We start from the raw sequence: 57671 nt of genomic DNA on the forward strand, positions 1-57671 counted from the left end.
GTCCGCTTGCTGCCAAAGCTTCGCGATGCCTTGTTTGTATTCGCCGGTTTTTTCTGACCATTCATGGGTCAGATCGTAGCGGCCTACACCTGAATGAGTGTCGTGATAGACAAAAGGCTTGTCTTTCTGCTTTAAGGCGTCAAGTATAAGACTTTGTACAATGTGTTTAACCACATCGGCATGATTTCCAGCATGAAAACTGTGACGGTAGCTGAGCAAGGTGACTCCCCAAGTGAGTATGTGATGGGACTAGTCCACATTATACTCGACTATTGAATTTTGCATAAGTCGTCACTATGTAAACTCTTATAAGACGAAAATAAAAGGGACCCTCTATGTCTAACCCGCTTCTCAATATTACGGATTTACCGCATTTCTCCGAGATCAAGCCAGAGCATGTTAAACCTGCTGTGGAAAAGGCAATTGCGGATTGCCGACACAAGGTAGACGATGTTCTAAAAGACAATGACAACCCAACTTGGGAAAACGTCTGCTTGCCATTGGATGAGGTGGACTCAGTTCTTTCACGCCTTTGGTCACCAGTGAGTCATTTGAACTCAGTAGCCAACAGCGAGGAGCTTCGTGAGGCCTATGAGAGCTGCTTGCCACTTCTATCTGAGTACGGCACATGGCTAGGTCAGCACAAGGGGCTTTATGAGGCTTACAAAGCGATCAAAGCAGACTCAAGCTTTGACGGTCTAAGCCAAGCCAAGAAGAAAACCATCAAAGACGCTCTGCGCGATTTTGAATTGTCGGGCATCGGTCTTCCTGCCGATGAGCAACATCGCTATGGCGAGATCAGTAAGCGTCTGTCTGAGCTTGGGTCGAAGTTTTCCAACAATGTACTGGATGCCACTATGGGGTGGAGTAAGCACATTGAAGACGTGAATGAGCTTGCGGGTATGCCCGAGTCGGCATTGGAAGCGGCGAAAGCGGCAGCACAAGGCAAAGAGCTTGAGGGTTACCTACTTACGCTAGATATCCCTTCTTACGTGCCTGTTTTAACCTACTGCGATAATCAAGAACTGCGCAGAGAGATGTACGAGTCTTACAATACTCGAGCGTCAGATCGCGGACCGAATGCGGGTAAGTGGGACAACACTGAAATCATCGCTGAGCAACTAAAACTGCGCCACGAGATCTCTCGTATGCTAGGTTTCTCTACTTATAGTGAACGCTCACTTGCAACCAAAATGGCTGAGACGACCGATCAGGTACTTGGCTTCTTAAATGACCTTGCTAGCAAGGCTAAGCCTCAGGGCGAAAGAGAAGTAGAAGAGCTACGCCAGTTTGCAGAAAAAGAATTTGGTGTCACCGAACTTAACCTTTGGGATATTGCTTACTACAGCGAAAAACAAAAGCAAAATCTGTTCAGTATCTCAGACGAAGACCTGCGCCCTTATTTCCCAGAAAACAAAGTGGTTTCTGGCCTATTTGAGGTGCTGGATCGTGTGTTTGGCATGCAAGTGAAAGAGCGACAAGATGTGGATGTTTGGCACGAGTCAGTGCGCTTTTTTGATATCTTGACCAAAGAGGGGGAGTTGCGCGGCAGTTTCTACCTAGACCTGTATGCCCGAGAGCATAAGCGTGGTGGCGCTTGGATGGACGAGTGTCGCGTGCGCCGCATAACGTCATTGGGTGAACTGGAAACCCCAGTGGCTTACCTAACCTGTAACTTTAACAAGCCGGTAGGGGATAAACCTGCGCTGTTTACTCATAACGAAGTAACTACGCTGTTCCATGAATTTGGCCACGGTATTCACCACATGCTTACTCAGATTGATGTTTCGTCTGTGTCTGGTATCAATGGCGTGCCATGGGATGCGGTTGAATTGCCAAGTCAGTTCCTTGAGAACTGGTGCTGGGAAGAAGATGCGTTGTCGTTCATCTCAGGTCACTATGAAACGGGTGAACCTTTACCAAAAGAAATGCTGGATAAAATGCTAGCGGCGAAAAACTTCCAGTCGGCGATGTTTATTCTGCGCCAGCTAGAGTTTGGACTGTTTGATTTTACTCTGCACACAGAGTTTGATCCTGATATTGGCGCGCGAGTTCTTGAAACCTTGGCAGAGGTTAAGCAGAAGGTCGCGGTATTACCAAGCCTAGAGTGGAACCGCTTCTCGCATGCATTTAGCCATATCTTTGCCGGTGGATACAGTGCGGGCTATTACAGCTACCTGTGGGCAGAAGTGCTATCTGCGGATGCATACTCACGTTTTGAAGAAGAGGGTATCTTCAATAAAGAGACAGGACAAAGTTTCCTAAATAACATCCTAGAGATGGGTGGCAGTGAGGAACCTATGGAGCTATTTAAGCGCTTCCGTGGTCGCGAGCCTCAAATTGATGCCTTGTTAAGACATGCTGGTATCGGGGCTTAATCCTCGTTAACTCTCTATAAGCCATCTCTAATTGAGGTGGCTTTTTTATGGGTTCACATTGCGGTTGATTGGATTTTGCAGCGAGATAAGGGTTTCGGTAGATTGCACCTCATCGATGGCTTGCAATTTATTGATTAGGACATGCTGCAACTCTTCAATAGAGCGGCACATTAACTTAACGAAGATGCTGTAGGCGCCAGTGGTGTAATACGCTTCGACGACTTCATCTAGGGCGTTGAGCTTCTCTAGCGCTGAATGGTAGTCCTTGGCCGCATTCAAGTTGATGCCGATAAAACAGCACACGTCATAGCCCAATTTCTTGGTATTGACGATAACCTCTGTACCCTCAATGACCTCCGCGGCTCTCATTTTTTCAATTCGAACATGAATGGTGGCAGGGCTAACTTTAAATCGCTTGCCCATCTCTGCATAGGGAGTACGGGCGTCCTCCATCAGTGTTTTTAGGATATCTTTATCGAGTTGGTCGAGCATAGGGCTTTGGTTCATTGGGGTTCCTTAAGAGACACAGATAACAAGAATGCGGTAAACTAACGGATATCCTAATCAGGTCGACAGACCCCTAAACTTTAGAGAGATGACGTTGCAGATTCAACTTCTAGCGCAGTCCGAAGATAAACAATTACAGATCCAAGCATTAGCAGAGCGCTGGGGCTTGCAACATGATCCTGATAGTCAGTTTGCCTTGCAGTTAGGTGAGCGTCTAGAACTAAAAAAGCTGGATGAACCAAAATTAGGGTCAATCTTCGTGGACTTTGCTGGTGGAGCAGTGGCGCATCGCCGTAAATTTGGTGGTGGCAAAGGGCAGTCCATTGCAAAAGCTGCGGGTCTCAATAAGGGCGCGACACCGTGTGTGCTAGACGCTACAGCAGGCCTTGGCCGCGATGCCTTTGTGTTGGCCTCTCTAGGCTGCAGGGTGCAAATGATTGAACGCAACCCTGTGGTTGCAGCTTTACTTGATGACGGCCTTTCTCGAGCAAAGCTGGACCCTGAAATTGGTGGCTGGGTTAGCGAGCGCATGTCGCTATTGCACGCCTCGAGCCTAGATGCACTGTCGCAGTTGGCCGAGGATAACGAGTTTCAACGACCTGATGTTATCTATCTTGACCCTATGTACCCTCACCCAGAAAACAAAAAGAAAAGCGCGCAAATCAAAAAAGAGATGCGAGTGTTTCAGACTTTAGTTGGGCCGGATCAAGATGCGGATGGTCTTCTTGAGCCTGCGCTGGGGCTGGCCACTAAACGAGTCATTGTGAAAAGACCTGACTACGCCAACTGGCTGAATGAGAAGAAACCGAGCATGGCCATTGAAACTAAGAAAAATCGTTTTGATGTTTATGTCTTGTCTTCAATGACTTAGCTCAAAGGTCAAAAATAAATAGTTGAATTACTGCCGTGAAATCGCTATATGTAAGTAATAATCATTATTAATTGCATTTGAGTGACGAGGCTTTATGAGTAAGAAGATGTGCAAATTTAATCGCCGAACGATAGAGGGCAGCTTAGGGGCTATCTATTCTATTGTGGCGGAGCCAAAATTTGTGTGTCGCTCTTGCGCTCGCGTAGCGGGGAGTGGTGAAAACCTGTGTAAGCCTAGCCCGATCCCACCTCAAGCATGCCGCAACAAGATTGCAGGGCCTATTTTAGAGCCAGCCGTAGAAGACTGTGTATTGCTAGCTGAAGCTAAGGCGACAAACGCCATTACTGAAATATCATCGGCTAAAAACAAATCGGAAAAGAAAAAGCTGATTAAGCCAGTGATCAAAGTGGCTGAAAACGCAGAGCAAGACACTATTGCGGATGATGAAGTAGTACAGTATCAGTTGAGCAATAAACAGCTTAAGAAGCAACGCAAGATGCTGAAGAAGCAGGCGAAAATGCACAAGAAGCTGAACAAGATTTTACGCAAAGAGAAAAAGCTCACCAAAAAGAGAAGTAAGCTAGATGCACACCTTAATGAGGTTGTTGAGGCTACCTCTATTCGAGTAGCCTCAAATCATCTCCACTAATTCTAGAGCTATCCTAGAACTGTCCCAGAACTAATCTTGAAGTGGCACGACTAATAGGTCGATAGGCATGTCATGGATCATGTGGCGAGTGTTGGAAAGTAACTTGCCCCAGAAGTCATGATGGTGTCCACAGACAACCAAATCAAATCCTCTTTCTTTTATCGCATCTGAAAGCTCCTCGACCAGATCTCCGCGCCCCACGAGTGTGTTACTCACTGGATAATCGAGCTTTTCGCTCAAACCTTGGAGCTTTTGAGTGGAAAGCTTAGTGGTCGCACTCTGGCTATCAACCAAATTAACTTCAATCAGTCCCGTGTAGACTTCACTATAGTTAACGTCGATATGAATAAAAGAAAGCTCAGCATCAAGAGCTTTGGCAAGCTTGGCTGCTCGATTAGCTAAGTACTCACTATGATCCCCTAAGTCTAGGGCAACAACGATATGTTTATAGCTCATGATAGGCTCCTTATTCGGGCAATAGATTATGTATCCTTAATTTTATTCTAGCAGGGCGAGACATTTTTTTTGCTGAAGTGATCTGAAGTTGAAGTATTCGACTAACAAAAGAAAGAGAATTTTGATTTAGGGCAAAGTCTGTTAATTTAGACACATAGCCACATCGTATATTGGCTGAATGACATTAGAGCTATTAAGAAGAGGAACGTCTTATGCTGTCGGAACAGATGGTTGAAAATTTAAACGCACAAATAAACCTAGAATTTTTCTCATCCAATCTATACTTACAAATGAGTGCTTGGTGTGAAGATAAAGGTTTCGAGGGTGCAGCAGAGTTTATGCGCAAACATGCCACTGAAGAAATGGAGCATATGCAACGCTTATTCACTTATGTGAGTGAGACTGGGGCAATGCCAATTCTAGGTGCCATAGATGCGCCAAAGCATCAGTTTGCAAGCCTTGGAGAGGTTTTCCGTGAGACCTACGAGCATGAGTGCATGATCACTGAAAAGATCAATAAGCTCGCTCACGTGGCTTTCACGAGCCAAGACTACTCAACGTTCAATTTCTTACAGTGGTATGTGGCAGAGCAACACGAAGAAGAGAAATTGTTTAAAGGGATTTTAGACAAGCTAGAGTTGGTTGGTGAAAATGGTCAAGCGCTGTTCTTCATTGATAAAGACCTAGCAATCATGGCTAAAGAAGGTTCAACCTCTATCATGGATGTGGCAGCTGAGTAACGTATCCGTACTCGACTAAACAACTAATTCACACTGGTTGTCTTGCCATTTCCTAGAGAGTGTAGGGAGGAATAGAGATGATCAGTGGGGATTTGATTATTTTTGCGCTTATGATCGTAACTGCGGTCAATAGTATGCGTTACATCAGTACATTAAGGGCACTTATCTTTGTGATGCGCGAAGCGCACCCTTTACTCTACCAGCAAGTTGATGGCCGAGGGTTTTTCACTACTCAGGGTAATGTCGTCAAACAGTTCAGACTTTTCCATTACCTCAAGAGCAAAGAATATTCCCAGCATCATGACCCGGTGTTTGTCGACAAGTGCGATAAGGTTAGAGAGCTCTTTATTCTCAGTTGCGCATTGCTTTTTGTCACCTTAGTTGCGGCTTTCAGCGTTTAATTATTAATCTTGTTTGTATCTCTACCCCGCATCTGGGTAGAATGTGCGCCTTTATAAGGGTATGCGGTTTTCGCATGCCCTTTTTGTATGACCTCCCGAGATGTAGAAAATGAGTGAACACTTTGATGTCGTGATTATTGGTGCTGGTGCCGCAGGCCTGATGTGTGCTGCTGAAGCTGGTAAGCGAGCTAGGCGAGTACTAGTGGTTGATCATGCGAAAAAACCAGGGCGTAAAATTCTCATCTCAGGTGGTGGTCGCTGTAACTTTAGCAACTACGATGTTTCCCCTTCCAATTTCATCTGTAGTAATCCCCATTTCGTGAAATCGGCATTGTCGCAGTACACCAATTGGGATTTCATCTCTATGGTGAGTAAGCATGGCATCGAGTTTGAAGAGCGTGACCATGGGCAGTTGTTTTGCGTGGATTCTGCGAAGCAAATTGTGAAGATGCTACTTGATGAGTGTGACTCGCAGTATGTACAGTTTCAATACCAGGTAGCGGTAAGCAATATTGAGAAAACAGAATCAGGTTATACGCTCCTCGCAAATGGTAAACCGATCAGCTGTGAATCACTCGTGGTAGCTACTGGTGGTCTATCTATGCCTAAACTTGGGGCGACGCCTTTTGGTTATCAGATCGCCGAACAATTTGACTTGGATGTGGTGCCTACCACTGCAGGTTTAGTGCCATTTACTCTGCACAAGCAAGACAAGCTGGATTTCAGTGAGCTGTCTGGGATTGCGATTCCTGCAGAGATTACGGCAGAAGATGGCACTGTCTTCAAAGAGGCATTGCTGTTTACTCATAGAGGGCTCTCTGGACCATCAGTGTTGCAGATTTCTTCGTATTGGTGTGCAGGGCAAAAGGTAACCGTCAATTTGGTGCCTGAGGCTGATGTTGCTGAACTGCTGGCGCAGAACCGAGAGAAGCACCCCAACCAATCTCTAAAAAACACCCTATCTAAGGTACTGCCAAAGCGCCTAATTGAGGTATTGATTGAGCGTAAGCAGTTAGTCGATAAACCTCTAAAGCAATTGAATCACAAAGAGTACGATCAAGTCGTTGATGCACTTGAGGGCTGGCAGATTGTGCCGAATGGAACTGAAGGCTATCGAACCGCAGAAGTGACCTTAGGCGGCGTAGATACCAATCATCTTTCGTCTAAAACCATGGAGTGTAAAACGCATTCTGGCTTGTATTTCATTGGAGAGGTTATGGATGTGACAGGATGGCTTGGGGGCTTTAATTTCTGCTGGTGTTGGAGTTCAGGCTACGTTGCTGGGCAGAATGTTTAAGTACTTCTAAACACCTACATTGGCCTATCTAGTAGGCCAACTCTTGATAACGCATTTGTGCTTTTTGTACTCTCAATCGTCTTTGCTCAACATGAAGCTTAAGTTCGTTAAGGGCAACACGATTCGCATTTTGTTGCGCTGGGCTAAAGCGTTCAAAATCTGCAGCTTTTTGCATATATTCAGCGTGAAGTCTTTGATAGCTGCGCTGTGCATTGCGCGTCTCGTCTGCCCAATGATTTGTCTCTTTTAGGTATGATTTGATCTCTCGAGTTGCTTTATCTTCAACGACAGCTGGCTTTTTCAGTGCTATACGAACGGCTAGGCTCATGCTCGATACAGCCAACATAGAATACATAAAAAACATCATCGCCAAACACCTCTAACAACCATTTCTTGCGCGGACGTGCATTCTGCCATTGTTTAAAAAATAATCAATGTATTTGTAGGACAATTTAACTTTCCATTTTTGTGCGCTTTTGGCATATAGAGAAGGTTCTTAGATTAAGTCTCTGATACTTCTAATAGATCACACAAGAAAGCGCTTACTTTTGCGATAATCGGAGAACGAATAATTTTTGCTTGGGAACAGAAATGGTCAGCTTTTGGAATGGAAATAAGTCACCTTCTCGTCAAGAACATGAGTTTGAGGTGCTGAAACTTGCTTTAGGTACAACTGAGGTCAGCAATGACTTAACGGATTACCCTGATGCCAAAGACGAAGGCAATATCTTCAATTTAGGCGCTGATGCACTGGTAACTGTTGCTGGGAATACTAAATTTGATCGACATGCCTTTTTACCCGTGAATCAACCCTTGTGCATGGGATTGCTTGGGCATCGAATCCTTATTGTTCGTCGTCAAGATGTCAGCACATTTTCGGATATCACTGAAGATGACTTAAAAAGCTTGAAGGCGGGAATTCCCGCAACTTGGGCTGATGCTGACTTATTTCGTAGCAATGGCTATCAAGTCTTTGAACAGGGTTCTTTGGATACCATCTTCGCTGATCTGCAATTGGGCTTATGTGATTATGTCGCCCTCGGAGCCAACGAAGTGCAGGCAATTTATCATGAATTTGCTGAGCAATTTGAAGGGTTAGTCATCGAGCCATCCATGATGCTCTATTATCCCTTTCCATTGGTTTTCTATGTGCACCCTGAAAAAGAGCCACTCGCGACTGAGATAAATAATGGTTTGGAACAAAGCCGTAATAGTGGTGCATTGAGGGTATTGTTTGATAAGCATTATGGGCAGACGGTTACTGATATGAACTTGTTATCTCGCAGGCAGATTGAGCTTGATAATCCTCTGCTTCCAAAGACTTTTTCTGGCTTTAGCTCAGAGCTTTGTTCAAGTAAATCATAGCAAACAAAAAGGCCTCAGCATTGTGCTGAGGCCTTCGTTTTTCAATGCAACTTGTTAGCTACTTAGCTACGCAGAGTAGACTCTGCCACTGTGCAGCGTACTTGAGAGACTTTTCCAGAACGACTGAATAGCTCTTGGCACACTTCGGCTGTTAGACCATTATTAGGCATTGTTACTGCTGAACCATCTTCATAGACAACCTCAACAGAGGTTTCGCTATCAGATGCTAGTTGGTACACAAACGGTACCTGGCAGTAAGTGAATGTTAGTTGGCCAACGGCTAGAGGGATCTCTTTGGTCTCACCCTGAAGATCAAGGTAGCTAAAGGTAACGGCTTCATCCAAGAACTCACTGCTATTGAGTAGTGAAGGGTTTAACTGAATTGCTCCCTCTTTGACTTCAATACCAAGCTCTACAAAGCGAGTAATGATTTCTTCTTTTACCTGTCCTGTCATACCCGGTTGCTGTGCGCCCGCTTGCTTAGGCGTATGCGAGTATGGGTCAGTAGGGAAGGCACCATAGTTACTTGCGGTCTTGTTGAAACCAATACCTTCACGAACGCGGTAGTAGTAATCAGCAAGGGCTTTGGTGACTTCGCTATCCGCATCTTGCGCTAGCGCTACTAAGTAGTTCTCTTGAACTGCTAACAGCAGTTTGGACACCATGTGCCAATAGATACAACCTAAGCCTTCATAACCAAACATGGTACCAGAGCGACCAGTGAAGGCCTTGTGGTTGAATACCTGCTCGTAAAGGGCGTTGATCTCTTGCCACTGTACTTCTGAAGCTTCTGGGTAGTCACCCTTGATGCTATTGATAGCAGCATTTAAGTAGTCACGGTTTTCAAAGCTCGCATTAAAGTGGAAGTTGTCAGCTGTGCTTTGTTGAACAAGGCGCTTATCGCCCTTTTCTACCATTGAATTCAGAAGGTTAGAATCAGTAATTTGTTGTTTGGTGACTTGGTTTTTTTCCATGAATGGAGTCAGGTCACGATCAGGGTAAAGCATGAAGCTCTTCTGGTCCTGACGATACATGTCACTGGCGTACAGCTTGTCTAACAACTGCTTAGTTTCTAGAGGCTCAAGAAGACCAGAACTCAACACCGCTACTTGACCTTCTAGCATCGGGTACAGTTCTTCTACGGTCACGCTGTCTTTGGCGTAAGAGATAATGTTGTAGGCGTTGTACAGGCCATCTTCACGAAGGTTGTTGCGAATACTCTTATCGAGAACCGTTAAGCTTACGTTAAGCAGCTTGCTGATCTCTGCCGTATCTACGGTTTCTTTGCTACCAAAGCTGCCATTAGGGTATACATTGTTGCGATAATCAGCGGCCGCTTGTGCTAGTGATACAAGAACGTCGTACCTTAGCTTAGGGGTCACTTCGCCTGCTGTGAAAGATGCTTCAGCGTCCGCCAAAATAGCCTCAATTGCTATCATCCAATCACGTACTTGAGTTGATAGTTGCGTATACTGAGGGGCTTCAGCAAGCATTTGCTGCATGAAAGATACATAGCGACGCATGTAGTAAAGCGTAACCATAGACAAGCCGTTACCAACGATTGCGTTATTGGCGTCGTTCCACTCAGGGCGTTGCGTGTTTAGCCAGATACCACCATCAAGCACTAGGTTGCTCAGTTTAGAGAGTAGAGGAACTAAGATTTTCTCTAGCAGGTTAACCATGTAAACAGAGTCATCGCTGTTTAGAACTAACTTACCATCGCTGCCTAGCTCAGCCACTTTGCGCTCGATCAGTGACTGTTTTTCGTTGTTAAAGTTAACAGTATCTTTCGGGTTGGCAAACAAACCATCCACATCGCAAATTTCGTAAGGCACGTTTGCGTAGCTGTACGTCTCTGTATTTAGCAGAGCGATCAAGTCGTCGTGTTCAAACTTATCAGCTAATTCCAAGAACTTAAGTAAGTAGATGATCTGATGGTCACCCCAGTAGCCAATGTTGCTCCACTCATCTTCTGGATCAAGAAGCTCCCAATCAATACCATCTTTAGTAATGCGGTAAGGGTTAAAGCCATCAACAGTTGATGCGTTAACAAACTTAGCGATGAATGATTTAATGAAGCCAGGGTAGCTGAGTGCCATCGCTTCCCAGTTTTGGAAGATGTCACGCCAGTTACCTTGATAAGACAGCAGACGATCGCCATGCTCATCTTTGAGTTTGATTTCGTAGTGGTTCCAAGGACGGCTTGGGTCACCATGACGACGGCCAAACGTAAGCGGTAGATACTCATAGGCAAGGCGAACAAGTTGTTGATCACCTGTTTGTTTTGCACCAGAGACTAATTCTGCGTGAGTAAAGCTATCTGCAAGCTCTGCAAAGAAACCTTGATGTTTTGCTACTACTGTTTGGTTAGCGTTGCGCATAGTTTTTACTACGTCGACTTTATCCAAGGTGTAGTTGTTTTCGACTACGCCGCCGCGCATGTTGTTGAACAGTACGTTAGCGTAGTGGTGAACAGAGGTGCTTTCTTCCGCTGTTAGCTGCCATGCATCGGCACCTGACATCAAAGATACCAATTCTTTTTGGTTATCTTCGATACTTGAAAGGACTTGTTTTCGAATATCGTTAGGCACCGCAATCTGAGTATTTAGTGCGGTGATATCGCTGTGGTTTTTGTCGATGTCAGCTGCGATAACCCAAGAGTTTGTTTGATTGCCTTCTAACTTAATTGTTTTATGAATCAGGTAGCTACCACGTTGACCCTTAGTTAAGGTCTCGTCCTGAATTGGCAGTCCTTTTCTAAATGCGGCGATTTGCGAGCTAGTCAGCAGGATCTGATTCGCGTCGTCATCAAGGCTGAATACTGTCGTTGCAAGTAGCGACTCTGCAGGATCTGCGCGATCGCTGAGTTTTGCGTACATGGTGTAAAGCGCTAAAGGAGAGCCTTGCTGGCGTTCATTCCACTTGTAAGCATCAACGAGTGCACTTCGTGTTTGTAGGGCGCCTAATGGGGCACCCGGTGGTAATAGATTTTGCAGGCCATCAAGAAGCTCAATCTGGCGGTCATCGCCAGAAAGGTCAGTCAATTGCGATTGGCGGATAAAGCCAAATTGCTCACTGGTGTTCCAGCTGTATTGAAATTGTAGCTTCAAAGAGTGGTTGATCTCTTCAAAGATAATCTTGTCACCGATGCTGTTTTTGTAGAGATTACGCTCTACCTGGTATAGGCCATCATGGAAGGTATTGAACGGTTCCCATAAAGAAGCACCTGAATTAGTTTTTACTTTAAAGATCGACTTTGCACCGGTGTTTTCGGCGCTTTCATGGATATAGTCCACTGACTTGTACGGGAACAATGCGTTTTCTGGGCGGATACGACCAGCAGAAAGGCTACCTGTAGAAGAGATGAACAGCCAGTGATCGCTTGCAGAAACGACACTGATAAAAAATGGGTTCATGTGGTCGACATTGGATATCTTGTAGTAGCGTTCGCCATCTAGGTTGACGAACTTTCCATCCACGTCTTGTAGAGTATTGTGTTCCATGTTGCAGGCCCTTTTAGAATTTTTGAAAGCGCTTTCTTTTCTACGCTATTGTTTTTATATCGCTATACCCGAGGTATAAGCCTCAGATATAGACCCTTTATTCATTAAATAATTGAGTGAACAGAGTTGCGCTTCACTAGTTCAGGATTGAAGCGTTTTTGCACAGGCAGCTTGCTTCCATTGAGTTGATTTAACAGCATATTGGTTGCATTGATGCCGATTTCTCTAATTGGATAGTTTACTGTGGTCAGCGTCGGTCGAATGTAACGGCAGTAAACACTGTCATCAAAACCAATAACGGATATGTCTTTGCCAACAACCAGGTTTCTTCGATCGCACTCGTCATAGGTAGCCATTGCGATGTTGTCATTTTGGCAGAGGACAGCGGTCACTTGTGGGTGTTCATCGAGGAGCTGTTTGGCCAGTGCTTTGTTTAGCTCGCTTTCCGTCTCGTAAGTACCGTGATAGACGTAGTCCATACTCGGTTCGATACCCGCTTCCTGAATGGCTCTGTGATATCCGATTAAGCGCTCTCGACAGTCCATTTTATTCATATCACCTGTAATGATACCGATATGGCGATGACCCAGTTCAATAAGGTGTTTAGATGCAAGATAGCCACCGAGCTCATTGTCGATATAAAAGCATTGCTCTGAAATCTCTTCAATATGCCTGTTGACGACCACTAATGGACGGTCATGTTTAGCTAGCTTGATTAGGTCTTCATCTTCCAGCTTTTCGGCATGAACGATAAGTCCATCGACGCGCCTAGAATCAAGAAAGTGCAAAGACTCAGCTTCAACTTTTTTATCCATATGACCGCAGGTTGCGATCATATGCAGGTTTGCATCGCGAGTCTTTTTTTCTACTTCTTTCATAAGGTTGCCAAAGAAGGAGCCCTCTAAGGCTCCCACTAAAACACCGATACTATTAGAACGATTAGAAGCCAAAGCCTTTGCAATGGAGTTAGGTTGAAATCCTAACTCGTTGATTGCATTGTAAACTTTCTCTTTGTTCGCCTCTTTTACGGTACTGTGGTTATTCAAAACACGGGACACCGTGGCTTGAGACACTTTGGCAAATTCGGCAACTTCTTTTATCGTAATCATGTTCTAATCTTATCTATCTCAGAGAAGAAATATATCTGTCTGAATTATTCGTAGTTATGGCAACGGATAAAGTGGTCGTCAGCCAATTGTCTTATCTCAGGGAATGAGCCTGCACATCTCTCGCTTGCCTTAGGGCAACGAGGTGCAAAAGGACACCCTACGCTATCTGGCTTCCAAAGCGGGATTTCACCCTTCTTCGCGTCCAGTTCACGGCGACCACCGCGACCAGGTTCTGGCACTGCTGACAATAATAGCTGTGTATATGGATGTTGAGGTGTTTGTGTCACTTTGTCACTGTTGCCCCACTCAACCATATGCCCTACATACATTACTGCAGTTTTTTCAGCAAAGTAGCGTGCTGTTGCAATATCGTGAGTAATGTACATAAATGAGATGCCGTGCTTGTCTTTTAGGTCTGACATTAGGTTCAAGATACCGAGTCGAACCGACACGTCTAGCATTGAGATTGGCTCATCAGCCAGGATTACCTCAGGGTCTACCGCAATCGCACGAGCAATAGCAACACGCTGACGTTGACCACCACTTAATTCATGCGGGAACTTCTCTGCGGTCTCTACTACTGGAGACAGACCAACTAGCTCAAGTAATTGATAAACAAGGGTATCAATGTTCTCTTTGCCTACACGATCATGGATCAGTAGAGGGCGAGCAATGTGATGATAGATAGAATGTACTGGGTTTAGAGAGCCAAATGGGTCTTGGAAGATCATCTGAACCTGACGAGCATATTCTAGGCTACCATTCTCTTTTATGTACTCAGCAATAGGTTGACCTTTAAAATCGATCTGGCCACCGGTTGCTTCATAGATACGAGTCAGTACGCGAGCACCAGTACTTTTTCCAGAGCCTGATTCGCCAACGATGGCTAGGGCTTCACCCTTGCATAGGTCAAATGACACATCATTAACCGCACGCATGTACGCATCTTTCTTCTTGCTGCTGCCAACAGGAAAATCTTTGATCAGATTCTTAATCGAAAGAATCACTTCAGGGTTTTTAGTTTGCATATCTTTCCCTTTTCGTCTCAATTACAGCAAGTTACATGCAGCATGGTGGTGTGGTAGCACTTCAACAAGTTGTGGCTCAGTCTTTTTACATTCAGCAAAACATTCGCTACAGCGTTCTTGGAAGTTACAGCCTTGCGGTATTTTCAGGAGGTTTACTGGGTTACCAGGAATACCGTGCAAGCGTGTTTTAGGTCCGTGAATACTTGGGAACGAAGAAACCAAACCCTTGGTGTATGGGTGGACTGGGTCGCGGAATACTTTCTCTGCATCACCAATCTCAATTAGGTTACCGGCGTACATGACACCAATGCGGTCTGCAATCTCACCCATCAAGCTCAAGTCGTGGCTTATGAAAAGGATAGAGAAACCAAACTTGGTTTTGAGGTCGTACAACTCGTTTAGAATTTCGCGTTCAACAACCACATCTAGAGCGGTTGTTGGCTCATCCATGATGATTAACTTTGGCTCAAGTGCTAGAGCAACAGCGATAACAACACGTTGACGCATACCACCGGATAACTGGTGTGGGAAGCTCGACAAGCGATCTCCGTGAATACCAACGATCTTTAGTAGCTCAACCGCTTTTTCACGAGCTTGTTTTAGCGTGACTTTTTTATGGGCAATGATGACATCGGTTAGCTGCTCACCAATGGTGATTACAGGGTTCAATGAGTTCATTGCACTTTGGAATACCACTGAGGTTTCATTCCAGCGGAACTCACGCAACGCCTTATCATTCATTTTCAGAATGTCAGTACCCTTGTAAAGAATTTCGCCTTCAGAGATAAGCGCTGGTGCTTTGTGTAGTCGAGCGATAGCAAATGCTAGGGTACTCTTACCACAGCCAGATTCGCCGGCGATACCCAGGGTTTCACCTGGTTTAATTTCTAGGCTGACATTGTTTACTGCGCGTGCCACGCCGTTTGGCGAGACGTAATCAACACATAGGTTGTTAATTTCTAATAGAGGTTGTTGGTTCATGCTAGGCCTCGACGTTTGTCAGCGTCTTTTTTCATTTTCGCCCATAGCTTCATATGAGCACCAGTTTTCAGTTTCGGGTTACTTACTTGGTCAATAGACATGTTGATAAGTGCTAGTGCACCACCAGTAATCGCTAGAGCCATCGCAGGAACAATCATTTCCCACCAAGCGCCCGTATAAAGAGCAGCAGAGGTTTGAGCCCAGTACAGCATTGAGCCCCAGCTCACTTCAGTTGAGTCACCCAGACCTAGGATACCAAGACCTGCTTCAGCACCCATTGCGTAGATTACTGCGCCTAGGAAGCCACCAAAAACGATAGAAGTCAGGTTTGGTAGAATCTCAACAAAGATGATTCGCATCTTAGATTCACCCATTACCTCAGCAGAGATGATGTATTCTTTGTTTCTTAGTGCCATGGTTTGCGAACGGATTACACGTGCCCCCCATGGCCAGGATGTGAGTCCGAGTAGTAATGTGATGACTATGGAGCTGACCTGTCCGAGGAAGGCGGCGAGTACTATCAATAACGGTAACTGAGGGAATACCAAGAATACGTTAGTAACGAAGTTCATCCACTCATCAACCTTGCCACCAATGTAGCCAGAGCTCACACCCACTATAACAGCGAGTGTCATAGCGATGATGCCAGCAGATAGAGCAACCGTTAACGATTTCTTGCCGCCGTGCAGTACTTGACTGTAGACATCACGACCGCTTCGGGTGGTTCCCATAATATGTTCAGCACTTGGCTCTTGGTGTGCACGAGCAACGCGTTTTTCTGGGTTGTGAGTAACCAATACTGGTGAGAATAGCGCACCAGCTAGGATGATTGTAATTAGGAAAGTACCAATAATTGCTGGTGGGTTTCCGTTGAAGAAGTCTTGTAATGTGCCCTTCAGTTTACGCAATGTCGATGCCAGACCTCGCGCACGCCCAGTAGGGAATTCAGACGTATCTATATGTGCAGTTAACTTTTTCATTATCAAACCTTATTCGTCAATGCGAGGGTCTAGCCATACGTACAGTAGGTCAGCGATGAAGTTCGCCGTCAGTACTGCAGTCACTAAAATTAGTAGAATTGCTTGAATCAGAGGGTAGTCACGCGCTGTGATGCCCTTTAGTAGGATATTGCCAAGGCCTTGGTAGTTGAACACAACCTCTGTAAGGATTGAGCCAGCGAAAGAGAAACCAATTGCCATCGCAATCGCAGTTGCAACAGGAAGAATCGCATTACGCCCAGCGTAACGGTACATAACACGGAAGCTTGATAGACCTTTTGCTTCAGCCATTGTTACGTAATCTTCACCTAGTACGTTGATCATTGCGTTACGCATGTTGAATACCCAGGTTGCGATGCCGACGAGAATCATCGAGCCCATTGGAAGTACGGCGTGTGTTGCTACGCTGCTAATAAACTCCCACGTAAAACCAGGGACAATCATTGGGTCATAGGTGTAACCCAAAGGGAACATTTCTAGCTGTAGAGCAAAAATGTAGAAAAGAAGTAGTGCGGTAACCACGTATGGGAAGTTACTGATAAACGCTAGTACCGGTGGCACGATTTGACCAAATAGGCCTTCACGGCGGTAAGAAGCGTAAGTACCGATGCTAACACCGATGATAAGAGCAACGATTAGAGAGCCTAGTGCTAGGAACATAGTCCACGGTAGAGCCATCCCAATTACTTTCGTTACTTCAGTTGGGAACATGAGCACTGATGGGCCAAGATCAAGGGTGAATACACTCTTGATGTATGCAATGTATTGTTCAAACATGCTGCCATCAACGAAGCCGTACATTTCTTTTACAGCGTCCATCTGGGCCATGTCCATTTTGCCACCAGCAGCCGCAAATAAAGCATCAACAGGGCTACCAGGCATAATTCTTGGTAAGAAGAAGTTGAATGTTATTGCGACAAAGAACGCCGTCAAATAGAAGCTAAATCTACGGAGTATAAAATTCATAGGGATTTCCTGAGAATGGAGGACTACCGAAACGGCAGTCCTCAATGGGGTTTTTAATTATTTAGTGTGAAGGTGATCTAGGATCTTCACTTTTTTGTCCGCTTGGTAGTAGTTAGGGTGGATGTATGGGTTTTCAGCATCCGGCCAGCCTACAACGTTCTCTGTGCGGTATTGGAACCATGTTGGGTTAGAGAATAGAGGAATGAACGCAACTTGTTCCGCTGCAAATTGTTCTAGTTCCTTCAGGATTTCAAGTTGAACTTTCTCATCTGTAGTTTGAGTAAATGCGTCAATCTTGTCAGAGATTTCTTGTGAGAATATGCCGTGACCTGCATGCCAGCTCTTACCTACAGCACTTGCTGAGAAGTAGTCTTGGTATGCTTGGATAGGGTGTGCGTTGTTGGTGTTTGACCAGTTGATAGAGATGTCGTAGCCACCTTCTTTCAAGTTCTTGTCATATACAGACCAGTCAACAGTCTTCACGTTTGCTTTAACGCCAACTTCTTCGAAGTACTCAGATACCATTTGCACGGTTTGAACCCAGTCAGTCCAGCCATTTACTACTTCGATATCAAACTCAACGTTTTCGCCGTTTGGCATGTTACGGATGCCGTCACCATTGGTGTCTTTTAGGCCAGCTTCGTCTAGAAGACGGTTTGCTTCGTCAAAATTATAAGTAGAGTATTTCGCGAATTTCTTCTCGATATCTTGGTTAACGTACGCTTCAAAGTACTGGCCTAAACCGCCCATGTAGTGGTTAGCTGTTGGGTAGCCGTAAGCTGCGAATTCAACAATATCTTCACGGTCAAGTGCCATAGAAAGTGCACGACGTACATTTACGTCATCCAGTGGGGCTCTTTTCGTGTTTAGGTAAAGTTGGATAGCATCGTTCGCTGGGTACCAGTAGTGGTTGTTCTCTGGATCGCGTTCAACGAAGGTTTTATCGATGTCAGCAACAAAGTTTGATGCCCAATCGATTTCGCCTTTCATAAGCGCAGCTTGGATTTGCGAGTTATCGTTGTAAGAACGCGCAGTAATACAATCTAGGTATGGACGGCCTTGCTCTGCTTGCCAGTAATGAGGGTTACGACAAAGTTTGATTTGCTGAGGAGTCATAAGAGCTACCTCAGTCATAGGACCGTTACCAACAGGGTTAGGGTTGGTGAAGGTAGTTAGGTTTTCTACTTTGCTCCACACGTGCTTAGGAACGATGTAGTAATCTTTAAGACCCCAAAGGAAAGTAGAGTCTGCTTTAGCCATCTTGATAACAACAGTCGTGTCATCAGTCGCTATTACGCTTTCAGTGTAACCACTCCACATGCCTTTAACGTCAAAAGCTTTATTATCTTTAGTTAGTACGTAGCTGTATGCAACATCTTCAGCAGTAAGAGGTTTGCCATCAGACCATTTTAGGTTCGGGCGAACCTTGATAGTGATGGTCATTAGGTCTTCAGATTGGGTGATAGACTCAGCGATACGAGGCTCAATCTCACCAGTTTTGCCGTTATGGATGAATAGTGGCTCGAACATTGTTCCAGCAACGATATCTTTTTGGGTATAAGGGTTAAAGTTTTCAACAAAACCAGTGCCAATCGCAGGTACAGTAATCTCACCGCCTTGCTTAATTTCTGTATTGGCGAAGGTAGCCCCTGTAGCGAGTAGTCCGACTACAAGTGATGCCACTGCAGTTTTATTTAACATATCTTTTATTCCTCGTTGTTACACTTCAATGAAGAAAGTATGAAAGCGCTTTCTTTTGTGAAGCGTAGGGTTAAGAACCGATTAATTATTTTGTGTTTGTTTCGTAGGGTTTCTAAAAGAAGTATCGCTCGTGAAAGCGCTTTCTTTAGCGAGTAAGTTACGACTTCTTCATCAGCAAAACAAACATCATTCTGGTAAAACCTGTTCGATCTCACGCATATTTCACGAACCAATGACGAAAGTTTGATCTGCTGCAAGATTTATATATTTGTATGATTTGTACGCAAATCCGATTGAATCTTAAACGGAAACGCTATCTACGAAGGCAGAAATGCTTAGTTACATTTGCTCACTGAATGAGTTAAATCATTGCCACTAGAGCGCTATTGAATCTGGTTTGCGTTGTAATTGGAGGGGAATGTTCGTATTCTGCTCGGCAACGCTATTTGTACGACTAAAATAAGATTGCGCTAAGGAAGGAATCGGCTCAGGGATCTGTTTAGCAATTGTGATAACCCCAAAGTGAGAAATATGCCTAAATTAAATCTACATCGCAGTGATTACACCTCATCTCTCAATTCTGAGCTTGACCCTTCACTCCGTAATGAGGCTTTGCAACCTCACTTTGATAAGCCCAAAAGAAAGATAACTAAGAGCCCGTATTTGACTGAGAAAAATGTCCAGCGACGTTGGGCCTCTCTTGATAATGATGATTCTCAAAAGCATCTCTTAGATGAACATACTCAGCAGCACATGTTGGAGTACTCAAAGAACATTGAGCATTTCATTGGCACGGTAAAAATGCCAGTAGGCATGGCTGGCCCATTGCGAATCAATGGCTTATTCGCTCGCGATGACTTTCTGATTCCTCTAGCCACCACAGAGGCTGCGTTAGTGGCATCCTATAACCGTGGTTCTCAATTGCTTACTGCTGCTGGTGGCGCTACGGCTATGCTGCTTAATGAGGGTGTGACTCGTACCCCTGCGTTTGCCTTCTTTGATATCAGTGAAGCAGGGCAGTTTGTCGCTTGGGTGGTGACTCAATATGCCACCTTTAAGTCAATTGCCGAACAAACCACTTCTCATGGCAAGTTAACGGACATCAGTGTCAGCATTGAAGGTAACCATGTTTACCTCGTATTTGAATTCCTTACGGGGGATGCCTCGGGCCAGAATATGGTAACGATTGCTACCAATGCGGTGCTTGAATACATCATGGCACATACGCCGGTTGAGCCAGAACACGCCTTCCTTGATGGAAACCTTTCTGGGGATAAAAAAGCCAACGCACAAACACTGCGCAGCGTTCGCGGTAAAAAGGTGACGGCAGAAGCGCATATTCCAGCAGAGTTGGTCGAAAAGTACCTACATACTACCCCTGAGAAGATGATGCAGTTTGCGCAGATAACAACCGTCGGTGGAGCGTTAAGTGGCACTATTGGTATCAATGCCCATTATGCTAATGCATTGGCTGCTCTTTATATCGCATGTGGTCAAGATGCCGCATGTGTGGCTGAATCTGCAGTGGGTATGACGCGATTGGAAGTGGACAGAAATGGCGATTTGTATGCCAGTGTGACCCTGCCCAACTTAATGGTAGGAACTGTGGGTGGTGGTACTGGATTACCCAGTCAAAAGGCGTGCTTAGATTTAATGGGACTGCATGGCAACGGAAAATCACAGGCTCTAGCCGAGGTTGCCGCGGCTCTTTGTCTTGCTGGAGAGCTTTCTATTGTCGGCGCGTTTTGTGCTGGGCACTTTTCTCGTGCCCATCATAAGCTAGCGCGAAAATAGCGTGCTAGGCAGCCTTACGTTTAAGTTGCTGGATAACCAGTCCAGCAACGATCAACACCAAGCCAAGTAAGGTTGAGATATGAATCTCTTCTCCTAAGATTTGCGATAACAAGATCAGGGAAATGAACGGAGAGATAAAGATGAGATTGCTGATCCTTGCGGTGTTTTGTGTGGCTTTTAGTGCACCCAGCCATAAAACAAAGGTAATCCCCATCTCAAACAGGCCAACATAAGTCACTGCTAGCCAGCCCTTAGTGCTGATATCCCAAGCGGCTCCTTCCCAAATAGAGAGCGCTATGGTGAGTGGAATCGCCACTAGGAACCCAAGCAGTACGGCAATAACAGGATCGGCTTTATTCTTGGCGTTCAAGATCCAGTAACCCGCCCAAAGCAGGGTAGACAGCAAGGCTAAACCAACCCCTAGCGGGCTCTCAAACTGTAAACCCAGCACATCCCCTTGTGTTGCAATGACCACCACACCTAAATAGCCTAACGTACAAGCAATCCAGTCTTGAGTTCGAATCTTTTGCCCCAAAAATACCGCCGCCATCAAGGTCAGGGTAATGGCCCAGCTGTAATTGATCGGTTGTGCCTGCGAAGCGGGTAAAAGGTCATAGGCCTTAAACAAGATCAGATAGTAGGCGAGAGGATTAATCAGACCTAACATCAAGTAGTAAAGTGGATTTGCGACAAAGGTTCCGACGATGGTATGGGTCTTTTTTTGATAGACACAAACAAGCAATAGGGCAATCGCAGAGACTATGCTGGCACAGGTGAGCATCTGGATTGGCGTAAACTCAGCAAGGGTGAGTTTGAATGCGGTGGCAACAGTAGACCACAGAAGGACTGCACTGAGCCCTAATATAAGCGCTTTGCGTTCGTTCATGAATGACTCAAAGTGTTAAATAAAAGAAAAGATAAAAGAGGGCTCAGTCTATAGCCTTTGTGGGTGTGCGCCAATATACAATTTGTTTGGTTTAGTCGTGTATTTTCACTTGCTGTGGTGCATCTATTCACACTTATGCAAACCTTATGAGACTGCGAGAGACTTCAGCAAAGACAAGCGCTGATGTATGCAGTAAACTTGGCCATTCGTTTGCAATGCAGTTTGCTAGCGTAGCCGGGCGGCTTTCGTCGTGAATACACTTTCACCAGCCCTCGTTTGGAATACGACTTCAGAGATAGAACATGGATATGAGCGTTAAAGAACCCCAAGATCAAGCCTCGCAAGATACTACTCACTTTGGTTTCAAGACTGTCGCCAAAGATGAAAAGGTCACTAAAGTAGCAGAGGTATTTCATTCGGTAGCAAGCAAGTATGACCTGATGAACGACCTCATGTCTGGTGGTGTTCATCGCTTGTGGAAACGCTTTACCATCGACTGCAGTGGCGCTCGCCCTGGGCAGCGCATATTGGATCTCGGTGGCGGTACTGGCGACCTAACAGCTAAGTTTTCGCGCATTGTTGGTGATAACGGACACGTGATCTTAGCGGATATTAACAACTCAATGTTGAACGTAGGTCGAGACAAGCTAAGAGATGTTGGTGTTGTTGGCAATGTCCACTATGTACAAGCTAACGCAGAAGAATTGCCGTTTCCTGATGATTACTTCGATTGCATCACTATTAGTTTTTGCCTGCGCAATGTAACTGATAAAGATAAGGCTCTACGCTCTATGTATCGCGTATTGAAGCCGGGCGGTCGCTTGCTAGTGCTTGAGTTTTCTAAGCCAGTCTTGGACCCATTATCTAAGATCTACGATACCTATTCATTCCATATCCTGCCGAAGATGGGCGACATCATAGCGAACGATTCAGAGAGTTATCGTTACCTAGCGGAGTCTATTCGCATGCACCCAGATCAAGAGACCCTTGAAGGCATGATGCAACAGGCAGGCTTTGAGCAGACAAACTACTACAACCTGACAGGCGGTATTGTCGCACTGCACCGTGGTTATAAATTTTAGTGGGATGCCAAGATGCCTATTGATGCCTTAGTGACAGCCGCCGTTGAAACCTCATTCAACGCCTTGATAAAAGAACAACCGGAGAGCCAAAAGCAATTGGCTCGCCTTAAAGGCTCTATTATTCGACTGAATATCAAAGAGTTAAATAAAAGCCTGATCTTTGTGTGCAGTCAGCAGGTTGATGTGTTGGCTGAATTTGAAGGGACGCCGGATTGCGAGCTTACTTTAAGCCTAACGGCTCTGCGAGATTTACAGCAGCAAGCCAATATCAATGACCTATTCAAGAAAGATAAGCTGTCAGTCTCTGGAGATATGCAGGTAGGACAGCAATTCGCGACTCTAATGCAATTGAGTAAGCCCGATGTGGCTGAGATTCTCTCCAAAGTGCTGGGAGATGTGGCAGCACACACCCTAGTCACTGGCGCTAAAAACGGTTTGTCGTTTTTTCAGCGTAATGCTCGTAAGCACTCGACGCATCTCAAGCATGCCATTACAGAAGAGTGGGAGTTGGCGCCATCACCGTTGGCCGTTGCCAGTTTCTGTGATCAAGTCGATGACGCTCAGGCAAAACTACACTCTCTAGAACAACGCTTATCGCGTCTAATGGAGACGGAATGACCCCTTCTGAGCTAAAACGCCTCTATCTTATTACTCGAGTTCAATTGGAATATGGCTTAGATGAGCTTATCCCTGAACATGAGCTGGCGAAGTTTCCACGACTAGCGCGAAAGGCTCTTTTTTGGATCAAGAATAAACATCCAGAGAAAGAGTTAGGTCATCGAATGCGCCTAGCGTTACAGGAGCTGGGGCCGGTATGGATTAAGTTTGGGCAAATGATGTCCACGCGCCGAGACCTATTTCCTCCGCATATTGCCGACCAACTTGCCTTGTTGCAGGACCGCGTAGAGCCATTTGATGGTCACCTGGCGAAGAAGCATATCGAACTGGCTCTAGGTGGCCCTATTGAAAAATGGTTTGATGACTTTGATATTGACTGCCTTGCGTCAGCATCAATTGCACAGGTACATACCGCTAAGCTGAAAGAGTCAGGCCGAGAAGTGGTACTTAAGATCATTCGTCCAGACATTCGCCCAATCATTGATGCCGACGTTAAGCTTATGTTTCGTATGGCGAAACTGTTGGCTAAAGTCGCACCAGAGGCACGTAGATTACGACCTATCGAGGTGGTGGCTGAATACGAGAAGACGCTACTTGATGAGCTCGATCTACGCCGTGAAGCGGCCAATGCTATGCAGCTTCGCCGCAATTTTGAAGGTAGCGAAGAGCTGTATGTTCCAGAGGTTGTGGTTGATTTAAGCAGCAAGAATCTCATGGTTTCTGAGCGTATTTATGGTATTCAAGTCTCTGATATTGAAGGGCTTGAAGCTAATGGCACCAACATGAAGTTGCTTGCTGAGCGCGGAGTGACAGTCTTCTTTACCCAGGTATTTAGAGACAGTTTCTTCCATGCCGACATGCACCCAGGCAATGTGTTTGTCCAGTATTCACACCCTGAAAATCCGCAATGGATTGGCCTAGATTGTGGCATTGTGGGTACGCTTAATGCCGATGATAAGCGCTATCTAGCGGAAAACTTCTTGGCGTTCTTCAATCGTGATTACGGTAAGGTCGCGCAATTGCATGTGGACTCTGGCTGGGTTCCAGCAGACACCAATGTACAAGAATTTGAGTTTGCAATTCGTATGGTGTGTGAGCCTATTTTTGCCAAGCCATTGTGCGAGATTTCATTTGGGCACGTATTACTAAACCTGTTCAACACCGCGCGACGCTTCAATATGGAAGTTCAGCCACAATTGGTGTTGTTGCAGAAAACCCTTCTCTACGTAGAAGGATTAGGCCGACAGCTGTACCCTCAATTAGATTTATGGGCGACGGCCAAGCCATTTCTTGAAAAGTGGATGGGCGAGCAAGTAGGTCCGCAGGCGGTAATCAACTCTCTTAAAGAGAGAGCACCGTTTTGGGCAGAGAAACTCCCTGAATTGCCTGAGCTGTTGTACGACAACCTAAGGCATGGCAAGCAATTGTCTAGAAAAGTCGAACATTTATATGAGGGATATCGACAAACGAAGAGACAACACGCCACTGGCCAATTTATGTTTGGAATAGGCGCTACATTTATCGTATGCTCGTCCATACTTTATGTTAGTGATAACCCATTGATTTCTTCAGTGGTTGGCGGGGTCGGATTGTTGGCTTGGCTTTTAAGCTGGCGCACTTACCGCAAGTAATTATTTATAGAATGGAAACAAAGGTAATAACACATGGGTGGAATTAGTATTTGGCAACTTCTGATCATTGCTGTGATCGTGGTTCTGTTATTTGGTACCAAAAAGCTTCGCGGTATTGGCGGCGATTTGGGTTCTGCGGTTAAAGGCTTTAAGAAAGCAATGTCTGATGAAGACGCTGCAGCGAAAGATTCAAAAGATGCCGACTTTGAGCAGAAGAATATCTCTGAAAAGAACACTTCTGAGTCGAAATCAGCAGAGCAGAGCACTGAAAAGCCAAAAGATAAAGAGCAGGTTTAAACCGTGTTCGATATAGGTTTTTGGGAACTGATACTGATCTCTGTATTGGGGTTAGTGGTATTAGGGCCCGAGCGTCTTCCTGTGGCTATTCGTAGTGTTGCTCGCTTTGTTAATTCAGCTAAATCTATGGCAAGTAATGTTAAAGATGAGCTAGATCATGAGCTTAAAATTCATGAGCTTCAGGAAAACCTGAAGAAGGCAGAAAAGATGGGAATGCAGGATATGTCTCCTGAATTGCGCCAGTCTGTCGAAGAGTTAAAAGAAGCAGCTAAAAGCGTTCAGCAACCTTATAAGTCCTCAGAAAACTCTGTTGAATCGCCTTCTCCTAAGTCACAAGATTAATCAATAGGGGCACATTCGCCCCTTTTGTTATTTATAGAGGTTTCTATGTCTTCGGTTGATTCTAACCAGCCATTGATGAGTCATCTGATTGAGTTACGTACCCGATTATTGCGTGCTATTGGCGCTGTAATGGTCGTATTTCTGTGCCTGATTTATTTCTCCGGCCATATCTATGAGTTTGTATCCGCTCCCTTAATCGACCGATTGCCTGAAGGGGCGACGATGATAGCGACAGATGTTGCGTCACCGTTCTTCACTCCATTGAAATTAACGCTAATTTCGTCTGTCTTTGTTGCGGTGCCGTTTATTCTCTATCAGGTGTGGGCGTTTGTAGCACCGGGCCTGTATAAGCATGAGAAGCGCTTGGTGATGCCATTGCTGTTCTCTAGCTCATTATTGTTTTACTGTGGTGTGGCGTTCGCGTATTTCGTGGTATTCCCATTAGTGTTTGGCTTCTTTACTGCTATTTCCCTTGGTGGGGTAGAGTTTGCCACTGATATCTCAAGCTATCTCGATTTCGTATTGGCATTATTCTTGGCCTTCGGTATTGCTTTTGAGGTGCCTGTTGCGATTATCTTGCTGTGTTGGACTGGTGCAACGGATGTTGAAACGCTGAAATCGAAAAGACCGTTCGTTGTTGTCGGCGCGTTTGTTATCGGCATGATGCTGACACCTCCAGACATTATTTCTCAGACATTACTCGCGATACCTATGCTTCTTTTGTTTGAGGTAGGTCTGTTCTTTGCTCGCTTCTATACCCGTCCAGACGAGGAAGAAGAACAAGAGTCTTAATGACAGCCACTCATTATCAGAGATAAAAAAATCCCCAGCATTGGGGATTTTTTTATAGGTGGAAAAACTATAGATTGAACAATTTGATTGCATTGCTAGTGGTAATGTTATCCACCTCTTGGATGCTTAACTCGCGATGTTCAGCCACACGCTGGGCAACCAATTGTGTATAGGCGGGTTCATTCCTCTTACCGCGATGAGGCACTGGAGCAAGATAAGGACAGTCCGTTTCTAGGATGACATATTGCATATCCAAGTGTGGAATCACCTTATCCATACCGCCATTTTTGAAGGTTGATACACCGCCTAGCCCTAAGTGGAAACCAAGGTCATTGATGGCTTTAGCTTCTTCGATGCTTCCGCCAAAGCAATGGAAGACACCACGTAATGAGCCATCTTGCTCTTTGCTAAGTAGTCCTAGTGTTTCCTCGATGGAATCACGAGTATGAATGACCACGGGCAGGTCTTTCTCTTTTGCCCAGTTTAGCTGAGTGATAAAGGCATACTCTTGCTCTGTTCGATAAGTTTGGTCCCAGTACAAATCGATTCCAATTTCACCGACAGCGATAAATTCATGTTTGTCATACCAAGAATGAATAGTTTGCAATGTTTGCTTGACGTCTTGATCTACATAACATGGGTGTAAGCCCATCATAGAGCGACAGATGGTAGGAAATTGAGCTTCGGTGGCGAGCATGGGCTCTATGGAATCAAGGTCAATGTTTGGCAGTAATATTTGCTGAATGCCTTGGGCTAATGCTCGCTGAACAACCTCTTCACGGTCTTGGTCAAATTCGCTCGCGTATATGTGTGCATGGGTATCAATCATAATTAAAATTTAGCTTAGCTGTCTGTCGTTTCAGTATACCACCTGCTAGCAGGCGCAACATGCGGTGCCAGCATTTAGCGGTGTTCACTGGGCCCTTGAAGATGAAATGAAAAAACCCACTTAGCATAGGCCAAGTGGGGTATCGATTATCGACAAATTAGTTCAGAAGAGAATTGCCGAAAAATTAGGCTTTCTCGGCGGCCATAGTAGGCGCTGGATTGCGAATGAGATGATCAAAAGCCCCTAAGCTCGCTTTTGCTCCTTCACCCATAGCAATAATGATTTGCTTATATGGCACTGTAGTAACGTCACCTGCAGCAAATACCCCTTTCATAGTCGTTGCACCATGCGCATCGACAACGATTTCGCCGCGAGGGGAGAGTTCTACTTGAGTCTCTTTTAACCACTCACTGTTTGGCATTAGACCTATTTGAACAAAGATACCAGCCAATTCAATTTGCTTTAACTCATCGGTATTACGGTCTTTGTATTCCAGACCTGTAACACGGTTACCATCACCGAGAACTTGAGTTGTTTGTGCCATTTTGATGATTTCAATGTTTGGCGTAGTATTCGCTTTGTCGATTAAGACTTGGTCCGCACGTAATGTATCGGCAAACTCCAGAACCGTAACGTGTTCAACGATACCGGATAGGTCTATTGCTGCTTCAATACCAGAGTTGCCTCCTCCAATTACAGCGGTTTTCTTGCCTTTAAATAATGGACCATCACAGTGTGGGCAGTATGCAACCCCCTTGTTACGATATTCTTGTTCACCAGGGACATTCATCTCACGCCAGCGTGCACCTGTACTAGTGATCACAGTTCGAGAACGCAATACCGCACCACTGTCTAGTTCGACGTGGATGTAGCCATCATTGGTGTTTTCAGCATCAATGATGTTTGCAGCGCGTTGTTCTGTCATGACTTCAACACCATACTCTTTTACGTGCTCTTCGAGGCTCGCAACCAGCTTTGGACCTGTGGTTGCTTTTACTGAGATGAAGTTTTCAATTGCCATGGTATCCATGACTTGTCCGCCAAAACGATCAGCCACCACGCCAGTGCGAATCCCTTTACGTGCTGCATAGATAGCGGCAGAAGAACCAGCAGGACCACCACCCACAACCAATACGTCAAAAGGCGCTTGTTGGCTAAGGCTTGCCGCTTTCTTTTCTGCTGCGCCAGAGTCGACTTTATTTAGGATCTCAGCCAGAGACATACGACCTTGACCAAACAGTTCACCGTTCACAAACACACTCGGTACCGCCATGATATCGCGAGACTTCACTTCATCTTGGAAAGCGGCGCCGTCAATCATAGTGGTTTTAATTTGTGGATTGATGGCTGACATCATATTGAATGCTTGGACTACTTCTGGGCAGTTCTGGCATGACAGAGAAATAAAGATCTCAACCTCAAGGGGCTGGCTTAGCTCTTTTATTTGCTGGATAGTTTCGGCTTCAAGCTTAATAGGGTGACCACCACTGTGCAAAAGAGCTAAAACAAGGGATGTAAACTCATGTCCCATAGGTAGACCTGCAAATCCAATAGAGGTTTGTTTCTCCGGATTTACCACTTGCATGATTGGTTTGCGGCTGCTTGAGTTGTCATCGCGAACCACGTCAATTTTGTTGGTCAACGATGCAATATCATTGGCTAGCGCTTGCAGTTTATTCGCGGTTTCACTGCTATCTAAACTTAGCACCAGCTGAACATTTGTTTTTAGGTTTTCAAGGTATGCTTTTAGTTGTTGCTTCATTGCTTGATCTAGCATGGTCGGCCCTATTATTTATTATTCTCAGATTCTTTGTGATGCGCTTTGTTGCGCTGTTGAGGTCATATTGCCGTTAATCTAACGATAGGTAAAATCGAATGTTTCTATTAAATCGGTAGGTAAAAACTATTGATAAAGGTAAAAAAAAACCACCTCCGAAGGAGATGGTTTTGCATTAGGGTGGTACACCAAGCCCTTAGGAGCAAGGGCAAGGTGTACCCATGGACTTCTTTAGATTTTGCCTACTAGGTCTAGAGATGGTGCTAGAGTTTCTTCACCTTCTTTCCACTTCGCTGGGCAAACTTCACCTGGGTGAGCGGCAACGTACTGTGCAGCTTTTACCTTGCGTAGCAGGTCTTCTGCATCACGGCCAATACCTTCAGCAGTGATTTCCATTGCTTGGATAATACCTTCTGGGTCAACTAGGAACGTAGCACGGTCTGCAAGACCTTGACCTTCACGCATTACACCAAAGTTGTTTGTGATGTTGCCAGTTTGGTCGCCTAGCATGTAGTAGTTGATCTTACCGATTGTCTCAGAGCTGTCGTGCCATGCTTTGTGAGTGAAGTGAGTATCAGTTGATACAGAGTAAACTTCTACGCCACGGCTTTGTAGCTCTTCGTAGTGGTCAGCTAGGTCGCCAAGTTCAGTAGGACATACGAAAGTGAAGTCTGCAGGGTAGAAGAAGAATACTGCCCATTTGCCTTTAACGTCTTGCTCAGTTACTTCAACAAAATCGCCATTTTTGAATGCTGTGGCTGTGAATGGTTTAATTTCCGTATTGATCATAATTTGCTTCTCTCTAATTAGTTGTTTGTTAGCGCTCCGTTGCGCTGATGGAGTTATATTGCCTCTAAACTTTAAATTGATAAATTCGATTGTTTCTATCGATTTAGTAGGCAAAAACTATCAAATAGAGCAAGCTTGATTGGATTGATGCTGATTCGCTATAAAAGTGCTTCTCATTTTTTATATGCAGAGCAATTAAATATCACGGTAAGTGGTATGATTTACCTCAGTATTAGATAGACAAGGAACGTGTTGTGTCCGCACTTATTCAAAGCTCATTTCCATTGCGCCGTATGCGCCGTATGCGTAAGCATGATTTCAGTCGCCGCTTGATGGCAGAAAACAAGATCTCTGTGGATGACCTCATTTATCCAATGTTCATTCTTATGGGTAAGAACCGTCGTGAAGCCGTAAAGTCGATGCCTGGCATTGAACGCCTATCTATCGACCTTATGCTAGAAGAAGCAGAAAGACTCGCGAACCTAGGTGTTCCGGCTATTGCACTGTTTCCCGTAGTGAATCAGGATGTAAAAAGTACGTGTGCGGCCGAAGCTCATAACCCTGAAGGTTTAGTGCAACGAGCGGTACGCCTGCTAAAAGAACACATCCCGCAGATTGGCGTCATTACCGATGTTGCGCTCGATCCATACACCACCCATGGTCAAGATGGCATCATTGATAACGACGGGTATGTATTGAACGATGAAACGACAGCAGTGCTGATCAAACAAGCACTGTCTCACGCTGAAGCGGGTGCAGATGTTGTTGCACCATCCGATATGATGGATGGTCGTATTGGTAAAATTCGCGAAGCACTGGAAAAAGCGGGCTATATCCATACTCAGATAATGGCTTACTCCGCTAAATACGCCTCCAACTACTACGGGCCCTTCCGTGATGCAGTGGGTTCTGCGAGCAACCTAAAGGGTGCAGACAAGAAGAACTACCAAATGGACCCTGCTAACAGCGATGAAGCCCTGCATGAAGTGGCGTTAGATATTGCTGAGGGTGCAGATATGGTGATGGTTAAGCCTGGCATGCCCTATCTAGATGTGGTTCGCCGAGTGAAGACTGAGCTACAAGTGCCAACCTTTGCCTACCAAGTTTCTGGGGAGTATGCGATGCATAAAGCTGCTATTCAAAATGGCTGGTTGAAAGAGAGAGAGACGGTACTAGAGTCCTTGCTATGCTTTAAGCGAGCGGGCGCAGACGGTATCCTAACCTACTTTGCAAAAGATGTAGCTGAGTGGCTAGCTGAAGAAAAGTAGTTACACATAAAGTTGTTATTGTTTAAGGCCCTCGTAATGAGGGCTTTTGTATTTATTCCTATCCCACAAAGGGTGAGATATGTCGATTTTGGTTCGTGAAGGCTCTTTGCAAGAAGCCTTAAAGGTAATGAGCAGTATTCAAGAGTTTGCTAAGCCAGAGGGTATTGAGTCATTGTCTTTGCGTCTTGGTGATAAAAAGCAGTTGGTGCTTGTTGCCGAAGAAGAGGGCGCTTTACTTGGCTTTAAGATTGGATATGAACAAGACGACAGTACCTTCTATAGTTGGCTTGGTGGTGTGAATTCGCAGGCGAGAGGCAAAGGTGTCGCGCAGAGCCTATTAGTTGAGCAAGAGCATTGGGTTGCGAATGAAGGGTATTCTTGGCTAACGGTTAAGTCGAGAAACCAATTTTCTTCTATGCTTCGATTGTTGCTGAGAAATGGTTATTGGATCGAAAAGTGCGAGCCTTACCCAAACCCTCAAGAAAATAGACTTTACTTCCGAAAGTCCATGTTGACTGAAAGTTAGTCGACTCTTTGAGAGGCGTTTGTTGCGCAACAAAAACCTTCTATCTTTATCTCTCAAAATTTTTTTCCACATACAATGATCACGCCAAGATCTTATTCTGGATCGATAGATCTATATTAAGTTATTGTATTTTAAGGTTTTTAATCTTAATTTTTTGATTTTATCTACAGGCTTTTTCATCAGGTAAATAATTTGCACACAAACTTATCCACAGGCAGGGGTGGCGCAAGGGATAATTTTTGTGGGCGCAAATAAGGGTTATCTAGATAAGCAGACAGACTCGTGGCATCCTATACCTAAGTTATTCCCTTCTACCTAAGTTGGACACCTATACATGGCAACGATCCCTGAAAATCCGCTGATTCTAATTGACGGTTCCTCATACCTTTATCGAGCATTTCACGCTTATCCTGGCACCATGAGTAACGGTGAGCACCCGACTAATGCCGTTTATGGTGTGATGAACATGCTAAGAAGCATGATGCGCCAATTTTCTAGCGAGCGCATTGCGGTGATTTTTGATGCCAAAGGGAAGACATTCAGAGACGACATGTATCCCGAGTATAAGGCGAATCGTCCACCTATGCCCGATGACCTTAGATGCCAAATTGAACCATTGCACAATATGATCAAGGCAATGGGTCTGCCTCTTATTTCTATTTCAGGTGTTGAGGCCGACGATGTTATCGGTACTTTATCTTCCGCTGCCTCTAAGAAAGGGATGCCAGTCCTTATCAGCACCGGCGATAAAGATATGGCTCAGCTGGTGGATGAGAATGTCACTCTAATCAATACCATGACCAACGTTATCTCTGATAGAGAGGGTGTGATTGAAAAATTTGGGATCCCGCCAGAATTGATTATCGACTACCTTGCACTGATGGGTGATAAGGTAGATAACATTCCGGGCGTTCCTGGTGTTGGTGATAAGACTGCAACGGCTCTATTGCAAGGCATTGGTGGTCTAGATGACCTGTATAACAGGCTTGATGATATTGCCCCTCTGGGGTTCCGCGGCTCTAAAACCATGGCGAAAAAGCTCGTTGAGCACAAAGATTCAGCCTACCTCTCTTACCAATTGGCAACCATCAAATTAGATGTAGAGTTGGATGTGACTTTGGATGACCTTGTAAAGGCGACCCCAGATAAAGATCAGCTGATTTCACTCTATGGTCAGATGGCATTTAAATCTTGGCTAAACGAGTTGTTAGAGGGCGGTACCGGTGTTGTAGAAGCGGATGAAAAATCTGGTCGTGCTATTAGCAGTGGAGCAGGCAAAGCTGCATCAGCAGCTGAAACACCGACAAAAGCGATTACCATCGATCGTAGCCAGTACGAAACCATACTTGAAGAAGACAGCTTTAATCTTTGGCTGGAGAAGCTAAAGAAAGCTGAGGTATTTGCCTTTGATACAGAAACTGACAGCCTAGATTACATGGTGGCAAACTTAGTGGGCTTGTCTTTTGCTACGGCAGAGGGTGAGGCGGCGTATGTTCCTGTTGCTCATGATTATCTAGATGCCCCAAAGCAGCTGGATCGTGATTGGGTTCTACAGCAACTCAAGCCGTTGTTAGAAGCTCCGACCCAAGCGAAGGTAGGGCAAAACCTCAAATACGATGCATCAGTCCTAGCGCGCTATGATATTGAAATGCAAGGTATTGCCTTTGATACCATGCTCGCGTCTTACGTCTATAACAGCGTGGGTGGCAAGCATGATATGGACAGTTTGGCCCTGCGATTCTTGCAGCATCCGTGCATCTCATTTGAGCAAATTGCCGGTAAGGGCAAGAAGCAGCTGACTTTCAATCAAATTGACTTAGAAGAAGCCTCTCCGTATGCAGCAGAGGATGCCGACGTTACCCTACGTTTGCATAACCATCTGAATGCACTTATTGAGGCGGACGAAAAGCTTAATTCGGTATATCAAGACATCGAGATGCCATTAGTGCCTGTGTTATCACGTATTGAGCGTCGTGGAGTGTTAATTGATGACATGTTGCTAGGCACGCAATCGCAAGAAATAGCCCAGAGACTGGACGAGTTGCAAGCAAAAGCCTTTGAACTGGCAGGCAAAGAGTTCAATTTGAGCTCTCCTAAGCAATTACAAGCCATCTTATTTGAAGAAATGGCTCTGCCGGTTGTTAAGAAAACGCCTTCAGGCGCACCATCGACCAACGAAGAAGTGCTTCAAGAGTTGGCCCTTGATTATCCGCTACCTAAGTTAATCCTTGAGCATCGAGGGTTGGCTAAGCTGAAATCAACTTACACGGATAAGTTGCCTAAGATGATAAATCCAACAACGGGTCGCGTGCATACCTCATACCATCAAGGTGTTACCGCAACGGGACGCTTATCGTCTACCGATCCTAACCTGCAGAACATCCCAATCAGAAATGAAGAAGGCCGCAGAATTCGTCAGGCGTTTGTCGCGCCACATGGCTGGAAGATCCTTGCGGTGGATTACTCTCAAATAGAACTGCGCATTATGGCGCACCTATCAGGAGATAAAGCTCTACTAGAAGCGTTTAGAACAGGCAAAGATATCCATGCTGCAACAGCAGCTGAGATCATTGGTGTCGATATTAATGAAGTGTCTAGTGAGCAGCGTCGTCGTGCTAAGGCAGTCAACTTCGGTCTTATCTATGGTATGAGTGCTTTTGGTTTAGCCAAGCAGCTTGGGATCCCTCGAGGTGAAGCTCAGCACTACATGGATACCTATTTTGAGCGTTACCCTGGTGTGATGCAGTACATGGAAGAAACTCGCAGTCAGGCCACTGAGCAGGGCTATGTTGAAACCTTGTATGGTCGTCGTCTACACCTGCCTGAGATTAACTCAAGAAATGGTATGCGCCGTAAGGCAGCAGAGCGCGCTGCAATCAATGCACCAATGCAGGGCACGGCTGCAGATATCATTAAAAAGGCAATGCTGCTTGTCGATGAGTGGATTGAGCAACAACAAGGTGAGCCTAAGGTTCGTATGCTAATGCAGGTACACGATGAATTAGTCTTTGAAGTCCGTGAGGACGTGCTTCAAGAAACTGAAAGAAACATACAGGATTTGATGGAAGCAGCTGCAGAATTGGATGTGCCTTTAGTGGCTGACGCGGGTCATGGTGACAACTGGGATCAAGCGCACTAACACACTATCTGCACCAAAATGGGACATTAACGAGAGCTGACTCACGAAGTCAGCTTTTTTTTGCGTGAGTTTTGTACAGAGGGTGAGTTTTACTGGTGAGCCCTTGCAAAGAGCTCTTTATGAAAAAAAACTACAAAAAGTATTTGCATTTGGTCACAGATCGGGTAAATTTATCTGCGTAGGGTACAGAGGTAAGATGTTCCATCTTTCAGACCTTTTGTTTCACGTTATTAGAATTTGTTTAAATTCATACGCTTCAGTTACTTTTTTGACTGAAGCGTTTTTTATTGCCCCAAAGAAAACTTTTCCCCTTACTTTCTAATGTCTTAGACCTGCATCGATCTAGAAATAACTCACCTATATGCATAAAAAGGCATAGTTAAATTTTCAATGTGCTCAAACTGCACTCAGAGCATGACTTGCTGATAGGGCTCACTTATTTAGGTTACAGCAGTGCTGTGGATAGAGTCGGGGGCTCACTGGTTTGTAAGTTACAAACAAAAAACGCGGCCTTAGGCCGCGTTTTGTTAATCACCGTTTGCTATCGAGCTATTCTTGCTCTAGAGCATCATCACCTTCTTCAGGTTGCTCAAACGCTGGTGCAAACCAGGTGTCTAGACGCGCACGTAGCTGATCAACACCAATCCCTTTTAAGGAAGAGAATGCTTCAACATTCACATCACCACCGAAGCCTTCAGCATCTTTACGAATCTTAAGTAGGGCTGCTTTGCGAGCACCACTCTTCAGTTTATCCGCTTTAGTCAAAAGAACCTGAACTGGAATGCCAGAGTCGACTGCCCAGAAGATCATCTGCTGGTCGAGGTCTTTCATTGGGTGGCGAATATCCATTAGAACCACTAGTCCTTTTAGACACTCACGTCTTTGTAAGTATTCGCCAAGGCTTCTTTGCCACTTTTTCTTTAGTTCCAGAGGAACTTGAGCAAAGCCGTACCCCGGAAGATCGACAATGTGACAGTTCTCATCCACCTTGAATAAGTTAATTAGCTGAGTACGACCTGGGGTCTTACTGGTTTTTGCCAGTGCACGCTGGTTGGTTAGGCGGTTGAGCGCACTAGATTTTCCCGCATTGGAACGACCAGCAAATGCGATTTCGATACCTTCATCTTCAGGAAGGTGACGAATATCAGGGGCACTGGTTATAAAATGCGTGTTTTGGTAATGAATTTTTACGCTCACTGTTAACTCCATCGCGACTTTGTGTAGTCGACTGATTACTTTTTTGTGAATTTGTGTAAAATAACCGTGTTCGGCATTAGTTCGCCTATTCTAGCACGACAAAAGGCGGCACCTAGGGCTTGTTCACCTTTTCAGGTACTTTTTATTCAATCTAGAAGATAAAAACTGAGCAAGCCTTAGTCTTGGAAGCTCAATTATTATAATGGAATGTCATGAAGAAATTAGCGCTCATCGTAACTCTTTTCGCTAGCTGCTCTGTGTGGGCGGCAGGTAGCATTGAAGCAGGTAAAGAAAAATCAGCAACTTGTGCAGCTTGTCATGGTGCTGACGGCAATAGTCCAGTAGCTATTTATCCTAAACTGGCAGGCCAACACGAAAACTATATTGAGAAACAACTTAAGGACCTTAAGTTGGGTGCGACTAGTGGTGGCAAGCAAGGTCGTTATGACCCCGCGATGAGTGCAATGGCCATGCCTTTGACAGAAGAAGATATGGCTGACTTAGCGGCGTATTATGCGTCTATACCTATGTCAGAAAATGCAACACCTGAGAATGTGGTAGAGCAGGGCAAAGAGTTGTACCTAGCGGGTAACGCAGAGCGCGGAATTGCGGCTTGTGTGGCTTGTCATGGTCCCCGCGGAAATGGCACTAGCCTATCTGGTTTCCCGAAGATCTCCGGTCAACACGCTGATTACATTAAGCAGCAGCTACAAAAGTTCGCTTCAATGGAGCGTAACAATGACCTAAACGGCATGATGCACGATGTAGCGAAGAAGCTGACAGAAGAAGAGATGGACGTATTAGCCAAGTATGTGGGTGGTCTCCACTAATCTCCATTGCTCATTACTAACAAAGATTTAAAGGCCTAGCATCCGCTCGATGTTGGGCCTTAGTTTATTCTGCTATCTGCTATCTGCTATCTGCTATTTTTGTCACAGCTGGGCTGATTGTCACGTTACTCTGTGAGATATTTCTCATTTTCGAAATCCGCTATATTGCACAGCAACTTTGTAAGCAATTGAAAGATTTAATAAATATTCATGGCTTTTTAAAAGTGTGATCGGCTACTCCTGTTTATTAATTGCACATTTTTCTATCAGGAGTAGAGTAGTCGTTATCGAAAGGACATGATGATTGATTGTTTTCAGTCTTGCTCAGGAAGAGTTTAGGGAATGGTATCGCCTTTGGCGACATAGGGTTAACAACGGATGGTTTGTTTTTCTCAGGTCGAGAACCCAGATAGGAAGGCTGAGGATTAGCCGCGCAAATGGAAGCTTGCTAGGGATAACAAAAATCATCAGGATGATGAAAAACAAAATTTTGGCATGGAAAGCGTCAAAAACAAATGGAATTTTGAGAGCGATAGGGAAACCTATCGCTTTTTTATTGCCTGAAATTTGCCAATAACCGGCTTATACCAATCGTAGTAAATAACTGATCATCCTAGCTTGTTAAAACACTCGATAACGGCGTTAGATTTTTGATTGTAGAATAACGACTTATCAAAAAGTTCTGCCTTGTTGTCCCGCGTTTTTCCTACGCTATTTCTGACCACTGACTTACTGTGATTGGTATTAAAGACGCTCTATATGGGATATTGCCGTATACGCATACAAAAAAAACAGCGTAATTGCGGATTTTTTCTACACTCTTTCCCCATATTTTGATAAGTTGCGCCTCCTAAGCTAAATAGGCGATTTGAATGTTAGATTGTCCACTTTGTCATCATAGTGAATCAAAATTTTATTGGGAAGATAAGCGCAGACAATACCATCAATGTCAGCGTTGCGAATTGGTGTTCGTTGACCCCAATCAAAGGCTGGATTCAAGCCAAGAAAAGGCTCACTATGATCTACATGAAAATGACCCAACTGACTTGGGTTATCGTAAGTTCTTATCGAGAGTTCAGATTCCACTTGCCGAAAGAATCGGTAGCCACAAGCAAGGGTTAGACTTTGGCTGTGGTCCCGGTCCGACATTATCTTTGATGATGCAAGAGGCGGGGCACGATGTAGACTTGTATGATCTCTACTACTATCCAGATACCAAAGTATTAAACAAGCGCTATGACTTTATCACTGCGACAGAGGTAATAGAGCACCTCTATCAGCCTGATGTGGTTTGGGCACAGTGGATGAGCATGTTGAAGCTAGGCGGCTGGCTAGGTTTGATGACTAAGATGGTTCGTGATGTAGAGGCCTTTTCCACATGGCACTACAAGAATGACCACACGCATGTAGTATTTTTTAGCAGAAGCACATTTGAGTTTTTAGCTGCGCGAGACGAGCTAGAGCTAGAATTTATTGAAAACGACGTAATTTTATTGAGGAAGTCGAGTAATGAGTCGACATAAGAAATCGAGAAAAGCAGGTTCAACAGGTGATGTAGACCTAATCGTAACTCGTAACCGCTCTGAGGCGGATGTAGAGGGACGTTTACGCAAGAAATTAAAGAAGCGTAAAGGTCAGAAAGCTGGTGCACGCCACTCGGTTGGTAATGAATCAAAAGAGAACGCAGGTCGCGGTCAACGTGATCCACGCATTGGTTCGAAGAAAAAGATCCCACTTATCATAGAGGCAGCTCCTAAGCCAACTAAGCAGCAACGCAAGTACACTGCAGAGCAAGAGCTAGAAGCACTAGAGAATGATGCACAATTGAATGTGTTACTAGATCGCATTGAAAACGGTGAATCTCTAGGTGTAGGCCTTCAGTCATACGTTGACCAGAAACTGGATCGCGTAGAAGTGCTAATGAAGCAACTAGGTCTACTTGAACCAGAGGAAGAAGAGCCGGAAGAGGTTGTTGTTCCAAGTAACGCTAAGAAGAGCAAGAAAGCAAAAACGGAAGATGAACTTCTTGCATCATTTGAAGACCTAGATCTAAGCGATTTCAAGGACTAAGAATCAATGGATATGGCTGTGCTGGCTTCGATTGGAGTTATCATCATCCTTGTGTTGGGTGGTTACGCTGCGTATTTGCTTAATAAACTTAAAAAGCAGAAGCAGCTTATTTCGCAACATCAGGCGTTAGCCATTGCAAAGCGCAATGCCAAAATTTTCGAAAGTGTCGATACCTTATGCCTTGCTGGCATTCAAGGGCAATGCGATCTTTCGGAGTTGAGCATTCGCCTGTGCAATATTCTGGACTATGTTCAGGGTGAGCAACGTATTGATGTAAAGACACGCTACCCAGCGTTGAGCGAGCTATTTGAAGTGGTTAATGACATGGCTCGAGGCGAAGATCGTCAGCAATTGGCGAAGCAAGAGCGCATGAAACAGAATCTGGCTCGCCACAAGGCTGAAACTCGTCTGAGTGACACTATTATTGAAGAGTTGAAAGATCTTCAGGGTCAAGTGGCCCCATTGAACGACCAAATCTCCATTCAAATGCGATAGCACTCGCCATAGGCGTGATCCTGCTAGCAAATATCAACAATTCTGCCTGATATTTGCTAGCTATAAAACGAGTCACCTTGGTGGCTGTGGCAAAATAGCTCCCCTTATCAGCAGTACTTAGGATATTAATATGTCTAGCCGACAAATTATCTGGGATCAGAGTGTATTGGATAAATACAACTACTCTGGGCCTCGTTACACTTCTTACCCAACGGCTGTGGAATTCCACGAGGCGTTCACCGTTGCTGAGCTAGACATTGCGTACATGCAATATCCTGAGCGTCCGCTATCTCTATACATCCACATACCGTTCTGCCATAAGCTTTGCTACTACTGTGGTTGCAATAAGGTCATCACTCGTCATCAGCATAAAGCGGACGACTACTTAGAAGTCTTAGAATTTGAGATTCGCCAGCGTGCGGCATTGCTGAAAGAACGTAAGGTCAACCAATTACACTTTGGTGGGGGCACACCTACCTTCTTAACTAAGGCGCAAATTAGCCGTTTGATGGCGGTGATTTACGAAGAGTTTGCGTTTAATGCTGATGCTGAAATCAGTATCGAGGTAGACCCGCGTGAGATTGAGCTGGATATGCTTGATCACCTGCGTGAAAAGGGCTTTAACCGACTGAGTATTGGTGTTCAAGACTTCAATAAAGAAGTACAGCGCGTAGTCAACCGTGAACAGGATGAAGCATTCATTTTTGCTATGGTTGAACGAGCTAAAACGCTAGGCTTCCGCTCTACCAATCTAGACCTAATTTATGGCTTGCCGTTGCAAACTGCGGACTCGTTTTCTGAAACTATGCGTCAGGTGTTGAGTATGCGTCCAGGACGCCTATCAGTGTTTAACTACGCGCATATGCCTCAGTTGTTTGCAGCGCAGCGTAAGATCAAAGATGAAGACCTACCGATTGCCTCTGAGCGTATGTCTATTCTGCAGCAAACCATTGAAACCCTGACGACAGAAGGGTATCAGTTTATCGGTATGGACCACTTCGCACTTCCTGAAGATGAACTTGCAGTGGCACAGCGAAATGGCGAGCTACATCGAAACTTCCAAGGCTATACCACGCAAGGTGATTGCGACCTTATTGGCTTTGGTGTCTCTGCCATTTCTATGGTGGGGGATACGTATGCGCAAAACCAGAAAGAGCTTAAGCTTTACTATGGTCAGATGGAGTCTGAGCGTCATGCACTTTGGAAGGGCGTGGCCCTGGATAAAGATGACCTAACCCGCCGTGAGGTGATTAAGCAGCTTATCTGTAACTTTACTTTGAATAAGCGCGATATCGAACAGCAGTTCGGTTTAAGTTTCGATCAGTATTTCGCCGAAGATTTGCAGCTACTACAAACCTTTGTTGATGATGAATTGGTTGAGGTCTCAGATTCTGAGATTAAGGTAAGCCTTCGTGGTCGCTTGCTGATTCGAAACATCTGTATGTGTTTTGACAAATACTTCCGAGCTAAGGCTCGCCAGCAGCAGTTTTCTCGCGTTATCTAGAATCTACAGATGATAGCCACCTTAAATAAGGTGGCTTTTTTGTTGCTGGTTTTCTAGCTGTTGCCACTCATCAAAAGGCACGGGTTTACCATATAAAAAGCCTTGCGCTTGAGAGCAATTTAGTTCCTTTAGAATGCTTTGCTGTTCTATCGTCTCGACGCCCTCAGCAACCACTGTGACCTCAAAGCCGTCAATAATGTTGATAATGGCAGACACTATCGATATTTCAGCGTTGTCTCTATTGAGGTCAGAGACAAAGGTGCGATCAATTTTAAGAGTATTGAATGGCAGTTTATGTAAGTAAGCCAGTGACGAATAGCCTGTCCCAAAGTCGTCTATGGCAATATTTATCCCTTTTCGATATAAACGCTTCAGATTCTCCGTGATCTCAGGGTGCGTTTCTAAGATCTGAGACTCGGTTATTTCTAGGGTTAATTGTTGTGCGGGGAAACGGGTTTGCTCTAGGGTATCTAAAACCATATCAGCAAACATAGTCTCTTTAAGTTGGGCGACCGAGACATTGACGTGCATATGGAAACTATCTCCCCATCGGCCTTGCTGGATACCTTTCATACCGTCTCGACAGGCACTAAATAAGATTTGTCTACCGAGCTCATTGATGAGCCCACTCTCTTCTGCGATAGGAACAAACTCGATAGGAGATACCATTCCTAGGTGAGAAGAGTGCCAGCGTGCTAAAGCCTCAGCTCCAGTAATTTGATTGCTGTGTAAGTCCACTATTGGTTGGTAGTAAGGAAGAAACTCCTGATTGGCTAGCCCTCGTCTAATGTACTCCAGCATTTCTGATTTACGCTGATGCTCGGTAGACATTTGCTCATTATAAAAACAGAGAGGTAGTTGCTCTTTCTGCGCTAGCGATAGTGCCATGCTTCCTTTTCGGAGCCATTGATCCATTTCTAAATTTGGACATGCGCGTACAATACCTAGTGATAAATCCACCCTAATTTTTAATCGATCGACAGAAATAGCAGTATCAAATCCCTGTTGTATCCTACTTGCCATCAATTGAAAGTCATACTCTGTGCTATCTCCAAAACGGAGCAATGCAAACTCATCTTCGGATACTCTACCTATGACATCAGTTGGGCTTAGTAGGCGTCGTAGCCGATTGGCGATTCGATTGAGTACTTGGTCACTAACATTATGACCATGGGTTAGGTTGATCTGTTTAAAGTCGTTAATACCTATGGTGTAGAGAGTAGCTTCACTGTTGTCTGTCTTATCTGATTCTTCTATGAATCCGAACCGTGAATGGAGATGGGTCAAATTGTCGTAGTTCATCTGCCTACGAAGCTTTTGGAAGGATTCATTCAGATTGAGCGTCATATCATTAAATGTTTCCACCAGTTGCCGAGTTTCGGCAATGTGCGTATTGGCGGTAATTCGAGTGTTCCAGTCACCATCAGAAAAACGGCGTGCTGCAGCTGCGGTTTCTGTGATCGGCGATGTTATGCGTTGAAATACATAGATCGCGATTAAAATGGGAATAGTCATGATCAGTAGAGCATTTACTAAGCTACCAATTTGCGAGTACCAGAGGGTTCCTAGTAGGTCACTTTCTGAGACTGCGGTGACTATGAACCAATTAAGTCCCTTTTCATCATAATAGGGTGTTAGCTTCACGAAATATCGTTGATGATTCGCTTTGACAGAAAAGACCTGTTGGAAATTAAAAATAATGTCGTGTTTTTCTAAAAGTGCCTTGCTGATGGCTTGATTGAGCTCGGTTGGGCTATCGGAAATATGTAAACGCAAACCATCGACTGAAGTGCTTGTTGGCTCTGAATGCGCCACCAAACGGTTTTCATCATCGAAGATAAAAAAGTGAGATTGAGTCAAGCGGCGTGAATTCAGTAAGAACGTATTGAACGAATCAAGCTTTACATCAGCAACTAATACACCGAGTAGGCTATTGTCGATGATTAAGGGGTGTAATGCAGATAGGGTCGTTGCTTCTTTTTCATCTGAGTTTACATAGATGGATGACCAACTTGGCTTCCATGAGGACGACGAATCAAATAGTGCATACCAAGGGCGCTTTCTCGGGTCGTATCCTGCGATCATTTGGGCAACCTCTGAATCTACCCCTTCACCCTCATAGATAATAAGGCTTTGTCGCGTCCTTAGATCTTTTAGCATCAGTGAGTAGCTAGAATCATCGTTGCGTCGATAACCTATAAACTCTCCAAGCTTGCCGCCAAATCCGATTACATCAATATGATCTATCTTGGAATAGATAGCTTGGATGCTTGAGTGTAAGTACTTTTGTATCTGACTGGTATCACTCATACGGTAAAGGTTGTTGATCTTGATGGTATAGCCGATGGACTCACTCGCATCAAAAGGTTGTTTAAGAAATAGATTGAGAGAGGAGTGAAGATTGCTAGAGGTTACCTCGAGCTGATTCTGGCTAACGTGTTTGATGACGCGCTCATAATGCCCAGTGAGTAGAATGGATACTATGACTCCTAAGAAAAGAAGCATAACTACCAGAGGCACAAACACGGCTCTACGCAGTGAGATGGAATTAGGTTGTGAATTTAACATTACTGGCAGTAGGTAAAGAAATTATTGCGTATATAGTACCAGTAGTGTGCGATCGATTGCAATCGGTTGTAATTTAATCAACTGATTGCAATCTAATCAATAAGTTACAACTTGATTATTCGCTAAGGCTCAACTCTTTTAGCTTTCTGGTAAGTGTGTTACGTCCCCAACCCAGCACTTTAGCGGCATCCTGTTTATGACCATTGGTGTGATTCAGCGCGACTTTCAATAAAATGCGCTCAAATTCAGGAAGGGCATAGGAGAGGAGTTCGGTTTCTCCAGAGGCGAGTGCCGTTCTAGCCCACTTCTCTAGCAGTTCTTGCCAGTCTGAGCTATCCGTGCTGGTAGAAAGGCTACGCTCTTCTACAAGCTCTTGAGGAAGGTCTGAGGGCAGTATTTCACTACCACTTGCCATTACCGTTAACCAGCGACAGGTGTTCTCTAGTTGCCTAACGTTACCCGGCCAACTAAGACGAGTGAGGATATCTACCGCTTCTTTGGATAAGGTTTTCACCTCTACACTCAGCTCTTCTGCCGCTAAATCTAGGAAGTGTTGTGCGAGCTTTTCGATATCTTGTTTACGCTCCCTTAAAGAAGGGATGTGTACGCGAATAACGTTTAAGCGGTGAAAGAGATCTTCACGAAAGTCTCCCTCTTTAACAAGAGATTCTAGGTTTTGGTGAGTAGCGGCAATGATTCTTACGTCTACCTTAATGGCAGAGTGACCACCGACACGATAGAACTGTCCGTCGGCAAGTACGCGCAATAATCGCGTTTGGATATCCAGTGGCATATCACCGATTTCATCCAAGAATAGCGTGCCACCATTGGCCTGTTCGAATCGACCTTGGCGAACGCTGTTTGCACCGGTAAATGCCCCCTTCTCATGTCCAAAAAGCTCTGACTCGATAAGATCTTTTGGAATCGCAGCCATATTGAGGGCAATAAAAGGGTTTTTGCTACGAGGACTGTGTTTATGCAGAGCGTGAGCTACTAGCTCCTTACCCGTACCGGATTCACCATTAATTAACACAGAGATAGAGGAGCGGGACAGACGGCCGATAGCACGGAATACCTCTTGCATCGCGGGCGCTTCACCTATGATTTCAGGGGTGTCCGCTTTGCTTGAGGTTAGCGCATTGTGGCTTTGCTTTTGTTCTTGGCTATGAGTAATAGCGCGATCGGCAAGAGCAAGGGCTTCATCAATATCAAATGGCTTCGGCAGATACTCAAAAGCCCCTTCTTGATACGCCTTAACGGCAGCGTCTAGGTCTGAATGAGCTGTCATAATAATAACAGGCAGCTCTGGCTCAGCTTTTTGGATCTGTTTAAGCAGGTCAAGGCCATCCATACCAGGCATACGAATATCTGAGATGATAACGTCTGGAACCTCTCGCTCTAGTGCTAAAAGTACGCTTTCAGCATCTGCGAAGGTTTCACACTTTATATTGGCGTTAGAGAGGGTCTTTTCTAGAACCCAGCGTATAGAACTGTCGTCATCAACGACCCATACATAGCCTTTACTCATTATTCTGCCTCCTAGCGCTTTTATTTTTTAATAATCTAAAATGGGTAGATAAACGGTGAACGTCGTTTTACCGGGCCAACTGTCTACTTCGATCTTGCCATGATGCTGGTCTATAAGATTTTGCGATATTGATAGCCCAAGCCCAGTACCACCCTCTCGGCCACTGACCATAGGATAAAACAAGGTATCTACTAGCTCTGGGGGAATACCAGGACCGTTATCGACTACCTCTATTCTGGCGGCAAGCTTAACTCGCTTGCCATGGATATTTACTTGATGCTCAGTTCGAGTGGTTAGGGTGATTAGAGCATCATCTTGCTTTTGTAATATTTGAGCGGCATTGCTTACTATGTTGAGCAGTGCTTGCTCGATCTGCTCGCTGTCCATGGCAATATCCGGCAAGCTAGGATCATAATCTCGCTCAATGCGAACATTTTGACCTAACTCCAGCCCGACCAACTGACGCACCTTTTCTAAAATAAGGTGCACATTCTCTGGTTGCTTGGTGCCAGGTCTTTGTGGTCCAAGCAAGCGATCCACCAGGTTTCGCAGCCTGTCAGCTTGCTCGATAATAATCTGGGTATATTCTCTTAGTGACTCCGATGGCAGCATTTTTTCTAGCAGTTGCGCCGCGCCGCGAAGTCCACCAAGCGGGTTCTTAATTTCATGAGCCAGACTTCTCACCAGTAGCTTGGCGGCTTGTTGCTGAGCATGCTGGTTGAGTTCTTGGTTGAGTCTTCTTTGTTGATCCACCTGTCGTAATTCAACTAAAAGCATCACCTTCTTGTCCCATGAAATAGGGCTAATTGTGATCTCCAATAGTAAGGGTCTGCCTTCTATAACAAAGGTAACGTCACTATCAGTAATGCTTTGTCCTGAAATTAAGGGCTGTTCAAACACCGAAAAGTCGATGGAGGAGTGCTCCACTAATTCAGGTAACCGCTGATCGACACAGCGATTCTTACTCTGCCCAAATAGCTGTTCAGCCGATGGATTTAAGTAGCAAATCGTCAATGAGTCATCAATCAGCAGGGTCGCTGTAACAAGTTGATCTAAGACGGTCTCAGCTAGTGGTTTACTCACGAAAAATCCTTTTTGGTGCACAGAGAAAATCTAAGTTTATTATTGCACAGTATTGGTGCAATAAGTGCCGCAGTTCGAGGAAATTAGCCCTTATCTAGATAATGCAAAAAGCTTGCCGTTTTTTGCGGTTGCTCTTAATTGGTGCTAATTAATTGAATGTGCGATAAATGGGGAATAAAAAAGGGCCTGCCAATGGCAGACCCTTTTAAAAAGAGCTTAATCTAACGATTAAACAGAGTAGTAAAGGTCAAACTCAAGTGGGTGAGTTGTCATGTTGATCTTTTCTACGTCTTGAGATTTCAGGTCGATGTAAGAATCGATGAAGTCATCAGAGAATACGCCGCCAGCAGTTAGGAACTCACGGTCTGCATCTAGAGAAGCAAGAGCTTCTTGTAGTGAAGCTGCAACTGTTGGGATTTCAGCTGCTTCTTCTGCAGGTAGGTCGTATAGATCCTTATCCATAGCTTCGCCTGGGTGGATCTTGTTCTTAATACCGTCAAGGCCAGCCATTAGCATTGCAGAGTATGCTAGGTATGGGTTAGCCGCTGGGTCACCAAAGCGTAGCTCGATACGACGAGCTTTAGGGCTTGGTACTACTGGGATACGGATAGAAGCAGAACGGTTACGTGCAGAGTATGCAAGCATAACTGGTGCTTCGAAGCCTGGAACTAGACGCTTGTACGAGTTAGTTGCAGGGTTAGCAAATGCGTTGATTGCACGTGCGTGCTTGATTACACCACCGATGTAGTAGATAGCTAGCTCAGATAGGCCGCCGTACTTGTCACCAGCAAAAAGGTTAACGCCATCTTTTGCTAGAGATTGGTGAACGTGCATACCTGAACCGTTGTCGCCAACGAGTGGTTTAGGCATGAAAGTCGCTGTTTTGCCGTAAGCGTGAGCTACGTTATGAACAACATACTTATAGATTTGAGTTTCATCAGCTTTAGCTGTTAGCGTGTTGAAACGAGTCGCGATCTCGTTCTGACCCGCTGTAGCAACTTCGTGGTGGTGAGCTTCAACTACTAGACCCATTTCTTCCATGATTAGACACATAGCAGAACGGATATCTTGAGATGAATCAACAGGAGCTACTGGGAAGTAACCGCCTTTAACACCTGGACGGTGACCTTTGTTACCTTCTTCAAAATCAGAACCTGAGTTCCAAGATGCTTCTACGTCATCGATTTTGTAGAAAGAACCTGACATGTCAGTGTTGAACTTAACATCGTCAAATAGGAAGAATTCTGGTTCTGGACCGATTAGTACTGTATCTGCGATTCCAGTAGAACGCATGTACTCTTCAGAGCGCTTCGCGATAGAGCGAGGGTCGCGGTCGTAGCCTTGCATAGTAGTAGGCTCAAGAATGTCACAACGGATGTTCAGTGTTGAATCTTCTGTGAACGGGTCAAGTACCGCGCTTGCTGCGTCCGGCATCATAACCATGTCAGATTCATTAATACCCTTCCAACCAGCTACAGAAGAACCATCGAACATTTTGCCTTCTTCAAAGAAGTCTGCATCGATTTGGTGTGAAGGAAGAGAGATATGTTGCTCTTTACCTTTAGTATCGGTAAAGCGTAAGTCAACGAACTTAACTTCATTTTCTTGGATCAGCGATAGTACATTTTCTACTGACATGATTGGAAAACCTCCAGTGTTGGTAAACGTGATTGCTCGATTTTGGTGAGCATAAAATCCTAGGATTCAATCTACACTCTTTTTTACTCATCGAACAATTAATATTTTTCGACTGCTTTCCCTAATGCGAAAGGTGTGCCAACTTTTCAAATTCTATATTTATCAATGATTTAAATAGTCTATAGTTGGTTTTTAGTATTCGTCATGCACCAAGATGATCCATGCTTGCACTATGTTGGGGCGTTAAAATGTGAACTTTGGGTGCAGTTGCTCGATATCAATGAAATATTCTCAACTGAAAATAAGAAATGGATCACTTTCGCCCTAGATTGGTGCGATGGCAGATAGCCTTTTAGAGGGGAAATAAGGTCACTAAAAGAGGGAAGCTAGTGATATTTGCTAAGCGGGGAGCTAAATAGAGGTCAATAATTCATTAATAAGTAAGGTATAGATCACATCTTGTTGGGATTTTGGCTAAAATCTGATACATTACGGCAAATTTTTTTAATTCCTGTCATCGGCAAACCGCCGAGACGCTACTGAGTGAACTCTATTCATGTCTACTCCACAGATTGATAAGTTAAGAAATATCGCCATCATTGCGCACGTTGACCATGGTAAAACAACACTGGTTGATAAGCTGCTACAGCAATCGGGTACGCTTGAGTCTCGTGGTGAAGCTGAAGAGCGCGTAATGGACTCGAACGACATCGAGAAAGAGCGTGGCATTACCATTCTTGCAAAAAACACTGCAATTAACTGGAATGATTACCGCATCAACATCGTAGATACCCCAGGACACGCCGATTTCGGTGGTGAAGTTGAGCGTATCATGTCTATGGTTGATTCAGTTTTGCTTATCGTAGATGCAGTTGACGGCCCTATGCCTCAAACTCGCTTCGTAACACAAAAAGCATTCGCACACGGCCTTAAGCCAATCGTTGTAATCAACAAGATTGACCGCCCTGGCGCTCGTCCTGATTGGGTTATGGACCAAGTTTTCGACCTATTTGACAACCTAGGTGCAACTGACGAACAACTAGACTTTACTGTTGTTTACGCTTCAGCTCTTAACGGCTGGGCAACAATGGAAGAAGGTGAGACTGGCGAGAACATGGAACCATTGTTCCAAGCAGTTGTTGATACAGTAGAATCTCCAAACGTTGACCTAGACGGTTCACTGCAAATGCAGGTTTCTCAGCTTGATTACAGCTCTTACGTTGGTGTTATCGGTGTATGTCGTGTAACTCGTGGTTCTGTTAAGCCTAACCAGCAAGTGACTATTGTTAACGCTGAAGGCCAAAAGCGTAACGGTAAAGTAGGCACGGTACTGGGTTACCTTGGTCTTGACCGTCACGAAGTTGAGCAAGCAAACGCAGGCGACATCATTGCAATCACAGGTCTTGGTGAGCTGAAAATTTCAGACACTATCTGTGACCAAAACAACGTAGAAGCGATGACTCCTCTATCTGTAGATGAGCCAACGGTTACTATGACTTTCCAAGTAAACACTTCTCCGTTCGCGGGTAAAGAAGGCAAGTTCGTTACTTCACGTAACATCCTTGAGCGTCTTGAGAAAGAATTGGTACACAACGTAGCATTGCGCGTTGAAGAAACTGACAACCCTGACCGTTTCCGTGTATCTGGTCGTGGTGAGCTTCACCTTTCGATCCTTATCGAAAACATGCGTCGTGAAGGCTTCGAGCTAGCAGTATCTCGTCCAGAAGTAATCCTTAAAGAAGAAGACGGTCAACTTCTAGAACCATACGAAACAGTAACCATCGATGTGCTTGAAGAACACCAAGGTGGCATCATGGAAAATATCGGCCTACGTAAAGGTGAGCTAACAGATATGTCTCCTGATGGTAAAGGCCGTGTTCGCATGGACTTTATGATGCCTTCTCGTGGTCTTATCGGTTTCCAAACTGAATTCCTAACGTTGACGTCTGGTTCTGGCCTGATGTACCACTCGTTTGATCACTACGGCCCTCACAAAGGCGGCGTAATTGGTCAACGTAACAATGGTGTTCTTATCTCGAACGCAACGGGTAAAGCTCTGACGTATGCTCTGTTTAACCTACAAGAGCGTGGTCGTCTGTTTGCACAGCACGCTGACGAAGTTTACGAAGGTCAGGTAATCGGTATTCATAACCGTGCAAACGACCTAACGGTGAACTGTCTTAAAGGTAAGCAGCTAACTAACGTACGTGCTTCTGGTACGGACGAAGCTCAGGTTCTTTCTCCACCGATCAAGCACACTCTAGAGCAAGCTCTTGAGTTCATTGACGAAGATGAACTAGTAGAAGTAACGCCTGAAAGCATTCGTATCCGTAAGAAGCTTCTTACTGAGAACGAGCGTAAGCGCGCAGCACGTCCTGCTAAGTAATCTAATCTCAGACTAGCTGTGCACTGAGTGCACAGCCCAGCTGATACAGCCCCGCAGTAGTCCCTTTATTGGCTCACTTCTGCGGGGCTGTTTTTTTTGCTAAACTGAAACTTCTTTCGTAACAGATTGAATTTTCAAACGACAAGTCATGATGACTTGTGATTAAGTCTCAACGTTCAATCCCTATTGGTATTACAGCAGGACGCAGTAAATGCTCAATCTTCCAAGCTGGGTACATGTTTTTTTGCATTACTCTGGCTACCTCTACCAAAGAGCCAAGCACGATAGGCTACCTGTGAATGCAGGTTATATGGCTTACATCACTCTATTGTCTTTGGTGCCTTTAACTACGGTAACCTTAACCGCATTGTCGCGTGTGCCTTTTTTTGATGGTGTTGGGGATACGGTTCAGCAGTTCGTGTTTAGTAACTTTGTGCCTGCTGCGGGTGAGGCTATTCAGCACACTCTAAACGAATTTATTGCCAATACGGGTAAGATGACCTCGATAGGGTTAGTGTTCCTATTCTTTGCTGCTTTGCTATTGATCTCGGCCATCGATAAAAACCTCAACTACATTTGGCGAGTGCGCAAAAAGCGCCGCACTGTGTATTCATTTTCTATGTATTGGATGGTGTTAACTCTCGGTCCTGTGCTTGTGGGTATGAGCTTGGTCTTTTCTTCTTATGTTGGCTCGCTACGGGTTTGGAGCGAAGATACGGTGCATTTGGTGTATGGCCTATTGCCTATCACCTTTTCTTTCTTAGCCTTCTTTGGGCTGTATCTGCTGGTGCCTAATATTAAGGTGCGCTTTAATCATGCCTTGGCGGGTGCGTTTGTTGCCGGCTGCTTGTTTGAGATTAGTAAGAAGCTATTTGCCTACTACGTGTCTCAGTTCCCTTCATATCAGCTGATATATGGTGCCTTGGCGGCGGTCCCTCTGTTATTTATGTGGATTTATCTCTGCTGGATGATAGTGTTGATCGGTGCAGAAATCACAGCCAGCTTAGGTGAAGATGAGGTGTGGCGAGTTAATGAGCCATTCAGCATCAAATGGTTTTTGTATTACCAAGATAAATTAATGAGAAAAAGGATTCGAAGTGATAGCTCTGATTCAGAGAGTGAGTGAGGCCGCTGTAAAGGTCGACGGTGAAGTGGTCGGAGAGATCGAGAAAGGCTTATTAGTCCTACTTGGCGTAGAAAGAGATGATGATGAAGCCAAAGCTAAGCGCTTGATGGAGAGGGTAACCACCTATCGCGTATTTGGTGATGATGAAGATAAAATGAATCTGAATGTGAAGCAAGTTGATGGTAGTGTGTTAGTGGTTTCCCAATTTACGCTACCTGCCGATACTAAGAAAGGGACTCGTGCAGGCTTCTCACGCGGTGCGGCACCAGCGGATGCAGAGCGCTTGTATGAATATTTCTCTGATCGTTGCGCGGAAGTACTTCCGACTGAGCGCGGTCGCTTTGCTGCAGATATGAAGGTCTCACTGGTCAACGATGGTCCTGTTACCTTCTGGCTCCAAGTCTAGGACTGTTGTTCTATAACTAACTGATTCAAATGGATCTGAACTCATATGTTTAAACTGATTACCCCAAGAACTGAAAACCAACTGCAAAAGTATTATCACTTTCGCTGGCAGATGTTGCGTGAGCCTTGGCAAAGGCCAAAGGGTTCAGAAAGAGACGAATACGATGAGCTTAGCCATCATCGTATGATAGTGGACAGTCGAGGCCGTCCTGTTGCCATAGGGCGCCTGTATGTGACTGCTGATGATGATGGTCAGATCCGTTATATGGCGGTGAAAAAGAACCGTCAGGGCAAAGGCGTTGGTTCTTTGATCATGGTGGCTCTAGAGTCTTTGGCTAGGGAAGAGGGCGTGAAGCGATTGGTGTGTAATGCCCGCGAAGATGCCATTGAGTTTTATCGTAATAATGGCTTTGAAAGCCAAGGTTCATTGAGCGATGAGCGAGGACCTGTACGTCATCAGCAAATGATTAAAACTATCGACCCTATGGCGAATGTATTGCGACGCCCTGATTGGTGTAATGAGCTACAAAGCCGTTGGGAAGAGCAGATCCCTATCAGTGATAAAATGGGGATTAAGATCAACCAGTATACAGGCTACAAGTTTGAGTGTGTTGCTCAGCTAAACCCAAACCTTAATCCGCACAATACGATGTTTGCGGGATCAGCGTTTACCTTAGCCACCTTAACAGGGTGGGGGATGGCTTGGCTGTTGATGAAGGAGCGAAACCTTCATGCTGACATCGTGCTTGCAGACAGTAATATACGCTATCGTCACCCTGTAAAAGAGAGCCCGAAGGCGAGTACCTCTTTGGATGGCATCAGTGGAGACCTTGATAGACTAGAGGGAGGGCGCCGAGCCCGAATTATTATTAAGGTATTTATCTATAGTGGCACACAAGAAGCGGTTGAATTTACAGGTACTTATGTATTGCTGCCTAGTTCAAAGGCCAATGAAACCCTAAGTGTTTAGTGCTTTTCTTGGGTTTCAGCTTTAGGGCAGGTCATAGAGATTTGATTGCGCCCTTTAGGCAGTGTAGAAGAAAGCGACAGACAATCTGTGCTGAGGTGAAACTTAATGTTCCCTCCTTCTAGATCCACTAGGTCAACACTGCCCTGCACGCTTCCTGACAAATCTTGGCTGACGAATTGAATCTCTGATACCTTCACCACCCCCCTGTTTGCTTCGATGTTCACCTCAGGAATGATAACGGTGTGCTTATCTTTTGGAGAGAAAGGTAGGGTTAACTGCACATCATGTGGTGCTATCTTTACCTGACCATCAAGACTGTGTTTTAGCATTAATTCATCGCCACCTAGACCGCTTAAATCAATGCTTAAGTCGGCAAGACCGCTCCAACCGACCGCTGCATCCAGCGGGTGCGTAATGCTTTCTAAAGGCAGGCCATAAGCTTGTACAGACACTTGCCACGGATAACTGGCTAGCCCTAGATCTATGCTTGAATCTGCTTTGATTAATCCCTCCTTGATAGGCACAAACAGTTGTCTTACATGCCATAGTCCGTCAGTGGTATCCGTCTCTAGATAGGGCTTGATAGACGTCATGCCGAATGCAGATAGGCTATTCGCACTAGCCGCAAAGGAACCGTTCCAAAGTGCCCAATCACCGCCTTTCTTGAGGACAAGTTCTCTGCCTTCAGCATTAACATTGGATACCTGCCAATGATTGTCTGTGGAAATATCAATGAGCTGGCTGCCTTTTACTCTGAGTTTGTCTATTTCAAGTGTTTCTAGAGCATGTAGTGAATTCATCACAGCATCATGGATTTGAGGGTCTTCAATACTCCATTCCAGATTCTTAATCTCTAGTTCATCGAGGTGTACGCTATCTTCAGATAGCTTGCCGCTGGTGGTAAATTGGCCCTGCTCAAACAGAAAGGTAAACTTATCGAACTGAATGCTGTGTGAGGCAAATTGTCCTGATGCTTGTGGCTCCAGTAACAATTGTTCATGCCAAGCAACGCTCTCTGCCGAGAACTGGAATGGACTCTCTTGCGTCCATAAGTCTTTGCGAAGATCCCAGTTGCTTAGCTGCAAATGCATTTGGTTGAGAGTAAAGTCATTAGCCTGCCAACTAAAGCGTTTGATCTCTAAGTGTTCAATAGACGTGATTTTTCTAAGAAGAGGGATCAGTGGTGGTGGTTCTGGTTGAGAGAATAGAGGCTCTGAAAGCTGAAGATTTCGCACCAACGCATCGTTGATTACCCAATCATCATTGTTTTTCTCGGCGATGAATTGAATTTCGCCTCCACGCCAATTAAAGCTGACAAGGTCTAGTTGAGTCTTATCTTCAACGTAATTGATTCTGGCCTTGAAGTTGTCAAAGGCTTCGCCCTTCCAGTACACCTGATCACTATCGATATTTAGGTATCCCTCAGGATAAGGCGCTTTCGGAGTGTAAGTAAGCTGGATATCTCGTGCGATAAAGTCATTGTTCGCAAAATCCATGCCTCGGATTTCGATATGCTGAGGCTGCCAACGCTGCATCAGGTTATCGAGCTCTTTTTTATCGGGGATTCCCTTTGGCAGGTTAACGCCGGAGATCAATACATTGGTTATTGAGAGGGGCTTAGGCCAGCGCCATTGCGCCTCGAAGCTCAATTGCACGCTATTAATGGCTATGACAGAGTCATTGGGCTGAGCGATGGTCACTCGAGACAGAGTCAATTGGTCTGGGTACTGATAGTGTGACTCATCGATTTGAATGGAATTATCTGTGACGCGAGAGAGGATTTGTTGAGTTAACCAACTTGAATGAGAGGTTTGTAAGATCAGAAATAGCGCAATAAGCCCTGCTAGTAAAAGCAATATTGCCCAGAAACTGATTTTGAGTACAGCCTTCATCCTATTTCCCAATACTGTTCGCGTATGGGTAAAGATGACTTATATCTTATTGTTTATCAATAAAAAAGCCCCTGAAACAGGGGCTTGATTCACAAGAAGAATGATCAGTCGAGCTGAGGTCCAGCCTTGACTAGTGATTTACCTTCATCGTTGTCAGTGTATTTTTCAAAGTTATTGATAAAGCGTTGCGCTAGATCATTAGCCTTGCTTTCCCACTGCAATGGGTCAACGTACGTGTCTCGTGGATCCAAGATTTCAGGATTAACATCGTGTAGTGACTTAGGCACCTCTAGGTTAAACACTGGGATGGTGGTTGTTTCTGCTTTCTCGATAGAACCATCTAGAATGGCATCGATAATCGCGCGAGTATCTTGGATTGAGATACGCTTGCCTGAACCATTCCAGCCAGTGTTCACAAGGTAAGCTTCAGCACCTGCTGCTTCCATACGCTTCACCAGTACTTCTGCGTACTTGGTTGGGTGCAGAGTTAGGAACGCTGCGCCAAAACAGGCGGAGAAGGTTGGGGTTGGTTCTGTAATACCACGCTCAGTACCCGCCAATTTAGCCGTAAAGCCAGAAAGGAAGTGATACTTAGTCTGCTCTGGGGTGAGCTTAGAGACTGGTGGTAAGACGCCAAATGCATCTGCAGATAGGAAGATCACCTTATTCGCGTGTCCGCCCTTAGAAACAGGCTTAACGATGTTCTCAATATGATGGATTGGGTAAGAAACTCGAGTATTCTCAGTTTTCGAACCATCATCAAAGTTGATTGAGCCATCATTACGTACTGTCACGTTTTCAAGTAGTGCATCACGACGAATGGCATTGTAGATATCTGGCTCTGCTTCTTTTGATAACTTAATGGTTTTTGCGTAGCAACCACCCTCAAAGTTAAACACGCCGTCATCATCCCAGCCATGCTCATCATCACCGATCAATGCACGCTTTGGATCGGTTGATAGCGTCGTTTTACCTGTACCGGATAGACCAAAGAATACCGCTACGTCGCCTTCTTCGCCCATATTCGCTGAACAGTGCATAGAGGCGATGTCCTGTAGAGGAAGGAAGTAGTTCATCATCGCGAACATGCCTTTCTTCATCTCCCCACCATACCAGGTGCCGCCGATCAGCTGCATTTTTTCCGTTAGGTTAAATACAGTGAAGTTTTCCGAGTTCAAGCCATGCTCTTCCCATTTGTCGTTAGTACATTTCGCACCATTCATCACGACGAAGTCAGGCTTAAAGGTAACGAGTTCTTCTTCTGAGGGACGCAAGAACATGTTTTTCACGAAGTGAGCCTGCCAAGCTACCTCTGTGATGATACGCACCGCGAGGCGAGTATCAGGGTTAGTGCCACAATAACCGTCAATCACAAACAGACGCTTATTAGAAAGTTGAGTTGTTACTAGCTGCTTTAGGTCATTCCAAACAGCTTGGTCGATAGACTTGTTGTCGTTCTTAACTGTATCTGTTGTCCACCACATGTTTTCACGTGTGGTGTCATCCTTAACAATGAATTTATCCTTTGGAGAACGCCCCGTGAAAATGCCAGTATCTACCGCTACAGCGCCTAGTTCTGTCACTATGCCCTTTTCGTAACCTTGTAGTGTTTCACTGGTTTCCTCTGCGAAAAGCGTTTCGTAACTTGGGTTACGAACGATTTCGGTAGAGCCGTTGATACCATATTGAGTAAGATCGATGTTTGCAGCCTTAGTATGTTCCATAACGGTCATAGGTGCTCCTTGTAGGGTATTTATAGTAAGAATAATTTTGAAGTTGCTGAATTTATAAGTATTTTGGTCTAGCAAGCAATCTTCTTAATACTGACTATATATGGCTTTTTTGATTATTTTTTCAACAAGGATCACGTTTTTGTAGTTCAGGATTTGGACAGGAATAAGTCTTGAGGTTGATCATAAAAGCGCACTATTGACATATTTCGTGCTAAAAATGCGAATCAATGCGGTTTTTCTAAACATTTTTCGCTATGAAAAGTGATGGATATAAAAAAACCGGCCCACTTGGCCGGTTTATAAAATGCTCAAACTGTGAGCTTAGTGCAATGTAGGCTTATTCTCAGCGTTGGCAAACAATTCTTCTACTTGAGCAGCATCAAAATCGTAAGTGGTTCCGCAGTAGTCGCAGTGTAAACCTACGCTGCCTTCTGTCGCCAAAATATCGTTAATCTCTTCGCGTGCCACAGTGAGGATGGCAGCGCCACTGCGCTCTCTTGAACAGCCACAGAAGAACTCAACTTCTTGCGGGTCGAATAGCTTGACCGTTTCTTGGTTATAAAGTCGGTATAGCAACTCATTGGCAGGTAGGCCGAACAACTCTTCGTTCTTCACTGTGTCCGTTAGTTGCTCTAGGTGCTCGAAGTCATCCGCAGAGCCAGTGCCATCTGGAACAACCTGCAGCAGCATACCTGCAGCGTGTGATTTTCCTTCATGTTCACCAATACGGAACCATAGGCGTGTTTTAAGCTGCTCTGAGCGCTCAAAATAAGCCTCTAGAACCTCCGCAAGGGTATCGCCTTCTAGACCAACAACACCTTGGTAGCGTTCACCTTTGTTTGGTGAAATCGTAATCACTAAGTGACCTTTGCCTAGCATGTCATGCAAAGTTGCAGTGTCTGCGATCTCGCCTTCAAAGCGGGCAACACCGCGCATCTTTTGGTTGTTGTCGCCATTAATAACAGCTAATGATACTGGGCCGTCACCTTGTAATTGAAGCGTGATAGAGCCTTCAAACTTTAGAGTTGCTGTCAGTAGTGACGTAGCCACTAGTAGTTCGCCAAGCAAGGTTTGAACCGCAGCTGGGTACTGTTTGCTGTCTAGGATGGCTTGATAGGCTTTATCTAGCTGTACTAATTCACCACGTACAGATAAATCTTCAAATAAGTAACGATTTAACACGTTGTTTTCCATTAGGAAACTCCAGCTTATTGGTTCTTAAATTTAATCAGGTCACGTCGTTGTTTTTTATCAGGGCGACGTTCAGGACTTGGGTTATGTGCGTGCAGCTTGCGCTCTAAAGCAGTTTTTTCTCGCTTCTCTACACTCTCAACGGTTTCGCTGTAGAGTAGTTGCGCCTCAGGTGCTCCGCGTCGTTGGTCAGAAACTTTTTCTATCCTAACCGTTTTTTCAACATTTCCCTGTCGTAGGGTAATGGTAGCCCCTAGTTCCACAATTTTGCTTGGTTTGCTACGCTGCCCTTCATAGTGGACCTTGCCACCATCGATCATGTTACGAGCGATCGA

Annotated in this window: 50 protein-coding genes (2 of these 50 cut by a window edge); 26 read left to right on the forward strand and 24 right to left on the reverse strand. The window is 45.0% G+C overall.

The features are described from left to right. Positions 1-219, reverse strand: the start of a protein-coding gene (locus tag D5I41_RS08500) for a 23S rRNA (adenine(2030)-N(6))-methyltransferase RlmJ (RefSeq protein WP_119009440.1). Its footprint begins 621 nt before the window's first position; only the first 219 of its 840 coding nucleotides appear in the window; its start codon is at positions 217-219; its stop codon lies off the left edge, out of view. Positions 220-335: 116 nt separating this feature from the next. On the opposite strand from D5I41_RS08500, the gene prlC reads away from it, so the two are divergent. Continuing rightward, complete coding sequence (gene prlC / locus D5I41_RS08505) at positions 336-2378, forward strand: oligopeptidase A (protein WP_119009441.1); 2043 nt, start codon at positions 336-338, stop codon at positions 2376-2378. 45 nt (positions 2379-2423) lie between these two features. Here prlC and asnC read toward each other — a convergent pair whose 3' ends face one another. Further along, complete coding sequence (gene asnC, locus D5I41_RS08510; protein WP_119009442.1) at positions 2424-2885, reverse strand: transcriptional regulator AsnC; 462 nt, start codon at positions 2883-2885, stop codon at positions 2424-2426. 88 nt (positions 2886-2973) lie between these two features. Here asnC and D5I41_RS08515 point away from each other — a divergent pair, with 88 nt between their 5' ends. After that, on the forward strand, positions 2974-3756 hold the full coding sequence (locus D5I41_RS08515) for a class I SAM-dependent methyltransferase (RefSeq protein ID WP_371860123.1): 783 nt from the start codon (positions 2974-2976) through the stop codon (positions 3754-3756). A gap of 106 nt (positions 3757-3862) precedes the next feature. Continuing rightward, positions 3863-4405 carry a hypothetical protein gene (locus tag D5I41_RS08520; RefSeq protein WP_119009443.1) on the forward strand — a complete coding sequence of 181 codons (543 nt, stop codon included), beginning with the start codon at positions 3863-3865 and terminating at the stop codon, positions 4403-4405. A gap of 30 nt (positions 4406-4435) precedes the next feature. On the opposite strand, the gene D5I41_RS08525 is transcribed toward D5I41_RS08520, so the two are convergent. Next, complete coding sequence (locus D5I41_RS08525) at positions 4436-4861, reverse strand: universal stress protein (protein ID WP_119009444.1); 426 nt, start codon at positions 4859-4861, stop codon at positions 4436-4438. A gap of 212 nt (positions 4862-5073) precedes the next feature. Here D5I41_RS08525 and ftnA point away from each other — a divergent pair, with 212 nt between their 5' ends. From ftnA to D5I41_RS08540, 3 genes are all read left to right on the forward strand, one after another. Next, positions 5074-5601, forward strand: a complete 528-nt coding sequence (gene ftnA / locus D5I41_RS08530) for a non-heme ferritin (protein ID WP_119009445.1) — start codon at positions 5074-5076, stop codon at positions 5599-5601. A gap of 77 nt (positions 5602-5678) precedes the next feature. Next, complete coding sequence (gene uspB / locus D5I41_RS08535; RefSeq protein WP_119009446.1) at positions 5679-6002, forward strand: universal stress protein UspB; 324 nt, start codon at positions 5679-5681, stop codon at positions 6000-6002. Between the two features lie 109 nt (positions 6003-6111). Beyond that, entirely contained in the window at positions 6112-7299 is a 1188-nt protein-coding gene (locus tag D5I41_RS08540) for a BaiN/RdsA family NAD(P)/FAD-dependent oxidoreductase (RefSeq protein WP_119009447.1), read from the forward strand. Between the two features lie 28 nt (positions 7300-7327). On the opposite strand, the gene D5I41_RS08545 is transcribed toward D5I41_RS08540, so the two are convergent. After that, positions 7328-7666 carry a hypothetical protein gene (locus D5I41_RS08545; protein ID WP_119009448.1) on the reverse strand — a complete coding sequence of 113 codons (339 nt, stop codon included), beginning with the start codon at positions 7664-7666 and terminating at the stop codon, positions 7328-7330. Positions 7667-7890: 224 nt separating this feature from the next. Between D5I41_RS08545 and D5I41_RS08550 the strand changes: the two genes are divergently transcribed. Beyond that, positions 7891-8664: a transporter substrate-binding domain-containing protein gene (locus D5I41_RS08550; protein WP_119009449.1), complete on the forward strand. Its 774-nt coding sequence runs from the start codon at positions 7891-7893 to the stop codon at positions 8662-8664. A gap of 62 nt (positions 8665-8726) precedes the next feature. Here D5I41_RS08550 and D5I41_RS08555 read toward each other — a convergent pair whose 3' ends face one another. From D5I41_RS08555 to D5I41_RS08585, 7 genes are all read right to left on the reverse strand, one after another. Beyond that, positions 8727-12167, reverse strand: a complete 3441-nt coding sequence (locus D5I41_RS08555) for a 1,3-beta-D-glucan phosphorylase, GH149 family (RefSeq protein WP_119009450.1) — start codon at positions 12165-12167, stop codon at positions 8727-8729. Positions 12168-12271: 104 nt separating this feature from the next. Next, positions 12272-13276 (reverse strand): LacI family DNA-binding transcriptional regulator, encoded by a 1005-nt coding sequence (locus D5I41_RS08560; protein WP_119009451.1) that lies wholly within the window; start codon positions 13274-13276, stop codon positions 12272-12274. A gap of 44 nt (positions 13277-13320) precedes the next feature. Further along, a complete protein-coding gene (locus D5I41_RS08565; protein WP_119009452.1) occupies positions 13321-14304 on the reverse strand; it encodes an ABC transporter ATP-binding protein in 984 nt (327 codons plus the stop codon). Between the two features lie 21 nt (positions 14305-14325). Beyond that, positions 14326-15285 carry an ABC transporter ATP-binding protein gene (locus D5I41_RS08570; protein ID WP_119009453.1) on the reverse strand — a complete coding sequence of 320 codons (960 nt, stop codon included), beginning with the start codon at positions 15283-15285 and terminating at the stop codon, positions 14326-14328. Then, positions 15282-16265, reverse strand: coding sequence for an ABC transporter permease (locus D5I41_RS08575; RefSeq protein WP_119009454.1), 984 nt, complete (start codon positions 16263-16265; stop codon positions 15282-15284). Before D5I41_RS08575 ends, D5I41_RS08570 begins: the two co-directional genes overlap by 4 nt. Positions 16266-16274: 9 nt before the next feature. Continuing rightward, positions 16275-17249 carry an ABC transporter permease gene (locus D5I41_RS08580; protein ID WP_119009455.1) on the reverse strand — a complete coding sequence of 325 codons (975 nt, stop codon included), beginning with the start codon at positions 17247-17249 and terminating at the stop codon, positions 16275-16277. A gap of 57 nt (positions 17250-17306) precedes the next feature. Then, positions 17307-18950, reverse strand: coding sequence for an ABC transporter substrate-binding protein (locus D5I41_RS08585; protein WP_119009456.1), 1644 nt, complete (start codon positions 18948-18950; stop codon positions 17307-17309). 531 nt (positions 18951-19481) lie between these two features. Between D5I41_RS08585 and D5I41_RS08590 the strand changes: the two genes are divergently transcribed. After that, the gene (locus D5I41_RS08590) at positions 19482-20744 is read left to right on the forward strand and encodes a hydroxymethylglutaryl-CoA reductase (protein ID WP_119009457.1); all 1263 of its coding nucleotides are present in this window, start codon (positions 19482-19484) and stop codon (positions 20742-20744) included. A 4-nt stretch (positions 20745-20748) separates the two neighbouring features. Here the strand turns inward: D5I41_RS08590 and D5I41_RS08595 are convergent, their stop codons facing one another. After that, entirely contained in the window at positions 20749-21630 is an 882-nt protein-coding gene (locus D5I41_RS08595) for a DMT family transporter (protein WP_119009458.1), read from the reverse strand. Positions 21631-21938: 308 nt separating this feature from the next. Here D5I41_RS08595 and ubiE point away from each other — a divergent pair, with 308 nt between their 5' ends. The 6 genes from ubiE to tatC are packed head-to-tail and all read left to right on the forward strand — an operon-like array spanning position 21939 to position 26392. Then, entirely contained in the window at positions 21939-22712 is a 774-nt protein-coding gene (gene ubiE, locus D5I41_RS08600) for a bifunctional demethylmenaquinone methyltransferase/2-methoxy-6-polyprenyl-1,4-benzoquinol methylase UbiE (RefSeq protein ID WP_102549833.1), read from the forward strand. A 12-nt stretch (positions 22713-22724) separates the two neighbouring features. Further along, positions 22725-23330 (forward strand): ubiquinone biosynthesis accessory factor UbiJ, encoded by a 606-nt coding sequence (locus tag D5I41_RS08605; protein WP_119009459.1) that lies wholly within the window; start codon positions 22725-22727, stop codon positions 23328-23330. Then, on the forward strand, positions 23327-24961 hold the full coding sequence (gene ubiB / locus D5I41_RS08610; RefSeq protein WP_017033023.1) for a ubiquinone biosynthesis regulatory protein kinase UbiB: 1635 nt from the start codon (positions 23327-23329) through the stop codon (positions 24959-24961). The genes D5I41_RS08605 and ubiB overlap by 4 nt, the downstream gene beginning before the upstream one ends. Before the next feature lie 33 nt (positions 24962-24994). Continuing rightward, positions 24995-25258: a Sec-independent protein translocase subunit TatA gene (gene tatA, locus D5I41_RS08615; RefSeq protein WP_119009460.1), complete on the forward strand. Its 264-nt coding sequence runs from the start codon at positions 24995-24997 to the stop codon at positions 25256-25258. A 3-nt stretch (positions 25259-25261) separates the two neighbouring features. After that, the gene (tatB, locus tag D5I41_RS08620) at positions 25262-25600 is read left to right on the forward strand and encodes a Sec-independent protein translocase protein TatB (RefSeq protein ID WP_017029336.1); all 339 of its coding nucleotides are present in this window, start codon (positions 25262-25264) and stop codon (positions 25598-25600) included. A gap of 45 nt (positions 25601-25645) precedes the next feature. After that, positions 25646-26392 carry a twin-arginine translocase subunit TatC gene (gene tatC, locus D5I41_RS08625; RefSeq protein ID WP_119009461.1) on the forward strand — a complete coding sequence of 249 codons (747 nt, stop codon included), beginning with the start codon at positions 25646-25648 and terminating at the stop codon, positions 26390-26392. 67 nt (positions 26393-26459) lie between these two features. On the opposite strand, the gene D5I41_RS08630 is transcribed toward tatC, so the two are convergent. From D5I41_RS08630 to ahpC, 3 genes are all read right to left on the reverse strand, one after another. After that, positions 26460-27221, reverse strand: coding sequence for a TatD family hydrolase (locus tag D5I41_RS08630; protein WP_119009462.1), 762 nt, complete (start codon positions 27219-27221; stop codon positions 26460-26462). Positions 27222-27405: 184 nt separating this feature from the next. Beyond that, on the reverse strand, positions 27406-28998 hold the full coding sequence (ahpF, locus tag D5I41_RS08635; RefSeq protein ID WP_119009463.1) for an alkyl hydroperoxide reductase subunit F: 1593 nt from the start codon (positions 28996-28998) through the stop codon (positions 27406-27408). A 231-nt stretch (positions 28999-29229) separates the two neighbouring features. Continuing rightward, positions 29230-29787 (reverse strand): alkyl hydroperoxide reductase subunit C, encoded by a 558-nt coding sequence (ahpC, locus tag D5I41_RS08640; protein WP_119009464.1) that lies wholly within the window; start codon positions 29785-29787, stop codon positions 29230-29232. Between the two features lie 254 nt (positions 29788-30041). Between ahpC and hemB the strand changes: the two genes are divergently transcribed. The 3 genes from hemB (at position 30042) to polA (ending at position 34720) form a co-directional block, all read left to right on the forward strand. Then, positions 30042-31055, forward strand: a complete 1014-nt coding sequence (hemB, locus tag D5I41_RS08645; RefSeq protein WP_119009465.1) for a porphobilinogen synthase — start codon at positions 30042-30044, stop codon at positions 31053-31055. A gap of 79 nt (positions 31056-31134) precedes the next feature. After that, on the forward strand, positions 31135-31581 hold the full coding sequence (locus D5I41_RS08650) for a GNAT family N-acetyltransferase (RefSeq protein WP_119009466.1): 447 nt from the start codon (positions 31135-31137) through the stop codon (positions 31579-31581). A gap of 334 nt (positions 31582-31915) precedes the next feature. Next, positions 31916-34720: a DNA polymerase I gene (polA, locus tag D5I41_RS08655; protein WP_119009467.1), complete on the forward strand. Its 2805-nt coding sequence runs from the start codon at positions 31916-31918 to the stop codon at positions 34718-34720. Positions 34721-35269: 549 nt separating this feature from the next. On the opposite strand, the gene yihA is transcribed toward polA, so the two are convergent. Continuing rightward, complete coding sequence (gene yihA, locus D5I41_RS08660) at positions 35270-35929, reverse strand: ribosome biogenesis GTP-binding protein YihA/YsxC (RefSeq protein ID WP_186811068.1); 660 nt, start codon at positions 35927-35929, stop codon at positions 35270-35272. Positions 35930-36129: 200 nt separating this feature from the next. Here yihA and D5I41_RS08665 point away from each other — a divergent pair, with 200 nt between their 5' ends. The 5 genes from D5I41_RS08665 (at position 36130) to hemN (ending at position 40816) form a co-directional block, all read left to right on the forward strand. Further along, a complete protein-coding gene (locus D5I41_RS08665) occupies positions 36130-36747 on the forward strand; it encodes a c-type cytochrome (RefSeq protein ID WP_119009469.1) in 618 nt (205 codons plus the stop codon). 872 nt (positions 36748-37619) lie between these two features. Beyond that, complete coding sequence (locus D5I41_RS08675) at positions 37620-38270, forward strand: methyltransferase domain-containing protein (protein WP_119009471.1); 651 nt, start codon at positions 37620-37622, stop codon at positions 38268-38270. Continuing rightward, a complete protein-coding gene (gene yihI, locus D5I41_RS08680) occupies positions 38257-38817 on the forward strand; it encodes a Der GTPase-activating protein YihI (protein ID WP_119009472.1) in 561 nt (186 codons plus the stop codon). Before D5I41_RS08675 ends, yihI begins: the two co-directional genes overlap by 14 nt. A 6-nt stretch (positions 38818-38823) precedes the next feature. Beyond that, entirely contained in the window at positions 38824-39312 is a 489-nt protein-coding gene (locus D5I41_RS08685) for a DUF2489 domain-containing protein (protein ID WP_119009473.1), read from the forward strand. A 130-nt stretch (positions 39313-39442) separates the two neighbouring features. Next, on the forward strand, positions 39443-40816 hold the full coding sequence (gene hemN / locus D5I41_RS08690; protein WP_119009474.1) for an oxygen-independent coproporphyrinogen III oxidase: 1374 nt from the start codon (positions 39443-39445) through the stop codon (positions 40814-40816). Between the two features lie 21 nt (positions 40817-40837). Here the strand turns inward: hemN and D5I41_RS08695 are convergent, their stop codons facing one another. The 4 genes from D5I41_RS08695 to glnA form a co-directional block, all read right to left on the reverse strand. Continuing rightward, a complete protein-coding gene (locus D5I41_RS08695) occupies positions 40838-43321 on the reverse strand; it encodes a bifunctional diguanylate cyclase/phosphodiesterase (protein WP_208639142.1) in 2484 nt (827 codons plus the stop codon). 178 nt (positions 43322-43499) lie between these two features. After that, on the reverse strand, positions 43500-44912 hold the full coding sequence (gene glnG, locus D5I41_RS08700) for a nitrogen regulation protein NR(I) (RefSeq protein WP_119009476.1): 1413 nt from the start codon (positions 44910-44912) through the stop codon (positions 43500-43502). Positions 44913-44939: 27 nt separating this feature from the next. Further along, the gene (glnL, locus tag D5I41_RS08705) at positions 44940-45995 is read right to left on the reverse strand and encodes a nitrogen regulation protein NR(II) (RefSeq protein WP_119009477.1); all 1056 of its coding nucleotides are present in this window, start codon (positions 45993-45995) and stop codon (positions 44940-44942) included. A gap of 228 nt (positions 45996-46223) precedes the next feature. Next, positions 46224-47633, reverse strand: coding sequence for a glutamate--ammonia ligase (glnA, locus tag D5I41_RS08710; protein ID WP_017029351.1), 1410 nt, complete (start codon positions 47631-47633; stop codon positions 46224-46226). Between the two features lie 556 nt (positions 47634-48189). Here glnA and typA point away from each other — a divergent pair. From typA to D5I41_RS08730, 4 genes are all read left to right on the forward strand, one after another. After that, complete coding sequence (gene typA, locus D5I41_RS08715) at positions 48190-50019, forward strand: translational GTPase TypA (protein ID WP_119009478.1); 1830 nt, start codon at positions 48190-48192, stop codon at positions 50017-50019. A gap of 211 nt (positions 50020-50230) precedes the next feature. Continuing rightward, a complete protein-coding gene (locus D5I41_RS08720) occupies positions 50231-51145 on the forward strand; it encodes a virulence factor BrkB family protein (RefSeq protein WP_119009479.1) in 915 nt (304 codons plus the stop codon). Continuing rightward, on the forward strand, positions 51117-51551 hold the full coding sequence (dtd, locus tag D5I41_RS08725; protein ID WP_119009480.1) for a D-aminoacyl-tRNA deacylase: 435 nt from the start codon (positions 51117-51119) through the stop codon (positions 51549-51551). The genes D5I41_RS08720 and dtd overlap by 29 nt, the downstream gene beginning before the upstream one ends. Before the next feature lie 45 nt (positions 51552-51596). Next, positions 51597-52520, forward strand: a complete 924-nt coding sequence (locus D5I41_RS08730) for a bifunctional GNAT family N-acetyltransferase/hotdog fold thioesterase (RefSeq protein WP_017029355.1) — start codon at positions 51597-51599, stop codon at positions 52518-52520. Here the strand turns inward: D5I41_RS08730 and D5I41_RS08735 are convergent. From D5I41_RS08735 to hslR, 4 genes are all read right to left on the reverse strand, one after another. Further along, positions 52517-54412: an AsmA family protein gene (locus D5I41_RS08735; RefSeq protein ID WP_119009481.1), complete on the reverse strand. Its 1896-nt coding sequence runs from the start codon at positions 54410-54412 to the stop codon at positions 52517-52519. The genes D5I41_RS08730 and D5I41_RS08735 overlap by 4 nt on opposite strands. A 104-nt stretch (positions 54413-54516) precedes the next feature. Then, positions 54517-56145 (reverse strand): phosphoenolpyruvate carboxykinase (ATP), encoded by a 1629-nt coding sequence (gene pckA / locus D5I41_RS08740; protein ID WP_119009482.1) that lies wholly within the window; start codon positions 56143-56145, stop codon positions 54517-54519. Between the two features lie 321 nt (positions 56146-56466). Beyond that, positions 56467-57339 (reverse strand): Hsp33 family molecular chaperone HslO, encoded by an 873-nt coding sequence (gene hslO / locus D5I41_RS08745; RefSeq protein ID WP_119009483.1) that lies wholly within the window; start codon positions 57337-57339, stop codon positions 56467-56469. 14 nt (positions 57340-57353) lie between these two features. Further along, on the reverse strand, positions 57354-57671 hold the 3' portion of the coding sequence (gene hslR, locus D5I41_RS08750) for a ribosome-associated heat shock protein Hsp15 (RefSeq protein ID WP_119009484.1). 69 nt of this gene lie beyond the right edge of the window; the window shows 318 of its 387 coding nt (coding positions 70-387); the start codon falls outside the window, past its right edge — the gene reads right to left on this strand; the stop codon is at positions 57354-57356.

The sequence above is a fragment of the Vibrio superstes genome, from assembly GCF_003569005.1.
GTDB classification, from domain to species: Bacteria; Pseudomonadota; Gammaproteobacteria; order Enterobacterales; family Vibrionaceae; genus Vibrio; species Vibrio superstes.

Bases quoted from the DNA above. Each gene is read 5' to 3' on its own strand.
- prlC (WP_119009441.1), top strand. From the start codon at position 336: ATGTCTAACCCGCTTCTCAATATTACGGATTTACCGCATTTCTCCGAG.
- asnC (WP_119009442.1), bottom strand. From the start codon at position 2,885: ATGAACCAAAGCCCTATGCTCGACCAACTCGATAAAGATATCCTAAAA.
- D5I41_RS08515 (WP_371860123.1), top strand. From the start codon at position 2,974: ATGACGTTGCAGATTCAACTTCTAGCGCAGTCCGAAGATAAACAATTA.
- D5I41_RS08520 (WP_119009443.1), top strand. From the start codon at position 3,863: ATGTGCAAATTTAATCGCCGAACGATAGAGGGCAGCTTAGGGGCTATC.
- D5I41_RS08525 (WP_119009444.1), bottom strand. From the start codon at position 4,861: ATGAGCTATAAACATATCGTTGTTGCCCTAGACTTAGGGGATCATAGT.
- ftnA (WP_119009445.1), top strand. From the start codon at position 5,074: ATGCTGTCGGAACAGATGGTTGAAAATTTAAACGCACAAATAAACCTA.
- uspB (WP_119009446.1), top strand. From the start codon at position 5,679: ATGATCAGTGGGGATTTGATTATTTTTGCGCTTATGATCGTAACTGCG.
- D5I41_RS08540 (WP_119009447.1), top strand. From the start codon at position 6,112: ATGAGTGAACACTTTGATGTCGTGATTATTGGTGCTGGTGCCGCAGGC.
- D5I41_RS08545 (WP_119009448.1), bottom strand. From the start codon at position 7,666: ATGATGTTTTTTATGTATTCTATGTTGGCTGTATCGAGCATGAGCCTA.
- D5I41_RS08550 (WP_119009449.1), top strand. From the start codon at position 7,891: ATGGTCAGCTTTTGGAATGGAAATAAGTCACCTTCTCGTCAAGAACAT.
- D5I41_RS08555 (WP_119009450.1), bottom strand. From the start codon at position 12,167: ATGGAACACAATACTCTACAAGACGTGGATGGAAAGTTCGTCAACCTA.
- D5I41_RS08560 (WP_119009451.1), bottom strand. From the start codon at position 13,276: ATGATTACGATAAAAGAAGTTGCCGAATTTGCCAAAGTGTCTCAAGCC.
- D5I41_RS08565 (WP_119009452.1), bottom strand. From the start codon at position 14,304: ATGCAAACTAAAAACCCTGAAGTGATTCTTTCGATTAAGAATCTGATC.
- D5I41_RS08570 (WP_119009453.1), bottom strand. From the start codon at position 15,285: ATGAACCAACAACCTCTATTAGAAATTAACAACCTATGTGTTGATTAC.
- D5I41_RS08575 (WP_119009454.1), bottom strand. From the start codon at position 16,265: ATGAAAAAGTTAACTGCACATATAGATACGTCTGAATTCCCTACTGGG.
- D5I41_RS08580 (WP_119009455.1), bottom strand. From the start codon at position 17,249: ATGAATTTTATACTCCGTAGATTTAGCTTCTATTTGACGGCGTTCTTT.
- D5I41_RS08585 (WP_119009456.1), bottom strand. From the start codon at position 18,950: ATGTTAAATAAAACTGCAGTGGCATCACTTGTAGTCGGACTACTCGCT.
- D5I41_RS08590 (WP_119009457.1), top strand. From the start codon at position 19,482: ATGCCTAAATTAAATCTACATCGCAGTGATTACACCTCATCTCTCAAT.
- D5I41_RS08595 (WP_119009458.1), bottom strand. From the start codon at position 21,630: ATGAACGAACGCAAAGCGCTTATATTAGGGCTCAGTGCAGTCCTTCTG.
- ubiE (WP_102549833.1), top strand. From the start codon at position 21,939: ATGAGCGTTAAAGAACCCCAAGATCAAGCCTCGCAAGATACTACTCAC.
- D5I41_RS08605 (WP_119009459.1), top strand. From the start codon at position 22,725: ATGCCTATTGATGCCTTAGTGACAGCCGCCGTTGAAACCTCATTCAAC.
- ubiB (WP_017033023.1), top strand. From the start codon at position 23,327: ATGACCCCTTCTGAGCTAAAACGCCTCTATCTTATTACTCGAGTTCAA.
- tatA (WP_119009460.1), top strand. From the start codon at position 24,995: ATGGGTGGAATTAGTATTTGGCAACTTCTGATCATTGCTGTGATCGTG.
- tatC (WP_119009461.1), top strand. From the start codon at position 25,646: ATGTCTTCGGTTGATTCTAACCAGCCATTGATGAGTCATCTGATTGAG.
- D5I41_RS08630 (WP_119009462.1), bottom strand. From the start codon at position 27,221: ATGATTGATACCCATGCACACATATACGCGAGCGAATTTGACCAAGAC.
- ahpF (WP_119009463.1), bottom strand. From the start codon at position 28,998: ATGCTAGATCAAGCAATGAAGCAACAACTAAAAGCATACCTTGAAAAC.
- ahpC (WP_119009464.1), bottom strand. From the start codon at position 29,787: ATGATCAATACGGAAATTAAACCATTCACAGCCACAGCATTCAAAAAT.
- D5I41_RS08650 (WP_119009466.1), top strand. From the start codon at position 31,135: ATGTCGATTTTGGTTCGTGAAGGCTCTTTGCAAGAAGCCTTAAAGGTA.
- polA (WP_119009467.1), top strand. From the start codon at position 31,916: ATGGCAACGATCCCTGAAAATCCGCTGATTCTAATTGACGGTTCCTCA.
- yihA (WP_186811068.1), bottom strand. From the start codon at position 35,929: ATGGAGTTAACAGTGAGCGTAAAAATTCATTACCAAAACACGCATTTT.
- D5I41_RS08665 (WP_119009469.1), top strand. From the start codon at position 36,130: ATGAAGAAATTAGCGCTCATCGTAACTCTTTTCGCTAGCTGCTCTGTG.
- D5I41_RS08675 (WP_119009471.1), top strand. From the start codon at position 37,620: ATGTTAGATTGTCCACTTTGTCATCATAGTGAATCAAAATTTTATTGG.
- yihI (WP_119009472.1), top strand. From the start codon at position 38,257: ATGAGTCGACATAAGAAATCGAGAAAAGCAGGTTCAACAGGTGATGTA.
- D5I41_RS08685 (WP_119009473.1), top strand. From the start codon at position 38,824: ATGGATATGGCTGTGCTGGCTTCGATTGGAGTTATCATCATCCTTGTG.
- hemN (WP_119009474.1), top strand. From the start codon at position 39,443: ATGTCTAGCCGACAAATTATCTGGGATCAGAGTGTATTGGATAAATAC.
- D5I41_RS08695 (WP_208639142.1), bottom strand. From the start codon at position 43,321: ATGCTTCTTTTCTTAGGAGTCATAGTATCCATTCTACTCACTGGGCAT.
- glnG (WP_119009476.1), bottom strand. From the start codon at position 44,912: ATGAGTAAAGGCTATGTATGGGTCGTTGATGACGACAGTTCTATACGC.
- glnA (WP_017029351.1), bottom strand. From the start codon at position 47,633: ATGTCAGTAGAAAATGTACTATCGCTGATCCAAGAAAATGAAGTTAAG.
- typA (WP_119009478.1), top strand. From the start codon at position 48,190: ATGTCTACTCCACAGATTGATAAGTTAAGAAATATCGCCATCATTGCG.
- D5I41_RS08720 (WP_119009479.1), top strand. From the start codon at position 50,231: ATGCTCAATCTTCCAAGCTGGGTACATGTTTTTTTGCATTACTCTGGC.
- D5I41_RS08730 (WP_017029355.1), top strand. From the start codon at position 51,597: ATGTTTAAACTGATTACCCCAAGAACTGAAAACCAACTGCAAAAGTAT.
- D5I41_RS08735 (WP_119009481.1), bottom strand. From the start codon at position 54,412: ATGAAGGCTGTACTCAAAATCAGTTTCTGGGCAATATTGCTTTTACTA.
- pckA (WP_119009482.1), bottom strand. From the start codon at position 56,145: ATGACCGTTATGGAACATACTAAGGCTGCAAACATCGATCTTACTCAA.
- hslO (WP_119009483.1), bottom strand. From the start codon at position 57,339: ATGGAAAACAACGTGTTAAATCGTTACTTATTTGAAGATTTATCTGTA.